The following is a 55,150-nucleotide window of genomic DNA, read 5'->3' as shown; positions in this document are numbered from 1 at the left end:
GAAGCTCGTCGCGCTGCGCTGCACCGGCTTCAACAACGTGGATTTGAACGCCGCGCGCGCGCTCGGCATCAAGGTGGTGCGGGTGGTCGACTACTCGCCGAATTCTGTCGCGGAGCACGCCGTCGCGTTACTGATGGCGATTAACCGAAAGATCCACCGCGCCTACAACCGCACGCGCGACTTCAACTTTTCGCTCGACGGCCTGATGGGCTTCGACCTGTGCGGAAAGACGGTCGCGGTGATCGGCACCGGGAAGATCGGACGCGTCTTCGCGAAGATCATGCTCGGCTTCGGCTGCGACGTGATCGGCTACGACAAGTTTCCGTCGCCGGAATTCGAGGCGATGGGCGCGCGCTATGCGGAGCCGGGCGAGATCGGTTCGAGCGCGGACATCATCTCGCTGCATTGTCCGCTCACGCCCGATACGTATCACATCATCGATGCCCATACGCTTTCGCGCGCCAAGCGCGGCGCGTTGCTTATCAACACGAGCCGTGGCGGGCTCATCGATACGGAAGCCGTCATCGATGCGCTCAGAAGCGGCCAGTTGGGCGGCCTCGCGATCGACGTGTACGAGCAGGAAGCGGGGCTCTTCTTCCGCGACCTCTCCGGCACGATCATCACCGACGACGTGCTGCAACGGCTCGTCACGTTCCCCAATGTGATCCTGACCGGGCACCAGGCGTTTCTCACGCGCGAGGCGGTGACCACCATCTGCGAGACGACGCTGCAAAGCGTGACGGAGTTCGAATCGGGCGCGCCGCTGACGAACGAGATCGACGCGGGGTAATAGCTTGACATCGGAGGCACGGACATGTCGAAGAAACGGGGTAAAGAGGAGTCTTCGAAGGGCGATACGCTGAGCTACAAGGACTACAGGAAGGCGTTGCTGCCCTTGCATGTGGAACTCGTGAAGCTGCAGGAGTGGGTGGTGCAGAAGCGCAAGAAGGTGTGCATCGTCTTCGAAGGACGCGATGGCGCGGGCAAGGGCGGCGTCATCAAGGCGATCACCGAGCGCGTGAGTCCGCGTGTGTTTCGCGTGATCGCGCTGCCGGCTCCGACCGAGCGCGAGAAAAGCCAGATGTATGTGCAGCGCTATCTGCCGCATCTGCCGGCGGCGGGCGAGGTCGTCATCTTCGATCGAAGCTGGTACAACCGCGCGGGCGTCGAACGGGTAATGGGCTTTTGCTCGGCGGAAGACGCGGAGGCGTTCCTGAATGCGATTCCGCTGGTCGAGCGCGCGATCGTGAATTCCGGCGTGCTCCTCATCAAGTACTGGCTGGAAGTGAGCGAGGAAGAGCAGACGTGCCGTCTGGAAGCGCGCATCAACGACGGGCGCAAGGTCTGGAAGCTCACCGACATGGACCTGCGGTCGTACAGCCGCTGGTATGACTATTCGCGCGCACGCGATGCGATGTTCAAGGCGTCGGACACGGAAATCGCACCGTGGTCCGTCGCGATTTCGAACGACAAGCGACGCGCGCGGCTCAACATCATCAGCGATCTGCTCGGCAAGATTCCCTATGAAGCGATTCCGCGCAAGCGGGTGAAGTTGCCCAAGCGGCAAGCTTCCGAGGGCTACACGGCGCCTGACTATCCGTTCAAGTTCATCACCGAAGAGTTTTGAGAACGGCTTTCGCCTTCACGTTATAAGCGGAACCGCTTCGATCAGAACGAAACCGAGCAGCGCGCCGATTGCCGCACCGATCAGCTTCGGGTGCCATCGATCGAGATGTACCGCGGCAAGAAGCGCGCCGATGAAGATCACGCCCAGCAGCGCAAATACGACGATCAGATAGCCCATTTCAAAGTCGCTGGTGATAAGCATGGTCGTCCCCCTTCAAACGCCGACGATTTGATTATAGATCACAATGTGATACATACGGCGACTGTCGCACGGCCATCCGTTTTGGGGTTGGTGAGTATGCCATGCGATGCGCCAGCAATTTATCCCTGGAAAAGCGCGCGTTTCCCCTGCGACTGCGGGAAAACGCTAATCACGTTTTGTCCGGCGCGCTGCGCGCAAGCGTGTCACGTTGTGATACGTTTACATTACACATGGTTGACGCTGGACGAGGCAAACATGGCAGTCGGTTCCAGTTTTACGAGGTGGCTGACGAGTGTCCGGCGTGCCACTGCACAGCTCGATGCAGGTCATTCTTTTCGCAACGAGCTACACACGTCCGGGCTGGATCCGGATCGCGTGGAATTGCTGCGTGAGAGGCTGGAGCAGCAAGCCTATTTCAGGCGGCTAATGGAAATGACTTGCGGGGAGGTCATGCGAACCCCAGTCACGAGCGTTACCGGCGAGCAGACCATCGGTGAAGCGCTGGGTCTGCTGGACAAACGCCGGGTCAAGCTGCTGCCGGTGATCGACTCTGAACACCGCCTGATAGGCGTGGTCACGCGCGCGGACCTTCAACCGCTTCCCACGGGCATCCGAAGCGACGTTACCGACCAAGCGGAGCGAGAAAGGAGGGCGTTACCGGTTCGCAGCGTCATGTCGACGGCAATGACAACCGTCGATGCAGCGACACGCGTCGCCGACGTCATCCATCGCTTTACGGCCAAAGGGCATCATCACATGCCTGTCGTGCTCGACGATAACGAACTCGTCGGGATGCTGACGCAGTCGGACATCGTGGCAGTGATGTGTCGCAAGAGGGAGTTCTGACGCGCGGGATTCAAGACCCCACTCTGCAATCGACTACATACAACAGCGCTTTCTTCGACGCCCCCACAAATCGTTTCGGGAACAGCGCTTTTTCTCGTGACATCCAATCCCATAGAAAGCCCGAATGGCAATCTCGCCGCGCGGGCCGAGCACGATGCACATCGCTCCCGGAGATATGTCATGAGACTCAGCAGAATCCCTTTGCTTGCGACGTTGGCGCTAGCCAGCACGCTATGCGTAGCGCAGAGTTCGCAACCCACCGATCCGCAAATCGCGGCGATCGTAGTGACCGCGAATCAGGTCGATATCGATGCCGGCGAGCTGGCGAAGTCGAAGAGCCAGTCGAAAGACGTCAAGGCGTTTGCGCAGCGGATGATCACCGACCATAGCGGGGTCAACAAGGCCGCCACCGACCTTGTCCAGAAGCTTGGCGTGAAGCCCGAAGACAACCCGACGAGCCAGAGCCTCAAGCAAGGCGGCGATGCGAATCTCGCCAATCTCAAGACGCTCAAGGGCAAGCCGTTCGATCGGGCGTACATCGATCATGAGGTCGCGTATCACGAGAGCGTTTTGAGCGCGCTCGACAAGACCCTGATACCGAGCGCGCAGAACGGTGAGTTGAAGGGGCTTCTCGTCAAGGTGCGACCGGCGTTTGTCGCGCACCTGGAGCATGCGAAGCATCTGCAGGCTGAACTGGGCAAGAGCGGTGGTTGATCGCGCAATGATCCTGGCCGTTGCGCTTGCTGTGTCTTGTGACGCGACGCTGGCCGAGCCCGCAACTCACGTCGTCGTGATCGAGCAGATGCGCTTCGATCCAGCGACGCTGACGGTGCGGCCGGGCGATCGCGTCGTGTGGATGAACAAGGACTTGTTCCCCCACACGGCGAGCGCCGTCTCGAAAGCGTTCGATTCGCACAGCATCGCGCCGAACGCCTCGTGGAGTTATGTCGTCGGCCGGGTGGGAAATTATCCGTACGCGTGCGACTTTCATCCCACGATGCACGGCACATTGACCGTCCAGAAGGTCCCGTGATGGAAAGAGCCGCATTACCTTCGACACCTGCCGCCATCGATGACCTGTCGATAGTCTCCCGCATTCGCGCGGGCGATCGCGCGGCGTTCGCATTGCTGATGCGCCGCCATAACCGGCGCCTGTATCGATTGGCGCGCGCCACGCTGCGTGACGACGCGGAAGCCGAGGACGCGTTGCAGGACGCGTATCTGTCGGCCTATCGATCGATAGGCCAGTTTCGTGGCGACGCGGCGCTCGTGACGTGGCTGTCGCGTCTCGTGCTCAATGAGTGCTTTGCCCGCTTGCGCCGGACAGCGCGGCGTCAAAGGGTCATTCCGCTGGTGGAGTGGAGCACCGATGTCGAGGTCGACGCAATGGCACTGGCCGCAGGCGATGACAATTCCCCCGACAAATCAGCGGCCGTCGCCGAAATGCGCGCGTTGCTGGAGCGCAAGCTGGACGAGATGCCGGAAGTGTTTCGCGTCGTGTTCGTGCTGCGTTCGGTCGAGGAGATGAGCGTCGAAGAAACTGCGCTGTGTCTCGGCGTTCCGGAGGCCACGGTCCGCAGCCGGCATTTTCGCGCGAGGAGCCTGTTGCGCGAATCGCTCGCGAGGGATATCGATCTCGCCGAGCCGGGCCTGTTCGAGTTCGGCGGCGTTCAGTGCGATCGTGTGGTGGCCAGCGTGCTGCATCGACTTGGCGAAGATAGTTGAACAGCACGCCCGACTTTGCCTCACACGTCAAAAAACTGCGCCACCAGCGCCGCCCCAAGAAACGTCCCCGCATTCGCGACGAACGAAACAAGCACGATTCTCCAGCCGAGTCGCCGGAATGCCGGAATATCCTTCGCGATGGAAAGTCCCGCGAAAGTAAGCATCGGAGTCGTCACGCCGAGGAAGTCGTTCTTCGAGCTGAACGCCGCAATCTGCGCGCCCCACGGACACCACGGCGACGTCATGAACATCGCCACCAGCGACACCCAGCACACCGCCGGAATCTTGCGTCCGCTCACCTTGAAAACCGCATCGCCGACGATTACCGCCAGCACCATTAGCAACATGCCGGGCAGGCCTTCGAGCGGTGTCGTTCCGTGCGTGATCCAGTCGCACACCAGCGCCATTACCGCCGTCACGCCCCACGCGAGCATCTTGCCGCGATAGCCCAGTTCGGGCGCTTCCGTCTGCACGTCGCCGAGCTTCGGGCGCGCGTCGTTGATCACGTCCGATGCACTCGATGCCTTCGTCGTCCGCCCGATCAGCGGTTCGAGCAGGCGATAGCCCCACACGGCCATCGGCAGCGAGATGAAGAGCGTGAAGTACGTGCCGATGGTCGTCGTAATCAGGTTGCTGGCCGCCGCGAAAGTGAGTACCGACTTCGCCATCTCAGGCGTCTGCTGCGCGGCAATCGCCCCCGATGCCGCCGCCATCATGCTGCCCGAGCCGACGCCCGAGCCCATCGCGAGCGCGAGCGGATGGAAGATGTTGAGGCTCGCGACGAAGCCCGCGAAGATCGCGATGAACACCGCGCCGAACACGGTTCCCGTCAGGTACTCGGCGAGCACGCCGCGGCCCTCGGCGGAGTCCATGCCGTACTTCTCGCCGATGATTGCAAGGCTCGGCTCGCGGCCGACCGAGAACGTCGCGCCGATCGCCTCGCGCTTGATGCCGAGCAACAACGCGAGCGGCAATCCGAGCAAAATCGTGCCGACGAAGTGTCCCAGTTCCTGAAACGCCAGCGCCCAGCCGGCGGCGGCGAGCTTGGGCAGCGCGCTGCCCACCAGGAGACCGAGCTTCGAGATGAAAAGGAGCAGGGCGGGCTGCAGGATCGCGGCCGCGAGGAACTGCGTGCGCACGTCGAGGCGCGCGGCGCTCTTCCAGCGATCGCTCGCGAGGCCGAGCGCGGCGCCGAGCAGGAGCGCCCAGATCATCGGCAGCAGCACGACCTTGCCCGGCCCGACCTTGAACGAAAACGACCCGATGAACTCGGCGATGAGCAGAATCACCGCCGCGTACAAGAACAGCTTTGCGCTTCTCATGCCATCGCTTCCCGTCGACTGGGTCGTTAGCGTGTGTTCCATTCCTGCTCCCCTTTCATGATTGTTTAGTGCTCCCGCCCGCCAGTGCGACGGGAGGCCGTACTGTTACAGATAGCCGAACGCGGTGACCGGGTCCTTCGCCGTCTCGACCCACACGCTCTTCGTCTGCGTGTATTCATAGAGCGCTTCCACTCCGCTCGAGCGCCCATAGCCGCTCAGTCCGTAGCCGCCGAACGGTGATGCGACGTTGATCGTCTTGTAGCCGTTGATCCAGAACGTCCCGGCATCCACTCCCGCCGCCACGCGATGCGCGCGGCCGACGTCGCTCGTCCACACCGCGCCGGCCAAGCCGAACTCGGTGTCGTTCGCGATTGCGAGCGCTTCCTCTTCCGTGTCGAACGGGATCGCGGCCACGACCGGCCCGAAGATCTCGGTGCGCGCGACGTCCATGTCGTTCGTCACATTCGCGAGCACGGTCGGCGAGACGAAGTAGCCGTCGTCGGATAGCGCCGTCGAACCCGCGGCGAGCGTCGCGCCGGACGCGACGCCCTTCGAAATCATGCTCATGACGTGCTCGTACTGCCGGCGATTATTGATCGGGCCGACTTCGGTCGAATCGTCGAGCGGGTTACCGACCTTGATCTTCTTCGCGCCCGTCGCGACCATCTCGACGAACCGGTCGTAAATCGACCGCTGCACCAGAAGGCGCGATCCCGCGACGCAGCTTTGTCCCGCGCCGGCGAAGATCGCGGCTTGCGCGGTGAGGGCGGCGCGCTTGATATCGGCGTCGTCGAAAATGATGTTCGCCGACTTGCCGCCGAGCTCCAGCACGCACGGCAACACGCGTTTCGCGGCCGCCTCGGCGATGCGGATGCCGGTCGCGGGCGAGCCGACGAACACGACCTTCTTCACGACCTTGTTCGCGATCGCCGCCTGTCCGACGGTGTGGCCGTAGCCCGCGAGCACGTTGATGAGACCCTTCGGCGCGCCGGCCTTCTCGGCGAGCATGCCTAGCACGAGCGACGTGAACGGCGTCAGTTCAGAGGGCTTGAGCAGCACGGCGTTGCCCATCGAGATAGCGGGTGCGACCTGCCAGCCGCAGGTGAAGACCGGCGCGTTCCAGGGCGTCAGTTGCAGCACGGTGCCGGCGGGTTCGCGGCGCGTGTAGTTCAGATGCGACGACGGCACCGGAATGACATCGCCGTAGAACTTGTCGGTCCAGCCGCCGTAATACTCGAACATCTCGGCGACCTTCGCCACTTCGCCGCGGCAGTCGCGGATCGGCTTGCCCGATCCGATCGATTCGAGCCGCGCCATCGGCTCGGCTTCGGCGCGCAACTCGCGTGCAATCGCGAACATCACGCGTCCGCGCGCGGCATGCGTGAGCGCCCACCATTCTTTCTGCGCGCGCTTCGCGGCATCGGCGGCCTGCGCGACGATCGCGGCGCCGCCGTCCTTGTATGCGAGGCTCGCCTTGCCCGTCGCCGGGTTGTAGAGCTGGATGTCGTCGCCGGTTCCTTCGACGAGTTCCCCGCCGACCCACGAGCCAACCGTCTTCGCTTGCGGGAAGAAATGCGCGAAGGCCGCGAGCAACTGTTCCGCTTCGTTGAATTCCACTTTCACTGCTCCTCTGGCTGTCGATTAATGTTCGGGGACGAACTGGACGATGCGGTTGAAATCCTCCGCATCGCCGATGGTCTTCGCGCTCTCGGCCCACAGCCGGCCCGCTTCGGCGCTCATCGGCGCTTCGGCGCCCTGGCCGCGCAGCAGGTCCATCGCGAGGCGCACGTCCTTGCGCATCAGTTTCATCGTGAAGCCCGAGTCGAATTTGTCGTTGAAAATCCAGGTCGGGTAGTTTGTGAGCGTCGCGCTGTTGCGTCCCGAGCCGCCGTTCAGCGCCTCGACGAGCTTCTGCGGATCGACGCCCGCGGCCTCGGCGGCCCGCACGGCTTCGCTTGCGGCGAGCAGGTGGATGCCGGTCAACAGGTTGTTGATGATCTTGGTGACGTGCCCGGCGCCCGCGGGGCCGACGTGCACGCGCTTCGCGCTGATCACCGAGAGAATCGGCTCGACGGCCGCGACGTCTTGTTCGGAGCCCCCGAGAACCATCGTCATCGTGGCGGTGGCGGCGCCTTTCGGACCGCCGCTGACCGGGCCATCGACGAAACCGATCTTCATTTCCGCGAGCGCCGCCGCGACTTTGCGCGTGCTGTTGGGATCGGCGGTCGTCGTATCCACGACGATGAGGCCGGGCTTCGCGTTCGCGGCGACGCCGTCCGCGCCCAGCACGACCTGTTCGACGATGTCCGAAGTCGGCAGGCTCAGGATCAGCACGTCGGCGTCGCGCGCGATGGCGGCCACCGATTCACGCGCCTCGACGCCTTCTTCCTGCAGCTTCGCGGCGACGCCCGGCGCGGCGTCGAAGCCGAGCACGGCGTAGCCCCCGCGTTTGAGCGACAGCGCCATGCCGCGCCCCATGTTCCCCAGCCCGATGACTCCAACCGTCTTCATAAAGTCCACTCCTTGCAAATTCGCCTGACCGATGCGGTGCGGGCGTTTGAGCTGTGATGTTGGACTTACGGGACCCTATAATCAATCAACGCCAATATTGAGAATGTTCTAATTTTTAGAACGGAGATGCCGAGTGGCCGAGATCCTGACCGAGAGCCGAATCGTCTATTTCTACGAGGCCGTGCGTTGCGGCACGATCCGCGCCGCCGCCGACGCACTGAACGTCGCGCCGTCGGCGGTGAGCCGGCAGATCGGCCTGCTCGAATCCGAACTCGATGCCGTGCTCGTCGAGCGCCACGCGCGCGGCGTCAAGCCGACCGAGGCGGGGGCGCACGTCATCGATTATTTTCGGGAGCAGCTCGCGCACCGGGACGATTTGCTCTCGCGGCTGCAGGAATTGCGCGGTCTGCGGACCGGACACATCAGCGTCGTGCTGGGCGAAGGTTTCGTGTCGGACCTGCTCGCCGGGCCGATGCAGCACTTCTGCAAGCAGTTTCCCGGCATCGCGGTGAATCTGGACCTGGCCGGAACCAACGAGGTGATGCGCAAGATTTCCGAGGACGAGGGCGAGATCGGGCTCGTGTACAACCCGCCGAACGAACCGCGGATCGTGTCGCGCGCGTTCAAGCGCCAGCCGTTGATGGCGGTCGTCGGGCCGTCGTTCGAGGGGCTCGGCAGGAAGAAGTCGATGACGGTGCGCGAACTGGCGTCGTATCCGCTGGCCGCGACGCATTCGAGTTACGGTACGCGGCAGATGCTGGAGGCTGTCGAATATGCGGAGAAGATTCGGCTGGAGCCGGTCGTTACGACGAATTCCATCGCGATTCTCAAGCAGTTCGTGAAGTCGGGGCTCGGGATTACGTGTCTGCCGGAATTCGCCGTGACGACAGAGATCGCCGCCGGGGAACTGTTTGCGATCGAAATCAGCCATCCGCTGCTGGGGAAGGCCGAGGCGCATCTGATCACGCGCGTGGGCCGTAAGCTCTCGGTGGCATCGAACAAGATGCTGCAGATGATGCAGGCGCAGATGCGGGCGTTTCGGTGAAGTGGCTTTAGTTGCGGGTCGGACGCGGCCCCGTCGATTCGCGTACCTGCAGCAACGCGCGCACCTCGTGTCCGCGCGGCGCCCGCTTGCCGTCCAGTGCGTCGAGCAGATGTTGCGCCGCGAGCCTGCCGATCTCGGCGGTATCGACACGCATCGTCGTTAGCGCGGGCCGCATTTCTTTCGCGATCGCGAGGTCATCGAAACCGGTCACCGACAATTCGCCCGGAATCGCGATTCCTAGATCCTCCGCCTCGCGCAGCACCCCGAGCGCGATGTGATCGTTGCCGCAGACGATCGCGGTCGGCCGCTCGCCCGGCGCTTCCCAGATTGCGCGCAGGCTGCGCCGCCCGAAACCGATCGTCGATTCGCCTTCGAGCATGTGTTCCGGCCGCACCGCGAGGCCATTGCGTTCGAGCGCCGCGCGGATGCCCGCGACGCGCGCCTGCACGCGGTCGTTCTCGCGCGTCGGCTGGATACAGACCGCGAACGAGCGGTGTCCGAGGCCGATCAGGTGCTCGGTGAGTTCGACATACGCCTTGTGATTGTCGAAGCCGATGCAGTCGTGCGGGCTGCCCTCGCGATACGCATACGTGACCGCATACGGCACGCGGTAGAGCCGCAAGGCGTCGAAAAGCTCAGCCGGATGCGCCTCGCCGACGATCGCCATCGCCTCGACGCCGCGCGCGAGCATCGCGCGGACCTGCACGAGCGCCTGCGCCGGATCGTAGTTCGAGCAGCCGAGCACGAGCGTGATGCCGCGCGCCGCGAACGCCGCCTGCATGCCGCTGACCTGCGAGGCGAAGACCTGGTCGTCGAGCGTCGGAATGATGATGCCCGCGATGTGGCTGCGCGTCGACGCGAGCGCGCGTCCCGCCGCGTTCGGAAACCAGTTGAGCGTCAGCGCCGCGTGTTCGACGCGCTCGCGCACGCTCTCGGACACCTTGCCGGGCTCGTTGTAGACGCGCGAGACAGTCGCCGTCGATACCCCCGCGAGCTTCGCCACGTCGGAGAGCACGGTGCGGCCCGTGTTGCGGCGGGCGCGTGGCACGGCGGGCGTCGAGGGGTCAATGGAACGAGGCATCGGAATCTGGAGAGGACGGGCACATCATCATACCGTCGCGGGTTTTCCGCCGAGCGCCGCGATGCGCGCGCGGAAATGCTCAGTGCCGGCGACGATCTTGTCGAGCACCGCATCAAGCGCCCAGAAGCGCTCGCGCACGTCGTAGTCGATCACGCGGCAGCGAATCGAATCGAACGTGCCGATGCGCTGATGGTAGATCTTGGCCAGCGCCGGATAGCCGAGCGATTCCGACACAGCCGCGAGCACGAGAAACGTCGACAGTTCTTCAGCAAGCGCCGGGTCCTGCGCGGAATCGTTGCGCAGCCACTTGTAGAGGTCCGGGTGGAAGTTCGTGAACACGCCGTTGAAACCCGCCGAGCCGGCCTTCATCGCGTCCCACGCGATCGCCGCGTTGGCGTTCAGGACCTTCAGCGGCGAACCCTGCGCCATCGCGACGCGCCGCTTGACGGTCTCGAGATCGCAGCTCACGTCCTTCAGCATGATGAAACGGCCGGTATCGATGCACATCTTCAGTTCGTCGTCGGAAAGCAGGCGACGGTAGGGCGCCGGGCATTCGTAAAGGCCGAGCGGAATGTCCGACGGAAGGCGCGTCAGCAAGCGCTTGAGGTTCGCCGAGAAAACCTCAGTTCCTTCGCGTTTCGGATCGAGCCGGTTCGTCACAAGCACGATGCCTTGCGCGCCCGTCGATGCCGCGACGCCGAGTTCTTCCGCTTGCGCGTCCGGATCGTCGCTGATGTGGCCGGAAACCACGACGGGAATGCGCCCCGCCACCTTCTCGACGACGAAGCGTCCGAGTTCACCGCGCTCGGCGAGGCTCAGGAACTGCATCTCGCTCGACTGCGCGACGGCGAAAAGCGCGTCCGAGCCGTGCGCGATGTACCACTCGATCAGGCGTTCGAGCCCGGCGTAGTCGATCGCGCCGGACGCGTCGAACGGGGTCAGCATCACGGGCACGATGCCTTCGATGGAAGTGGTGGTTTGCGTGGCGGTCGTCATGGTCATCTCTCGAATAAAGTTGGAATCAGGCCGAAGCCCGAACGGTATCGGTGTGGGTCGGCTTATCCTCGATGGGCTTGCGCACGAAGAACAGGTAGCTCAACGCGCCGACGAACGCGATGCCCGCCGCCGTCAGCAGCGCTGGAACGAACGACCACGTCTGCGCGATGTAGCCGGTCAGGATCGGCGCGAGCGCGCCGCCGAGGAAGCCACCGAAGTTCTGGATCGCGCCGAGCGAGCCGACGCGGTTCGGCGGCGCGGCAGCCGTCGCGAGCGCCCACGAGCTGGCGGACGCGGCATTGGCCAGGAAGATCACCACCGAAATGCACACGATCGCGATCGTATTGCTCTCGACGAGCGCCGCCGGAATCGTGAACGCGACCATGCCGAGCATCGCGATCACCACCGAGTTGCGGCGGCTTCCGACCGGGTTCGTGCTGCGGCTCGTTATCAGATCGGAGAACCAGCCGGCCGTGAGCGAGCCGAGGAAACCGCAGAAGAACGGAATCGATGCCGCGACGCCCGTATGCATCAGGCTCATGTGGCGTTCCATCGTCAGGTAGCCGGGGAGCCACGTGAGATAAACCCAGTTCAGGTAGACCGAGCCGAAGAAGCCGATCAGCATGCCCCACGTCGTGCCGTGCGAAAACAGCGAGCGCCATTCGGCGAAGGTGAGCGAGGGCGCGGGCTTGCGGTCGGCCTCGTCGCCTTCGAGGTAGTGGCGCTCTGCCTCGGTCATCGTGGCTTTCACGGGATCGCGGTACACGGCGAGCCACACGACCGCAACGACGAGGCCGGCGATGCCCGTCACGATGAAGGCCCAGCGCCAGTGGAAATTGACGACGAGGATCGAGAGGCACAGCGGCGCGAGCGCCGTGCCGAGTGGCGACGCCGAGTTGAAGATGCCGGTCGGCTTGCCGCGGGCGCGCAGCGGAAACCAGTTGCTGACGACGCGCGCCGCCGACGGAAACTGCGGCGCCTCACCGATGCCGAGCACGATCCGCGCGAGGATGAACCAGCCGAAAGTCGAGACGAAGCCGCCGGACGCCTGCGCGAGCGACCAGACGATCAGGCCGATGCCGAGCAGCTTGCGCGGCCCGACGCGATCGACGAGCCCGCCAACCGGCAACTGGAACAGCGCATAGCTCCAGGAGAACGCGGAGAGCAGCAGCCCCATTTGTCCGAGCGAGAGGCCGAGGTCCGCGCGGATCAGCGGATTGGCGACGGCGAGCGTCCCGCGGTCCAGATAATTGACGATGCCGCTCACCATCAGCAGCGTGAGCGCCACGATCTGGGCGCGGCGAATTCGCGGCGGGGCCTGCTCGTGGACGGGGGTTGCGCTCATGATCGTTGTCTCCGTTTCATGTCTTTGATGTTAGCGCTTACATTTTGAGGTCTGAAAGAATCGCTGAATTGCAATAGTCGATCATTGCTCGTGTGTTAGCGCTTACATTTTGCGTGGCGAGTCAGCGCGGTGCAAGCACGAAAAGGGGATTAACGGGTAAACACCGGTGAGCTTATTCGTCCGTCAAATAATCCGGATGACTCGTGCGAATCTGATCGACCTGGCTCAGCGTTCCCGAGAGATGCTTGCGCAGCGCCGCCTGCGCGGAATCGGGATCGCCCGCCTGGATCGCATCGACGATTTCGGTGTGGTCGCGCACGACGGCCATGGTCTTGCCCTCGACCGGAAGGTGCAGCCGACGCAGCCGGTCGATGTGCCCGCTCAGCCTCCGAACGAGATCCCAAAGCTGCGGCACGCCGGCCGCCTCGTACATTTGCCGATGAAACGCCTGATCCTGCAGCGAGAATTGCTCGTAGTTGCGCAGGTCGCGCAATTCCATCTGCGCCGCGATCGTCGCGCGCAACTGAAAAATCAGCGCGACGTCATGTTTCTCCGCCAGCGTGCGCACAACTTCTAGTTCGATCGAACGGCGCAGAAAGTGCGCCTGCAACGCCGACGTCACGTTGATCTGGCTTACGACCGTCGCGTGCTGCGGAAAGATATCGACGAGACCTTCCTCGCCGAGCTTCATTAGCGCGTCGCGTACGGGGGTTTGGCTCAGGCCGTATTGCGTCGCCAGATCGGCGCGCGACAGCACCGTACCGGGCGCAAGTTCCATCGACAGGATCATTGCGCGCAGTCTTTCGAAGACTTGCGGCGCGGCATGGCGGGAACGGTCGAGACGGGTCGGCGAAGCGTTGGTTTTCATGATCGGCACGAAAAAAATTCACTGAGATATTAGTACTATAGCGGCGCTCAGCCGCTTCGCGCATGGCAATCAGCGTTTTCGTGCAGCAAAAACCCGTGTGAGTAGTTTCCCCAGTGACACACTAATACATTAGTGCTTTACTATGCGTCATCACCTCAAATCACCGGATCGCCACCATGACTCGCGACATCACCGTCACTCAAGTCCGCATTACGCCGATCGCCTTCCGCGATGGCCCGCTGCTCAACGCCGCGGGCATCCATGAGCCGTGGGCGTTGCGCGCGATCGTCGAACTGGAGACGAGCGATGGCCGCGTCGGCATCTCCGAAACCTACGGCGACGAGCCGATGCTGCGCGTGCTCGAACAGGCGAAAACGCTCGTCCTCGGCCTGTCGCCGTTCGACCTGAACCGGATGGAAGAGCGCGTGCGTGGCGCGATCAAGCCGAGTCCCGGCGCCGTCGAGTTCGAACTGGCTCCCGGATCGCACTCGGCGAAGAACGCGGCGAAGGTCATCAGCACGCTCGAAGTCGCGATGCTCGACCTGCAGGGCCAGATCGTCGGCGCGCCGATCGTCGATTTGCTAGGCGGCAAAGTCCGCGACGCCGTGCCGTACAGCGCCTATCTCTTCTTCAAGTACGCGGAGCACGTCGACAAGCCCTACGCGCCCGATGCCTGGGGCGAAGGCCTGAACCCGCAGCAGATCGTCGCGCAGGCGCGTCGCATGATCGACCTGTACGGCTTCCAGAGCATCAAGCTCAAGGGCGGCGTGTTCGAGCCGGCGCACGAAATCGCCTGCATGCGCGCGCTGTACGAAGCCTTCCCCGGCATGCCGCTGCGCCTCGACCCGAACGCGAACTGGACGCTCGAAACAAGTATCGCGGCCGCGCCGGAACTCGACGAACTGCTCGAATACTACGAAGACCCGTGCCCGGGACTTGCCGGCATGGCCGAGCTGGCGAAGCACACGCGCCTGCCGCTCGCGACGAACATGGTCATCACGACGATGGATGATTTCCGCCGCGGCGCCGAGATGGGCTCGGTGAAGGTGCTGCTCTCCGATCACCATTACTGGGGCGGCCTGCGCGCGACACAGACGCTCGCGCGCATGTGCAAGCTGTGGGACCTGGGGATGTCGATGCATTCGAACTCGCACCTCGGCATCAGCCTGATGGCGATGACGCACGTCGCGGCGAGCATCCCGAATCTCACCTACGCCTGCGACACGCATTACCCGTGGCAGGAGGAAGAAGTGATCAAGGGCGGGCGCGTCGCCTTCGATAACGGCGCGGTACGCGTGCCGACGACGCCGGGTCTCGGCGTCGAACTCGATCGCGAGCGTCTCGCCGAACTGCATGCGCAATATCAATCGTGCGGCGTGCGCAATCGCGACGACCTGACGCAGATGCGCAAGTACGAGCCGGGCTTCACCGGCAAGAATCCGCGCTTCTGATTTCCGCAGACGTTCGATACGCGATAAGGCAGTGCCACTCTTTAGGAGACATCGAATGAGCAGTTTCACCCCGGCCTCGGCCCATCCCGAGCGCGCCGACGTGCTCGCGCGCGCCGTCAGCAAGGTCAAGTGGCACGTGCTGCCGCTTTTCGTGGCGATGTTTATCGTCAATTACATCGATCGCGTGAATATCGGTTTCGTGCGGCAGCATCTAAGCGCGGATCTGGGCATCGGCGCCGCGGCTTACGGGCTCGGCGCGGGGCTCTTCTTCGTCAGCTACGCGGTTTTCGAAGTGCCTTCGAACATGCTGCTGCAGCGTTTCGGCGCGAAGGCGTGGCTCACGCGCATCATGATCACGTGGGGGCTTGCCGCTGTCGGCATGGCGTTCGTGAAGGGCGAAATGTCGTTCTACGCGATGCGGCTCGTGCTCGGCGCGGCCGAGGCGGGTTTCTTCCCCGGCGTACTGTTCTATTTCACGAAGTGGCTGCCGCGCGACGAACGCGGCAAGGCGATGGCGATCTTCCTGAGCGGCTCCGCGCTTGCGTCGGTGCTCTCCGGTCCGATCTCCGGCGGACTGATGCTGATCTCCGGTCTCGGCCTGCACGGCTGGCAGTGGATGTTCGTGATCGAAGGCATGGCTTCCGTCGTGCTTGCCGCCTTCGTCTGGTTCTGGCTCGATTCGAAGCCGCGCGACGCGAAGTGGCTCACCCGTGAGGAGCAGGACGCGATCGTCAACGAAATCGAGGAGGAGCAGCGTCAGCGCGATGCGGTGCATGCGGTCAAGCCGTCGGTGTGGAGCCTGTTGCGCGATCCGCAGATCGTGATCTTCTGCCTGATCTACTTTTCGGTCTCGCTGACGATCTACGGCGCGACGTTCTGGCTGCCGAGCATCATCCGCAAGATGGGCCACTTCAACGATTTCCAGGTTGGGCTCTTCAATTCGATCCCGTGGATCATCTCGATCGCAGCGATGTACCTCTTCGCGATGCTCGCCGCACGCTTCAAGTTCCAGCAGGCGTGGGTGTCGTGCGTGCTGCTGATCGCGGCGCTCGGCATGTACGCTGCAGGACAGGGCAGCCCGCTGTTCTCGTTCGTCGCGATCTGTTTTGCGGCGATCGGCTTCAAGGCGGCGTCGGCGTTGTTCTGGCCGATTCCGCAGGGGTATCTGGACGCGCGGATCACGGCGGCAGTGCTGGCGCTGATCAATTCGATCGGCAATCTCGGCGGGTTTGTCGCGCCGGCGACGTTCGGGTTTCTCGAGCAGAAGACGGGGTCGATCGAAGGGGGGATGACGGGGTTGGCGGTGATGTCGGTTGTTGCGGCGGCGGTGGTTTTCTTTGCGCGGATGACGCCGCGGGAGAAGCCGGCGGCGCTGATGGGGCGCGCACATTGACCGCTGAGTAACGATTCGTTTCGTCCGGCATCTTCTTCGCCGGACGAAACGGCAGCACGACGCGCCTACTCCCCCCGCACCTCGCCGGTACATTCGTCCATAACCCCCAGCAACGCCCGCTTCGCAGCATTATCAAGATCGGTATAAGCCAGCCCAATCCCCGCCCGATGATCGCGCAGTTCCAGCGGCCGGGCCACCACCTTCGGCGGCAGCGCGATCGCCGCCGCAGCCGGAATCATCCCGATCCCCAAGCCCGCCGCGACCAAAGCCAACATCGTCGTGAACTCACCGAGTTCCTGCGCGATGTTGAGATCGGCGCCCTCGCGCTTCAACGCGACGAGCATCTCGTCGTGAAAGCCGGGCGCATAACGCCGCGCGAGCACGAACGCCGGACAGCCCTGAAGATCGACCGGCATGATCACCTCCTGCGCCGCTAGCGGATGATCGTCGGGCAGCGCCACGACGAACGGTTCTTCGAGCACCGTGCGAATTTGCAACCCCGTCCCCGCGACGGGCAGGCGTATCAGCCCGAAATCGAGCTTATTGTCGTGAAGGGCGGCGATCTGGTCCGGCGTCGGCATGTCCTTCAATTCGAGCGTCACGAGCGGATAGCGCGCGTGCATCGTGCGGATGAGCGTCGGCAGGAGCTTCGGGAGCACAGACGACACGAACGCGATCCGCAACGTCCCGATTTCCCCGCGCGCCGACAGACGCGCCGTCTGCTCCGCGCGCATCGCCTGATGCAACGTGGCGCGCGCCTCGGGCAGAAAAAGCCTGCCGGTCTCGCTCAGCGCGACCTTGTGACGATCTCGCTCAAGCAGCCGCACGTCGAGTTCCTCTTCCAGCGCCTTGATCTGCATGCTGAGCGCGGGCTGGACGATGCATAGCCGTTGCGCGGCCCGCCCAAAGTGCAGTTCTTCGGCGAGCGCTACGAAAGCGCGCAGATGCTTCAGCTCCATGATCGCTCTCCATCGGCGGGCGTAATCACGAATCATGATAACAGCGTCATGAAAGACTATTGGCGTGAGCGCCGCACTTCGGTTGAACTGTGAACATTGGAGACAGCACAGGACGCATCGAATGCGCCGGATAAAAATGGACGAGACACTGAAGCTATTCAGCCTCAACGGAAGGCGCGCTTTGATCACCGGCTCCGGACGCGGCATCGGGCTCGCGCTGGCGCGCGGGCTGGCGGGCGCCGGGGCGGCGGTCGTCATCAATGATCGCAATGAGCAGAAGGCTCTCGCCGTTGCGGCTCAATTGCGCGAGGAAGGCTTCATCGCGGATATCGCGGTTTTTGATGTAACGAAACGCGACGAGGTCGCCGCCGCGATCGATGATGCCGAAACACGCATCGGCCCGATCGACATTCTTGTGAACAATGCCGGCATCCAGCGCCGCGCGCCGCTCGAAACCTTCGACGGCAACGACTGGAATGACCTGCTGCAAGTCAATCTCGATGGGCCGTTTCATGTCTCGCAAGCCGTCGCGCGACACATGCTGCCGCGCGGTCGCGGAAAGATCATCAATATCTGCTCAGTCCAGGGCGAACTCGCGCGGCCGGGCATCGCGCCCTATGCAGCGACGAAAGGCGCGATTCGCATGCTCACCAAAAGCATGTGCGCTGAATGGGCCGGTCGCGGCATTCAGACCAACGCGCTCGCGCCGGGCTACTTCGCAACCGATCTGAACCAGGCACTCGTCGACGATCCCGCTTTCTCCGACTGGCTGTGCAAGCGCACGCCCGCCGGTCGCTGGGGACGCGTCGAGGAACTGACGGGCGCTGCGGTCTTTCTGGCATCGCCGGCGTCGGATTTCGTAAACGGTCAAACGCTTTTCGTCGATGGCGGTTTGACAAGCGTCGTCTAAAAATCAACGGAGACATAAAAATGCGTTCACCCCGCTGCACACAAGCGCTGGCTGGCCTGACGATCGCCGTCATGGCCTGCACGTCGTACGCCGCCGACTGGATCGTTTCAGGCAACGACGGCAAATACCAGCGCGTCGAAGGCCGCGACACGTATCCGGCCAGCCCCAAGCCCGACACGCTCACGCTCCTCGACGCGAGCCGTTTTCCGCCGCAGGTCAAGGTACAGGTCGAAGTCGAAAACGGTATCCAAGGCCCGCCACAGGCCGTCGCGATCACGCCGGACGCAAGCATCGCGCTGGTCGCCGCGCCGACGCGCTACGACTACGACGCCAGGAAGCTGCTGATGGACGGGTTCATACAGGTGGTCGATATGCAAGCGTCGCCGCCGGCCGTCACGCGGCTCGATATCGGCAGCCATCCGCAGGGCATCGCCATCGATCGCGCCGGACGCATCGCGCTCGTCACCTGCGTCGATGGCAGTGTCGTCGTGCTCGGCATCGACGGAAATCGGGTGACGATTGTCGATACGCTCAAGATCGCGCAGAAGCGTCTCGCCGGCGTGAGCTTCACGCACGACGGCGCGCATGCGCTCGTTGCATTGCGCGACGAGCAGGGCGTCGCGGTGCTGAACGTCGCCGACGGCCGCGTCACCGACAGCGGCACGCGTCTTTCGAGCGGCGTGGCGCCGTACACGATCGACGTTTCAAGCGACGGCAAGTGGGCCGTCGTGAGCGATGTCGGACTCGCCGGGCTGCCGGCCTACGCGGGCAAACTCGCGGGCGATGCCGATACCGTGACGCTCATCGATGTATCGCGCGTGCCGTTTCGCACGGTGCAGCACATCACGGTGCCGTCGCTGCCGGAAGGCGTCGCGATCTCGCCCGATGGCAAGTGGATCGGCGTGCAGTCGATGGACGGCTCGAACCTGACGCCCGACAACCCCGGACGCCACGCGCGCGGCAAGGTGCTGCTCTTCGCAATCCGTGACGGACAGGCGGTGAAGGTGTCCGAGGTTGCAGGTGGCGAGGCATCGCAGGGCATCGTGTTCAGCGCGGATGGCAAGCATCTGATCGTGCAGTACAACGTCGAAAAGCAGCTTGCGTTTTTTGCGGTGAACGGTGGACATTTGAGCGATACGGGGCAGCGGATCGCCCTCACAGGCGGTCCTTCATCGCTGCGCACTACGCCGCGTTGAACATCAGGAGCACATCATGTCGACAACACCTTCAGCACGCAAAAACGTAGTCGTCTTTCGCAAGCTTCCCGACGACCTGCTCGAACGCATCCGGACGTGGCACGACGTCACCGTCGCCGATCCGCGCAGCGCCGACGACTTGCCGCGCTTTCGCGAAGCGCTGCAAAACGCCGACGGCCTGATCGGTTCCAGCTTCAAACTCGGCGCCGAAGAACTCTCCCGCGCGCCGCATCTGCGCGTGATTTCGAGCATCTCGGTCGGCGTCGACAACTACGACCTCGCGTATCTCAAGCAGCGCGGCATCGCGCTCTGCCACACGCCCGGTGTCCTGACCGAAACCACCGCCGATACCGTCTTCGCGCTGATCATGGCCGCGTCGCGGCGTCTCGTCGAGCTGTCGAATCATGTGCGCGATGGCCGCTGGACGCGCAACATCGGCGAGGACCTGTTCGGCTGGGACGTGCACGGCAAGACGCTCGGCGTGCTCGGCTTCGGGCGGATCGGGCAGGCGGTGGCCCGGCGCGCGGCGCTCGGGTTCGACATGCCGGTGGTCTTCCACGATCCGTTCGACGTGCAGGTGCCGGAAAGGCTCGCGGGATACGCGGTGCGCGGATCGTTCGACGAAGTGCTCGAACGCGCCGACATCGTCGCGCTGACGCTGCCGCTTTCCGACGAAACACGCGGCCTGATGGATGCCAAGGCGTTCGCATCGATGAAGCCGGGCGCGGTCTTCGTCAACGGTTCGCGCGGCGCGATCGTGCGTGAGGACGCGCTCCTCGCCGCGCTCGACAGCGGTCACTTGCGCGCGGCGGGCCTCGACGTGTTCGCTATCGAGCCGCTCCCGCAGGATTCGCCGCTGCGCACGCATCCGCGGGTCACGCCGTTTCCGCACATCGGATCGGCGACGCACGAGACGCGCCGCGCGATGGCCGAACTCGCGACCGACAACCTCCTGCGCGTGCTCGATGGGGAAGCAGCCGTCTCCGCGTTCGATCTCTCGAAGGTATAGCTCACCATGCCCCATTCGATCCCGGCCCTGTGCGGCTCGCTCGCCGGCCAGCCGTTCACGTTCAACGTCAAGGTGCACAACGCGGCGTACCGCGCGCTCGGCGTGGACTACACGTTCGTCAGCTTCGGCATAGAGGATGCGGCCGGCGCGATCAACGCGATGCGCACGCTCGGCATTCGCGGACTGAACGTCACGATGCCGCACAAGCAGGCCGTCATGCCGCACCTCGACGCACTCGATGTCACCGCGCGCGAGATCGGCGCGGTCAATACGATCGACAACCGCGACGGATGGCTCACCGGCTACAACACGGATTGCGAGGGCGCCGTGCGCGCGCTCGAAGAAGTCACGACGCTGGAAGGACGCCGCATCGCGCTGCTCGGCGCGGGCGGAGCGGCAAGGGCGATCGCCTGGGGCGTGCGACGCGCGGGCGCGCACGTGACTGTGTTCAATCGCACGGCGTCGCGCGGAGAGGAACTGGCGCGCGACTTTGGCGTCACTTTCGGCGGCGAGTTGAGCGACTTCGACCCGCACGCATTCGATGGCGTGATCAACGCGACCGCCGCCGGTTTCCGCGCGCCCGACGTCAACCCGCTGAACGCTGAACAACTGGCGCCGCATCTCTTCGTGATGGACGCCGCGTTCATCCCCGTGCGCACGAAGCTGATACGCGATGCAGCGGCTGTCGGTTGCCGCGTGATCGATGGGACGCGGATGCTGCTGCATCAGTTTTGCGGACAGGTCGAGTTGTACACGGGCAAGAAAGCGCCCATCGACGCAATGAGCACGGCCTTGCTCGACGAGATCGCCCGCGTCGGCTAGTTCAAACAGTAGCAGGAAGGCCCGTCAGCTCGCGACAAGACGAGCACGACGCGCCCCAAGCGCCGTGACACACGGCATCCATTTTTGGAGGAGACGAGATGAAACACCATCAAACCATTGCGGTCGCCCCTAACGGCTCCCATCCGGAGCCCGTGACGGCCAAGCAGGAGGTCACGACCTCGGACCTGTACCGCGCCGCCTGGGCCGCATCGCTTGGCAGCGCACTCGAATACTACGACTTCGCGCTGTACAACCTCGCGTCGGCGCTGATCTTCGGGCCGCTGTTCTTCCCGTCGAGCGATCCGAGCATGGGCCTCATTGCGAGCTTCGGCGCGTATTTTCTCGGCTTCGCGATCCGGCCGGTGGGCGGCATCATCTTCGGCACGCTCGGCGACCGCTACGGACGCAAGTTCGTGCTGATGGCGACGATCCTTTTGATGGGCGTCGCGAGCACGCTGATCGGCCTCCTGCCGACGTATGCGAGCGCCGGCATCTGGGCACCCATCCTGCTCGTCGGCTGCCGTCTGCTGCAAGGACTCGGCGCGGGCGCGGAACAGGCCGGAGCCGCCGTGCTGATGGCCGAATACGCGCCAGCGAAGCGACGCGGCTACTTCGCCGCGCTGCCCTTCATGGGCGTTTTGCTCGGCACCGTGATGGCGGCCGCGATCTACTTCGCGCTCGTGCGGGTCGAGGACATCTCGCAAAGCTGGCTCTGGCGCGTGCCGTTCTTGCTGAGCGTCGTGATCATCGGCGTGGCGATCTGGATTCGGCTGAAGCTCAAGGAATCGCCGTCGTTCACGAAGCTCGAAGCGCGCCATCAAGTCAACGACAGCCCGCTCAAGCACCTCATCAGCCACTCGAAGCCGACGCTCCTGAAAGTCATCGGCATGCGTATGGCCGAGAACGGCGGTTCGTCGATCTATCAGTCGCTCGCGATCAGCTACATGGTGACGGCCACCGGCCTCAAGGGACCGATCGGGCCGGTCGCGCTGCTGCTCGCCGGCGCGTCGGGCGCGGTCATCATTCCGCTCACCGGCTGGCTGAGCGACCGCTACGGTCGCATCCCCGTCTATCGTGCGTTCGCGATTTACCAGTTGTTGCTGGCCTTTCCGACCTGGTGGATACTGAGCCAGGGCAACGCGACCGCCAGCATTGCAATGCTCTGCGTCGCGCTCGCGGGTGTCTGGGGCATGTTCGCGACGCAAGGCGCGCTCTTGCCCGAGCTCTTCGGCGCGCAGCACCGCTACGCCGGCGTCGCGGTGGGGCGTGAAGTATCGGCGGTCATCGCGGGCGGGGTAGCGCCGCTGATCGGCGCGTCGATCATCGCCTGGGCGACCACGCACTGGGGCGGCGCCGAAGGCCGGATTCTCGCGTGGATTCCGCTTGCCGCATATGTCGCGATTTTGAGCCTGATCGGCGTCGTGACGACCTACTACACGCCGGAAACACGCGGCCGCGATCTGGACGACCTCCGCGATGCCGCCGACGTGCCGCTCGCGCCGATTGAACGTTGACGTGTGACCATGAGGACAACGCCATGCCGCACATGACCTCCGAAAACCTGCAGCAACTCTTTCCTTCCGCCGGCGAGATCCCCGAGGACGCGCGCCTCGCCGCGCCGATCCATCAACGCGTCTCGCTCGTCGATGGCGAACTGCGGCCCTGGGACGGCGCCTGCAAGACCGTGCTCTCGCCAGTCTGCGTGCGCGAACCGTCGGGCGACGTCGAGCAGGTCGCGATCGGCAGCTATCCGGTGATGGGCGAAACGGAAAGCGACGCCGCCCTCGACGCCGCCGTGCGCGCCTACGATCACGGCCGCGGTGCCTGGCCGACGATGACGGTTGGGCAGCGCATCGCGTGCATGCAGGACTTCATCCGGCGCATGGTCGCCGAGCGCTCGCAGATCGTGAACCTGATCATGTGGGAGATCGGCAAGAGCCTCGCCGATTCGCAGAAGGAGTTCGACCGCACCGTCAGCTACATGCAGGACACGATCGAAGCGCTCAAGGAGCAGGACAACAGCAATTCGCGCTTCACGATCGCGGAGGGCACGATCGGGCAGATCCGGCGCACGCCGCTCGGCGTCGTGCTGTGCATGGGGCCGTACAACTATCCGCTCAACGAGACCTTCGCCACGCTGATTCCGGCGCTGCTGATGGGCAACACGGTGGTGTTCAAGCCGCCGCAATACGGCACGCTGCTCTTCTATCCGCTGCTTGAAGCGTTTCGCGAGGCGTTTCCGAAAGGCGTCATCAATACGATCTACGCGCCGGGCGCGGTGGTCGTACCGCACATGCTCGCGTCGGGCAAGATCGACGTGCTCGCGCTGATCGGATCGAGCAAGGTCGCGGACCATCTGAAGAAGCAGCATCCGAAGTCGCACCGACTGCGCGCGATCCTCGGTCTCGACGCGAAGAACGCCGCGATCATCCTGCCCGATGCCGACATCGGTCTAGCGGTGAAGGAGTGCCTGCTCGGCGCGCTGTCGTTCAACGGGCAGCGCTGCACGGCGCTCAAGATGCTGATGGTGCATCGCTCGATCGTCGATGTGTTCATCGAGCGCTTTACGGTTGAGTTGGCGAAGCTGAAGGTCGGGATGCCGTGGGAGAAGGGCGTATCGATCACGCCGCTGCCGGGCATGCATCGCACCGCCTACATGACCGAAGCCATCGATGATGCCAAGGCGAAGGGCGCGAGCGTCGTCAACGAGGGCGGCGGCGTGTTCTGCAAGACGCTCTTCTATCCGGCGGTCGTGTATCCGGTGCAGGAAGGCATGAAGCTGTATCGCGAGGAGCAGTTCGGGCCGATCATCCCGATCACGCCGTTCGACGATGTCGAGACCGCCTTGCAGTACGTGATCACCTCGGAGCACGGGCAGCAGGTCAGCATTTTCGGCACCGATCCCGCGCAGATCGGCGCGCTCGTCGATCCGCTCGTGAACCAGGTGTGCCGTGTGAACCTGAACTGCCAATGCCAGCGCGGTCCCGACGTGTTTCCGTTCGCCGGACGCAAGGACTCGGCGGAAGGCACGCTCTCGGTCACGGATGCGCTGCGGGCGTTCTCGATCCGCTCGATGGTCGCCGCCAAGCAAACCGACGAAAGCAAGACGCTGCTCGATGCGATCGTCACCGATCACCAGTCGAAGTTCGTCAACACGGGGTTCATCTTTTAGGCGGCCAGCGCATCGAGGCGGGCGAGCACGTCGGGGGCGAGGGTCAGTTCCGCCGCGCGCAGGTTCTCCTCCAGATGCGCGACGGACGACGTTCCCGGAATCAGCAGAAGGTTCGGCGATCGATACAGCAGCCACGCGAGCGCGACCTGCATCGGCGTGGCGTCGAGTTCTTTTGCGATGTCGGAGAGCGCGCCCGACTGGATCGGCGTGAAGCCGCCGAGCGGAAAGAATGGCACGTACGCGATGCCTTCGCGCGCGAGATGATCGACGAGTTCACCGTCCTCGCGCTGCACGAGATTGTAGTGATTCTGCACGCACACGATCTCGTCGATGCTGCGCGCCTCGTCGATCTGCGCGCGCGTCGCGTTGCTCAGTCCGATGTGCTTCACGAGCCCTTTGCGTTTCAGGTCTGCGAGCGCGGTGATCTGCGCTTCGACCGGTGCCTCGCTCGGACTGTGGACGTTGCCCATCATGCGCATATTGACGACGTCGATTGCATCGAGGCCGAGGTTGCGCAGGTTGTCGTGGACGCTCCGCTCGATGTCCGCCGGTTCCATCGCGGGCAGCCAGCCGCCGGTCGCGTCGCGCACGGCGCCAACCTTCGTCACGATGAGCAGATCGTCCGGATACGGATGCAGCGCCTCGCGAATGATCTGATTGGTGACATGAGGGCCGTAGAAATCGCTCGTATCGATGTGATTCACGCCGGCTTCAACTGCGCGGCGAAGCACGGCGATCGCGGCGGCGCGGTCTTTCGGCGGGCCGAACACGCCCGGACCTGCGAGTTGCATCGCGCCGTAGCCCATGCGGGAAACCTGGCGGCCGGCAAACAAGAAGGGTTGATGTAAGGACATGAGTTGCTCCGATGGTTGAGAGTTGAAGCCGAGTATGAAGCACCTTGCGCTGTTCGATAATCCGTCCTAGATTGCACGGGTCGTTCAAAAAAATGCACAGTGCTCATGGACTTCAACGATCTGGCGGCATTCGCTTCCGTCGTGCGCGCCGGCGGCTTTCGCGATGCGGCGCGCGCGAGCGGCGTGTCCGCGTCGAGCCTGAGCACGGCCGTGCGCCGCCTGGAAGCGCGGCTCGGGCTGCGGCTGCTCAACCGCACGACGCGCAGCGTGGCGCCAACCGAAGCGGGCCAGCGGCTCATCGACAAGCTCGCGCCGCTCATGGGCGAGATGGAAGCCGCGCTCGACGTCCTGAACGGCTTCCGCGAAAAGCCCACCGGCACGCTCAAGCTCAACGTGCCGTCGAGCGCCGCGCGCATCGTGCTGCCCGACATTCTCGCGCCATTCCTGAAGGCCTATCCGGACATCCGCGTGGAAGTCGTGGTGGAGGACGGCTTCGTGGACGTGCTGTCGATCGGCTGCGATGCCGGCATCCGCTACGACGAGCGCCTCGAACAGGACATGATCGCCGTTCCGATCGGCCCGCGCGTGCAGCGCTTCGCCACTGCCGCCTCGCCCGACTATCTCGATGCGCACGGGCGGCCGACGCATCCGCGTGAACTGCTCGATCACGCCTGCCTGCGCGGCCAGTTCGCGGGCGGCGCTACTCCGACGTGGAATTTCGAGCGCGACGGTGAAGTGGTCCGGCTCGATCCTACCGGCCCGCTGCGGGTTCGGCCGGGCGCGGCCGTGGACCTCGCGGTCAGTGCGGCTGTGGCGGGCGTCGGCATCATTCATCTGTTCGAAGGCATGCTTGCGCCGCATCTGCAGAGCGGCGCGCTGGAGCCGATCCTCATGCCGTGGTGGCAGACCTTCCCGGGGCCGTTCCTCTACTATCCCGGCCGGCGGCACGTTCCGGCGCCGCTGCGCGTGTTCATCGACTTCGTCAATGCGGCTGAGCGGTCGCCGTGAATGCAAAGGAAGAACAGGAAGCGCAGAATACGCATCACATATAGCGGTTTTCTTACGCACAGGCGGGGGGTGCAGAAGCCGATGTCAGGCTGTGATGTAGTTTCGCTGCGCGTGAACGCGATGTGAAAGTAGATCCGCAGGAGGGGCACATGGGCATCACCAATCCGCAGTCGGGTACGAACGTCGAGGAAATTGCCGACGGCTTGTATCGCATCAATACGCCGTTCATCATTCCCGGCGACGCGGGCGGCTTCTCGTTCAACCAGTATCTGATTGTCGACGACGAGCCGCTCCTGTTTCATACCGGCCCGCGCAAGATGTTTTCTCTCGTGCGCGAGGCGTTGTCGAGCGTCATCGCGCCGGAGCGGCTGCGGCATATTGCGTTTTCGCACGTCGAGGCGGACGAGTGCGGATCGCTCAACGAGTGGCTGGCGGTGGCACCGGACGCGTCGCCGTTATGCGGGACCGTTGCGGCAATGGTCTCCATCAACGATCTGGCGGATCGGGCGCCGGTCGCACTGGCAGACGGGGAGAGCATCAGCCTCGGACGTCACACCGTGCGATGGATCGACACGCCGCACTTGCCGCATGCGTGGGAATGCGGCTTCCTGATGGAGGAGCGAACGCGCACGCTCCTTTGCGGCGACCTGTTTACGCAGCCCGGCGCGAACCTTCCGCCGCTCACGACATCGGACATTCTCGGGCCGAGCGAAGCGTTTCGACGCAGCATGGATTATTTCTCGCACACGCGTAACGCCGATGCCATGTTCGAGCGACTCGCCGAACTCGACCCGACGACGCTCGCCTGCATGCATGGCAGTGCGTGGAGTGGGGACGGCGCGGGGCTGTTGCGATCGTTGGCACGGAGTGTGCGCGAATAGATCGCTGGCAGTCATCGTCCCCGCGCTTTCGCGCCCTCATCCCGCAGCGCAATCGGCTCGACAACCGTGAGCAGCAGCACGAGACACAACAAAGACGTCCCGACCATATACAGGAACACGCTGGTCCAGCTATAGCGATCCAGCAGGATTCCCACCGCCAGCGGTGCGCACGCGCCGCCGATCTGGCCCAGGCAATTGACGATGCCGAACGCCGTCGGATACGTCGATTTGGTCGCGAGCCCCATCGGATACGCGGAGTATCCCGCGAAGCCGATACCCAGCATGAGCCCCGACATCACCAGCGTCACGCCGAGATACGCGACGCTGTCCGGCGCATCGATCAGCAGCACCATCATGACGACGGTGCCGAGCGCACCCACCATCATCATCGGCTTGCGGCGTCCGCCGAGCAGGCGGTCCGAGATGATGCCGCCGAGCATGTTTCCGGCCACTGCGCCGATGAACGGCGCCGACGCGAGGAAGCCCATTTTTACGGAGGTGAAGCCCTTGACCGTGACGAGGTAAGTGGGAATCCACGACATGAAGATGTTGCTGATGCCAATCATGCAGCCATAGCCGAGCGCGACTCCGAAGATATTCCACGAGCGGAAGACCTGTCCGATCGTATCGAGTTGCGGTACGCGCTTCGTGCGATTGAACGTGTCGAGATAGGGCATGCGCGCCACGTCGTCGGCCCGCGCGGATTTTCTGTCGATGCCGTTCGCCGCCGTCTCGTCGAGGATATAGCGCCGCTCAGCGGGCGAGCAGAAACGATTTTCGCTCGGCGAATTCGTCACCATCACCATCCAGACGATCGCGAGCAGGATGCCGGGTATCGCGAAGACGTAGAAGATCTCCCGCCATCCCCACAGCTCGATCACGAGGATGCACACCGACGGCACGATCAGCGGACCGAGCTTTGATGCAGCGATCCACAAGCCGGTCGCCGTGCCTTTCTCGCGAGCGGGAAACCAGCGGTTGATCACGTTGGTGCAGCCGATCCCGAGCGGCCCTTCCGACAAGCCCAAGCCGACGCGGTAAGCCTGCAAAAGAAAGACGGACGACGTCGTGCCCATCAGGCCGGTGAAGATCGACGTGAAGATCATGAAGATGGCGAACAGGAAGCCGGTTGTCTTCTCGCTGAGCCGCTTGTAGATCAGGCCGACCGGAATCTGCACGAAGCCGTACGCGAACGAGAACAGGCTGACGATCAGGCCGGCTTGCGTGTTGGTGATGCCGTATTCCTTCTTCAAGTAAGGCAGGGCGATGCCGAAGTTGGCGCGGTCGGCGCAGGCAATCGCCCAGATGCAGAAAATCAGTCCCATCACCACCCAGCGATAACTGGTGCGTTTCTCCGTGACGGGTTGCGCTTCGGCGGACGTGACAATACCGTCGGCATTATTCATTTGAATTCCTCCCGATGTTCCGGCTTCGGCAATGCGGCGCCGTCGTGGCGCAGCCTGGATGAATCGCGCTGGATTGGATCAGCGCGTCGCGGCAGGTTGACCAGGAATCGACAGGAATAGGGAAGTGATGCAGTGGAATTTCACGCTGTTGTCTCCGCTTTAATTGGAAAGGATTTATTGTTTTTTTATTGGGAAAGGGTTTTGCCGATGATCGGTTTTTTATTCGCCGATCGCGTAAATCCTCATTCCGACGCCTTGATTGTGGCGATCCGGATATTTCGCGTCCAATCTTTTGTTGCTATTACCTGATTCCCGGATTGAATCGATTGAGGCCGGCAGATCTGTCCATCGATCCGTATATCAACTGATAGCGTTTTGGGATTGGACGTACGCGGCGAAAACGCCGATCATCCGCCGACATTGAGACAGCATGCATGCGTTAGACCGGTGCGCGCAGCTCATCCACGGAATCGTCAATCAACAGGGAGCGTCCGAATTGAAACCCAGCATCTTGCAACTGAATCCGATCCTCGTCCCGGCCATCAACGACAAACTGGGCGAGCTCTACACCATGCATCGCCTGTTCGAAAAGGACGATAAGGATGCGTATATCCGTGAACACGGTGCATCGATCAAAGGCGTGATAACCGGCGGACATACCGGCATTTCAAACGACATGATTGAACGGTTGCCTGCGTTGCAAGTGATCGCGGTCAATGGCGTGGGAACGGATGCTGTGGATCTTACCTTCGCACGCGAACGCGGCATTCCGGTTACCGCGACGTTCGGCGCATTGACCGAAGACGTGGCGGACCTCGCCATCGGGTTGATCCTCGCCGCGTGCCGTCAAATCTGCCCGGGCAACGAGTTCGTGAAGACGGGCAATTGGCAGAAGAATCCGCATCCGGGCGCCTTGCCGCTGTCGCGCCGTTTTAGCGGAAAGCGCGTCGGTATCGTCGGCATGGGTAAGGTCGGGCGCGCGATTGCGCAGCGCGCTTCAGCATTTGGTTGTCCCGTTTCCTATACGGACTTGCGCCGCATGGAGGACTTGTCGCATGAATTCGTCGGCGACTTGCTTTCGCTCGCGCGCGGTTGCGACATCCTCGTGCTGGCCGCCGCTGCCGATAAAGCGGAAGGCATCGTGAATGCCGCCGTGCTGGATGCGTTGGGGAAGGACGGCTATCTCGTGAACATCGCGCGCGGGAAGCTGGTGGTGGAAAGCGATCTGGTGGAAGCGTTGTCCAGCGGCGCGATTGCAGGCGCTGGGCTCGACGTGTTCGTCGACGAACCCAACGTCCCTGAAGCGCTCTTCAACATGGACCGCGTCGTTCTGCAGGCGCATCGCGCGAGCGCTACCGAGGAGTCGCGTACCGCGATGGGCGAAATGGTGCTGGCGAGTCTTGCGCAGGCCTTGGCGGGGCAGAGGCCCGAGGGCAGTCTCACGACGTGATGGGGCGAGAATGGGAGGAGTCAACCTTATAATGACCGTCGACTCCATCCCTTCCCGGCCGCCCAAGAATGCTTGATCTCGGACAAGTGCGTTGCTTTGTCGCTGCCGCGACCGAATCGAATTTCAGGCGTGCTGCGGCGCTGCTTAACATGACGCAGCCGCCGTTGAGCCGGCAAATCCATTTGCTCGAAGACAGCCTGGGCGTGAAGCTGTTCGAACGCATCGGCCGTACAGTGAGACTGACAACGGAAGGGCGCGTCTTCCTCGCGGATGCAACGCGCCTGCTCAGCCTTGCCGAGCAGGCTGAAAGCACGGTCCGGCGCGCGAGCAAGGGGAAGACGGGGCGCGTTCGGATCGGCTTCACGGGAGCGGCCGGTTACGAGCTGATTCCGGAACTGCTGGTCGCGGCCACCGACGTATTGCCCGACATCGACGTCGTGCTGCTTGAGCTGATCTCGGTGGCGCAGATCGAAGCGTTCTCCGCGAACGCGATCGACCTGGGGTTTCTCCGCCCGTTGCCTTCGAGACAGAACCTCGAATTTCTACCGGTCGATGAAGAACCGCTGATCGTCGCGCTTCCCAAGGGACATGCGCTCTGCCGCTACGAGCAGATCGAGCTCAAGCAACTGGACAATCAGCCCTTCATCATGCATTCGCCCACTCACGGCAAGTACTTCTACGACCGGATCATGGGCATGCTCGCGACCGAGAGCGTGACGCTCAATGTCGCTCAATACATCGACCAGACGCCGACGATTTTGTCGCTTATTCGCGCGGGGCTCGGCATCGGGATTCTGCCGGCATCGGCGCAACGGTTCCATTACGACAACGTCGAATTCAGACTGATCGCCGGCAATTCGATTCAGGCCGAAATGAGCATGGCCTGGCGCTCCGATCACGACAATCCCGCCGTCACGGCCTTCAGGCTCATGGCGACCGAGTACTTCGCGAAGAAAGCACGCGCTTAAGCGTCACCGCATGTGCGCGAGCACGATCAACGTCAACGTGACGACGATCGCGCCGCCGATTCGAGTCGCAATCTGCGCAAACGGCATTAGTTGCATGCGATTGGCCGCCGTCAATATGGCGACGTCGCCCGTGCCACCCTGGCCGCTGTGGCAGGCGTTGACGATGGCCGTATCGATCGGATACATCTTCAGCATGCGGCCCGTCAGAAAGCCGGTGCCCATCAGCGTTGCCACCGTCGCGACGATCGTCACGATGTTCGCGATCGTGAACGCGGCCATCAGCTTGTCCCACGGCGTCATCGCTACCCCGATCGCGAACAGCAGCGGATACGTGACCGCCGTCGAGAAGAACTTGTAGACGACGAACGCGCCTTCCTGCAACGGCGGCGATACCGCACGCGCAAGCTTGACGAGCACCGCGAGAAACAGCATCGCGACCGGCGCGGGCAGCCCGAACAAGTTGCGGCACATCAGCCCGAGCAGGTACAGCGTGATGGCGGTGATGCCCGCTGCCGCGATGTGCGTCACATCGACGTGGCCGCGAATCTCTTCCTGCACCGGGTCCATTTCGTCTTCCTCGCCGACTTGCAGACGGCCTTCGCCTGTCAGGTGAGGAAAGCGCTTGCCGACCCTGTCGAGCAAGCCCGCGAAGATGATCGCGGTGAGGCTGCCGAGCATCACCGGCGGCAAGACCTCGGCGAACAGCTCGCCCTGCTGCAAATGCAGGATTTCCGAGTACCCGACCGACAACGGGATCGCGCCTTCGCCGATACCGCCCGCCATGATCGGCACGACGATATAGAAGAACGTGTGATACATCCCGAGCCCGAGCGCCCCGCCGACCAGCGTACCGACGATCGCCGCCGCCACCGAGCCGAGCGCGAGCGGCACGAATATCTTGATGAAGCCCTGAATCAGCACGCGCCGGTCCATGCTCAGAATGCTGCCGACGATGATCGACGCGATGAACAGGTACAGGAAATTGGTCGACTTCGTGAAGTCGGTGGTGAGCGTGAGAATCGGCTTTGGCAGCAGGTGATAGTAGGTCAGCGCCGACGGAATGAAGGTCGCGAAGATGGCGGCGGCGCCGATATTGCGCACGATCGGAAGACGCTTGCCGATCTCCGCGCACGTGAAGCCGAAGAAGGCGAGCACGGCGATCGCCATCGAGATTTCCCCGGGCACCTTGCCGGTGACGGCGAAGCCCGTAATCAGCGCGAGCAGGATCACGTAGACCGGCAACGGAATGATGCCGATGCGATATTCCATCAATTTCCACCAGCCTTCGGGCCAGAAGCGGGGCTTGACGGTTTGCTGCAGTGGCGCAGGTGAGGGCGGTGAGCGGTGGGATGTGGGTTGCACGACGTGTCTCCTCGCGGTTGTACGGCGATGGTGCATTGCAGCGGGTGCGTGTTTGGTTTTGCTGACTCGGCGCTTACACCTTCAATCGTACATCTGCATGCATCGCGCGCGGGTCGATCCGGTTGACCTGACGATTGCTACGAATAATTTCGTCCGCTCGGCGCGGCTCCGCGCGTTCCCCATCGCGTATTTCAGGAATGTAACCCCGTAACGCGCGGAAAAATTGTTGTAGCCGAATTGGCAGCTTCGCTTTCTAGGATGCACTCACACGTCGTCGCATCCCTGGAGAACCGAATGCTGAGTCCGCATGAAATTTCGACGCTGCTATTGGTGCAGCGCGCGCCCTATCAGGTGGAAGCGCTGGGCGAGGACACCGATCGCCTTCGACATGAACAACTCGTCGAAGTCGAATTGCTTGCGACGGGTGGCGCGCTTCCGCGTCTCACGTCGCGAGGCCGGGAGTTGCTGCGCAGACTCGATGCGTTTTGCAAGCAGCAGGCGTCACCATCGGATGAAAGCCCATGAAGCGCTACGCACCACGCGACGCTGCCCATTCCTCCAGAATCCGCACGGCCTCTGCATCGCGCTTTTGCTCCGACGGCTGCGATCGCGTGTCGAGTGTGCCACCCGCTTCGAGACGCAATTCATCGATGTCGATCGGATGGCGTGCAGCTCGCGATACGTTCGCAAACGCCTCGGCCGACTGCGCCAGCGAGGCGCCGTAGTAAAGCTTGCCGATCCCGCAAATCTTCATCGCCGCGACGCACAGCGCGCAAGGCTCGCACGATGTGTAGAGCTCGCAGCCGCTGAGATCGACCGTCTTGAGGCGTCGGCATGCATCGCGGATCGCTTCTGTTTCGCCATGCGAGGTCGGGTCGAAGTTCGCGACCGAGTGATTGAATCCTTCGCCGACCAGGACGCCATCGCGCACGATGACTGCACCGAACGGCTCGGTGCCGGAGTTTTTCAAAGCCTGCGCAGCGAGTGCAAGCGCGCGATCCATGAATTTTTCGTCGTACATAGGCGTTCTCCCTGGATTGGTGATGTGAAGCGGCGGAAGTAGTTTATCTCCGGGCACAATCCGCTTTCCAACGTGCGACGTCATGCTGACGGCCCGCCGCGAAGCTACGGTGTCTTCGCGTCGAAAGCAATGACAGGTTCATGCGATTCGATTTATCACGTATCGTGCGCGTGCGGCGTTTCTGTGTACCTTGTGCGATGGCGCTCGCATGTCGCCGGATAGCTGGAAAGCGATGCGAAGGGTCTGCTAGCGGACTTGCCGCATGGGATTCGCGGCGAAAAGTGGAAAGCAGCTCCAATAACGATGGCTCGCGGAGCAGCGAATTGGGTGCCCTTGAGGCGCTACAGGTTATCGATGGCGCAAGTCCGCATCAGGCGGACCGGCCAGGATACGAGCCACGGCATGCGCACATTCAACTGCCCAACGCGTTCGGATCCCGCCACGCCCGTTCGAACGGCAGCCGCCACGCACGCGGCGCGACGAGTTGATGGATGGCATTGGGCCCCCACGAGCCCGGCGAGTAGAACCGAACGGGAGTGGGGGATTCGAGCAAGGCCGTTGATACTTCCCATAGTCGCTCGATCCCTTCCGCCGTCGTGAACAGCGTGCGGTCTCCGCGCATCGCATCGAGGATCAGGCGCTCATAGGCTTCCAGCACGTCTCCGATCAGACCCGTATCGCGCATCGCGAACTGCAGGCTCAGCTTGTCGAGCCGCATGCCGGGGCCCGGGCGTTTGCCGTAGAACGAAAGCGACATCTTCGAGGCGTCCGCCAGATCGAACGTCAGGTGATCCGGACCTTGGGAACCCACGCCCGATCCCGCAGGAAACATGCTTTTCGGTGGCTCGCGGAACGCGATGGAAATGATGCGTTGTCCTTCGGCAAGCCGCTTGCCGGTGCGCAGATAAAACGGCACACCGGCCCAGCGCCAGTTGTCGATCGAGCATTTCAACGCAATGAACGTCTCGGTTTCCGACTCGGGACTCACCCCTTCCTCGGCCCGATACCCCAGGTACTGCCCCCGAACGACATCGCTTGGCTGTATCGGCACCATGCTGCGAAACACCTTGTTCTTCTCCTCGCTGATGGGCGACGGTTCCAGCGACGTCGGCGGCTCCATCGCCATGAACGCGAGAATCTGGAACAGGTGAGTGACGACCATGTCGCGGAAGGCGCCCGTCTGTTCGTAAAACCCCGCGCGCTTGCCGAGGCCGAGTGTTTCCGGCACGTCGATCTGAACGTGGTCGATGAAGTTGCGATTCCAGATCGGTTCGAACAGACCATTCGCGAATCGAAAAGCGAGGATGTTCTGCGCGGGCTCCTTCCCGAGGAAGTGATCGATCCGGAAGATCTGCTCTTCTTCGAAGACCTCATGCAGCCGCGCATTCAGCGACACGGAGCTCGCCAGATCGGTGCCGAAAGGCTTTTCCATGACGATCCGCGAGCGTTCGACAAGGCCTGCTTCTTTCAGCATGCCGACTGCGGACAGCGCGGCGTTGGGCGGAACGCTCAGGTAATGCAGCCGTCGGCATTCGCCGTCGAAGCTCGCTTCCGCCTTGTGTACCGCGACCTTGAGCACCTCGGCGCCTGCCGTCAAAGGCACGTAGTCGAGGTTGGCGGCGAAAGTGTCCCATTCCGACTGAGTCACCTTGCGAGTGGCGAACTCGTCGAGCGCGGATTGTGCGATTCGGCGGAAGTCGTCGAGGTTAATGTCGTCGAGTGCGACCGCAATGATCTTGCAGCCCGGAATGAAACCTGCATTCGACAAGTGGAACAGGCCCGGCAAGAGCTTGCGCCGCGCGAGATCGCCCGTGGCACCGAACAGGACGACGACTTGCGGGAATTTGGGACCTACCCCTGCGGCGATTTTGGCCATCGTGCAAATCCTTTTTGGTTGTCGACGCTTGGGCGGGAGACGCGAAAACCCATCCGATTCTTCGACAGTATCACTTAACTCTCACCGATAAAAAAGCGGGTGCAGTTGCCCTGGAGCTGCCGTTGGACTTTTCGTCTGCAGATTTCGTCAAACTACCTCTCTCGATACGCGAAGCTCGCCGAACCATCGTAATTCTTCGCTAATTTTTGCTCCCTAGACTTCGTGTCCACGGTTGCGCGACCCGATGCGGCCTATCGAATACAGTGAACAAAAATGAACAGGATCAATCGCATTCGACGTGTGTGCTCATTGACGGTTGCCAGCATCTTTTGCACATCAGTTCTGTTGATAGCGAGCATCGGGACGTCCGCTGCTGCGGAAGGGTTCAACGACAACAACGACGGATACAACCAGTGTGTGATCCAGTCGATGCGCGGAACTCGCAGCGTCACGGCCGTGCAAATCATGCAGAACGCCTGTCAGAAGCTCTGGTTCGAAGCCGCGATGATGCGTGATGTCGACAAGCGCTATTACGTTTGCCTGCTGCAATCGCTCCCGGGCGTGGAGAACGATTACGGCGCGCAAGTCGTAGCCGCGGCTTGCGGACGGCAGGCCGGCCGATAGCATGGACCCGTCAAAGAACGTAAAGCCAGCCGAGCAGCGTGACGACTGAAAAGAGCGTGGTCATCGAGATTACCGCACCCACTACGGTCTTTTCGACGTCGTATTCAACCGCGAGTACGTACGCGCTCTTCGCGGTGGGCACGGCCGAGCACACGACGGCAGCGATGGTCGCCGTCCGGTCGAGGTCGACCGCCAGGCAAAGCGCGTAGACCACGAGCGGCATGACGGCCAGCTTGAGCGCTGTCAGCAACGCATAAAGTCCCACACGTTCGCGCAGTTCGTCGATTGTCAGATCGAGCCCGATTGCGAACAGCGCGCATGGCGTCAACGCTTCGCCGAGTATCGTGAGACACGACGCGACCGGTCCGGGCAGCTTCGAGCCGGGGATAGACCAGAGCAGCCCGAAGATCGTGGCAAGGATGACAGGATTGGTCACGATCTGCCGGATCAGCGCCGTCGTCTGTATGCTGCGCGATGTGTCGTATCGGCCGATCTCGAGCAACAAGACCAGTATCGGAAACATGATGGCGCCGACGAACACGGTCGCGATCGCCGCCGCGAGCACACCCGGCTGGCCATACAGCGTCTTCAAGATGGGGAGCGCGACGAATCCAGTGTTCGTCATCGATACGGCGGCGGCCAGCATTGCGCTCTTTCCGACGCCGGCGCCGCGCGCGACTCGCACGAACATCATCACTGCCGCAAAGCAAATCAGGGAGCCACCACCGAACGCACCAAGAAAGCGCCAGTCGAGGAGCGCGTGAAGCGACTCATCGGCGATCGTCAGGAAGACCAGCGCGGGCATCGCAACGTAGTAGGCGAAGCGCATCAACGGCGCGGCCAGCGTGCGGGGAATGTAGCCGGTGGCGCCTGCAAGCCACCCGGTGAGGATGATGGCAAAGATCGGAAGTATGGTGCCGGCCAGATGCATAGTGACCTCCCTTCGCGATGGGACATCGGCGCTTTAGCGCGTGTTCCTCGCTGGGCGTCATTATCGGAGAAAAACTGGCGCGACGCCTGGGACTTCCTGCACGTCCCGCGCGCTACAGCTGTGCCGTGCCGACAGGCCCTTTCCGCTCGCCCAGATAAATCTTGTGGACGTTCTTCGGGTAAACCCACTCGTGAGCGTTGAGCTGGATCAAGTCCATCAGCTTGGGCGGGCCGCTGCAGTAGATTTGCGCGTTGGCGCTACTAGGGCTTACTGCATGTGAGACGGCTTGAGCTATCTCGTGGGCGCCCAGTCCAACGTGGTGATGGACCTTGCCGAAGGGCGCGAGTGCATGCAACTCTTCACGCAGCAGCGTGCGTGCGGTCGATTGTGCAAAGTGATGCAGTTCGAACGATTTCTTTGCGTCCACCAGGCGCTTCGCAATCCCTGCGATCGTCGCTACGCCCAGCCCGCCGGCAAACAGGATGTATCGGGCATGCTCGTCGATTGCGAGCGGCAGACTCATCGGCGGACGGACGAGCAGTTCGCTGCCAGGATGGAAAATCGCGTCGTCTGGTCTTGCTTCGAAGCCGGATGCCGATCGGGTTCGAACGCCTACCACGTAAGTTTCTTGTCGCGACGACTCGCGATGCAGCGGCTGGCTCCTGCTCCGGTTTGCATGTGCGTCCAGCACGACGTCCAGAATAGCGCCATCATCGAAAGGCGGGAGCGACACGCCCTGTTTCGCGCGCAATTCGACTGCGCGGTATCCCTTGGCCAAATGCCAGGTGCGCGACACCGTAACCTCAAGCAAGCCGTCGTGCATGTCTCCTCCAATTTTTTACTGTAGACGGGAGTCGCTAGCGAGGCGGTGATGGGCTGATGCGCCAAACCGGCTCACGACTATGAGGATCAGGGTAAGAGAGGCGCGCGGATACGACAACCCGCGTGGGCGGTATGTTGGACATATGAGCATGCCGATGCAGACGCTTCAGCGAAGCGTCATCTGCACGCGTGACGGTACCGTTCGATCAAGCCGTCGCGTAAATCGAACTGCCCAGCGTCAACGTGGTGGCGCTGTTCGCCGACGCGAAGCGGATCTCGTAGAGGTCGCGACCGAAATTGCCGGGCACCTTGACGGACATGCCGCCGCGGTCGTCCGATAGCGGCACGAAGAGCTGATAGCGAAGGTCCTCGTTTCCGTACAGGACGTATCCCGGCAATTCGGACAAGGTGGTGAGGAGGGCGGGCTCGTTGCCCAGGATGACGATCGGCACGGCCGTCGGCGAATCGTTCGTCAGGGTCCATTGCGTGCCGACTCGCTGCTGCCACGCGATGTCGAGCGGCGCAAGCGGGGCGAGTTGCTGGCCGAGTGCCAGCGTGAGGTAGGCATAGCCCGCGCCCGGCACGACGCGCTTCATCAGATAGCGGTAGCTGAACGCGTTGCCGCTGCCATCGGTTCCGGACACGACCGCAAAACGATACGACGCGGGATCGGTGTTGCTCCACCACCAGCCGTCGCTGCGGTATTGGTATGCGCCGATCTGCGTCCACGCATGCGTCGATGCAGTCCACTGATTCAGCTGCAGACTACCGTCCGGATTCGCTATCACTTGCAGTGGAGAGTCGGAGTTGCCGTAGATGCCGCCAGCGTTCACGATGCTCGGTCCCGACGCAGCCGGTGGAACCGTGCTGCTTATCTTGGCCGGCAGCGTGGCGATCGTGCCGTCCTCCTTGAGCGCCGACAGCACGAGGGTTTCCGCAAGCGCGCGGGCGTCGTAGCCCGAATTGCCCGTCACCATCAACGCGAATTGCGCCTGCGGCACAACGAAGAACTCACTCGTGTAGAACGCGGTGCCGCCGTCCTTTTCCCATCCGAGGACCCCGGCAGCCGCGAGCGCGGGCTGCTGGACCGAATCCCAGCCGAGACCCCAGCGCCATTCGGGCGACGGGTTGATCAGGAGGCCCGTCGACTGGTCCGTGCCCATCTGGGCGATGCCCGCCGCGGACACCACGCGTTGCCCCTGGAACACACCGCCGCCGAGAATCATCTGCGCCAGATTCATCATGTCGCTTGGCGTCGAGCTCAGCCCGCCGGTCGCGTACGCGTTGACGAATTCCTGATACTGGACACCCTTCGCGTACGGATAAGAAAACGAGCCGCTGGCAGGCACGCTCGTCAGATAGCTGGAGTTCGTCATCTTGCACGGCGCGAGGATGGCCGTTTCGACGAAACTCGCGAAGCTCTGCCCGGTCATCGCCAGGACAAGCTGCTCGACCATCGTGAAGCCGTCGTTGCAATACACGGCCAGCTCGCCCGGCAGGTGCTTCAGATGCGTATTCGCCAGTTCGGCCTGCGTATCGGCCGCATAGCCGGGAACCGGCGCGAAGGTGAAGAGGTTGCGGCCATTCGTGCCGGGCAGTCCCGATGAATGCGACAGCAGATGCTGCGTGGTGATCTGCGTGTACTCGGGGGACAGCATCGTGAACGTCGGCAGGTATCGGACGATCGGCGTATCGAGCGTGATCAGTCCGCGATCCTGAAGAATCGCGGCCGCGAGCGCCGCAAAGAGTTTGCTGACTGATCCGATATTGAAACGTGTCTGGATCGTCGCGGCAGTCTGGCTCGGTACCGACGATACGCCGAACGCCTGCTGCCAGACCACACTGCTGCCCTTGAGCATGGCGACGGAAATCCCCGCCACCGGTTGGGCGGAATTGCTGACGGTCTGCTGGATCATCTGTTGACCCATCGCGATCGTCTGCGGGTAAGGCGAGGCGTTGTCGTCGTGGCCGCCGCAGCCGGGCAGCAGCGTCGCGAGCATGCCGGCGCCCGTGTAGCCGAGAAATTGCCGGCGACCCGCGCGGAAGGGATCTTCGTTGTTGCGGTTTGACTTGAGCACGGCAGTTCTCCTCCTCGTTGTTCCGGAGACTGGGTTGCGCGGTTTTCGCGTTGTCGCGCCGACTGTCAGCGATCCGGATGACGCTGTCAGTGTGGTAGTTACCCTTCGACGGAGAAGTCGTTTTCGTCACCGCTCCCATCCGAGCGATGCAATCACGATCTTCGCGATCGCATCGACAGTCGGCGTCCAAACTGCGCATCTGTCGAAATAGGCGTGGTCGTGCAGCGAACAGCGGTTTCGAACGATTCGAGCCCGTCGCCATTCACCGATTGCACGTAGACCACGGTGCCGGGCGTCAGCGTGTCGTTCAGCAACTGGTTGATCTGGGGGCGCGCGGAGGTGGCGTACGCGGGCACTGCTGGTGAATCATCGCCACCGCAGGCGGAGAGAAGACGCGACAGGGTCAGGACGATGGCATACGCACAGCACGAGGACGCGGATCGCGTCTGAACCATCAGCCGGGAAAGCATCATTGCTTTTATTCCTTCTTGGTCGTGGCGCAATGCTGTGAAGTTTGCCGCTTGCTGATCCCGCGCATGATGCTTTTCTTAAATCGCTACAGATAAATATACGATAGGAATCGCAGGGAAACATACTCCCTTCGATGAAAAAAAGTAATTCCCGGAATTACGCGCCAGATTGGAATATCGGTTGTTGGTTATCCGCGCTTCCTTTTTATTTTATGGAAATCGAAGACGCGGTCGTCGTTTGACGCTTGGTCCCTACCGGAAAAAAGAAAGGGCGTCGCATGGCAAGCCCGTGCGACGCCCGAAGCGCTTCGCCGATTGCATCGCGGCAGGGAGCGTGGAGACGAGATTAAGTATAGCCATCGGCCGCGAGGCCAAAAGGTCGGAAAGCGGGGGAATTCGGCTTCAAATCGAAGCATTCGTGGAAATTGCGCGAGCGCATAGTGAGGCAAATGCTCGAACGCAAAGACGCCCGCCACATACTTCCGGGGTCGTCGAAGCAGACATGTGCTGGGGCGTAGCGCTGCAGGGTTCACGTGCCCATCATCCCGTATCAACGAGATTCTTGTTGGAGGAGCACCATGTACATCGGAATTTTGGTCCCGCAGAGCCGACAAATACAGGAGGGCGTCCCGCATCATGCGGACATGTCGCAGGGAGGCGTCCGGCCTGAATTCCGTCCGGTGACCTTCTTGCAAGTGATTCAGCGGTTCCTCGGCAAGATCCTGTAACGAGCCTTGAAGGTCCGACAGGGAAACTGCTGATTCCGCTCTCTCGCAGACCATGCAATAAATCGTAAGTGCGCACTGAGAAGGAACATCGATATAGCCATCGCAGCCCGCTGAGACAAATTGCAGTGGGATTATAGGAATGGAGAAAGCGGACAAATGAGAATACGAGCGACGGGGTTGGTGGTCAGCAAGGGCGCAATCCTGCTGGTCAGGGAACACAGCGGAATGTGGTTATTGCCCGGTGGATCAATCGAACGGACCGAGTTGGCAATTGTCGCGGCTATCCGCGCGTTGCATGAAATAACCGGCATTGAAGCGCAGGCGGCTGCGTCGCTGTTCGAGCACGTCTCCGCGCATCATATCCATCACGTTTTTCGCATCGCGGTTCCGGATGACGCGCGGCTACGAGCAGATGCCAGATTTAGCGCTGTCCAATGGGTGGCCCCTCAGGAACTGTATCGCCGGCAGATCACACCCGGCACCGAAGCGATTCTGGCCCGGGCATTGGCGGGATCGTCGTCGCTTCGACGGCAAGAAGCAGTTGCGACCATTTGAGTCTTGGTCGTTGGGGCCGGAATCGACGTTCGTGGGCGAGAGGCCTATTCGTAGGCTTCTCTTTGCCACGGCCCCCAATCGGAACCGTCAACTCTGAGCCTGGTGTACGTTGCGCTTTGCCCTGTCGGGGCTTGCGATGTGTCGTCAGAAGGCTTTGTATCGGTGGTGTGGAGCGCGAAGGCCTGTTGGTCAGGTGTATCGATGGTCACACGTCCGATTGGCCCCGTTGCACTGCCCTTCGCCGACTCGAGTAGCGCGAGGTACGGCGTCAATCGCCCCCAAAAGGTGGTCAGTTCTTCCTGCAAGTAACGCGTCATATAGTTTTCTCCGAGTTGGACGCAGCTTACCCTACATTGCCGGAGCCCTCCGATACGACGCGTTCAGGTCGCAAGCGATGCATTCGCCGTCAGGGGCGATTCTTCAGGTGTCGGAGTCCCCCGGTGCGTTTTCTCTTTCTTGCTTCGACGTCTGCGCCCGGCGCTGCGGCAGAGCTTTTTCTTTTCGCGCGTTTAGCCGATAGCTTTTCCAGGATTTCACTCAAGGCACCCTCGAGAATCTGTTTCGACAGCTTCGGATCGCACACCGCGCGCGACAACGTAAGCGCGCCAACGCTGGCGCTCAGGATGAGCACGGCCTCGGCTCGCTTTTTGGCGCTCTCCTGTGCGGGCGACGCCTTGGAAATCAGGTTGATGATTTTTTCGACGCGGTCTGAATAGACCTTCCGAGTCTGTTGAGTGCTCCGGCTCATATCGTTGACCAGAGCTGAAATCGGACATGCGGTCGCAACGTTATCGCGATGCGACTCGGAGATGTATGAGCGCATGGCTCGACGAGGTGCGGTGGGGATGGCGGACTCCCACGGTTCGATGTCGCGCAGTGCGAATTCGAATGCCTCCCGCACCAGTTCGTCCCGGGAATCGAAGTGCTTATAGAAGCCGCCCACCGTGAGTCCGGCCTCCTTCATGAGGTCGGCGATGCTGACGCCTTCGATGCCGTGTTCGCGAAAGCGCTTCGCCGCGACCTCGACGATGCGCTGGTGTGTCGCGATTTTGTCTGCCTGAGAATATCCCATCGTTCGTCAACCGCTTGATTCGGGAGTATGAGTGTAATCCATATATCGGATATTTTTCATGCAGATATCGTAAATCATATGTTCTTGACTCACATGTGGATTATGACTAAAATCCAGATATCCAATCACCTCGTTTCGAAGTGGCCGCAGCGATCCCTTCAGTTCGCGGCTATTTGTCGAACGAAAAAGTGCATATGCACATCGCGCAAAACATGACACTCGACATCCATCGGGAGTCAGCGTCACGGGACGGTGTGATCAACTCATCGACAGGAGCGTCATCATGGAACAACGCAAAATTCTGGTTACCGCAGCAGCCGGCAAGACAGGGGTGCACACCGTTAAGAATCTTCTGGCCAGTGGCCATTCAGTGCGCGCGCTTGTTCGCAGGGAAGATGAGCGCAGTGAGATTCTTCGAAAATCGGGTGCCGAAATCGTGGTAGGAGACCTGCTCTCCCACGATGACGCGATACGTGCCACACAGGGTGTCTCGGCAGCCTATCTCTGTTTTCCCGTGCGTCCCGGGTTCATTCAGGCGACCGCCTATTTCGCGGATGCAGCACGTCGCGCCGGGCTGGAAGCCGTCGTGAACATGTCGCAAATCTCCGCCCGGGAAGATGCAAAAAGTCACGCCGCGCGCGACCATTGGATTGCCGAGCGCGTTCTGGACTGGTCGGGCGTTCCGACTGTACACATCCGTCCGACATTCTTTTCCGAGTGGCTGGTCTTTCCGTGGGTGCGCGATACGATCGTCCAGGGCGGCAGGATTGCACTACCGTTCGGAAACGGGCGCCACGCCCCCATTGCGGCCGACGACCAGGCGCGTTTCATCGCTGCTGTCCTTGCGCAACCGGCTAGCCATATCGGCAAGACGTATCAGCTCTGTGGCCCCATCGAACTAAGTCAGCAAGAGATTGCCGACAAAATCAGCGAAGTCCTCGACCGAAATATTGTCTACAAGCCGTCGACACTCGAAGGCTATCGCGAGCACCTGAGCCAATACGACCTTCCGGAATTTACGATCCAGCACTTCATCGAGGTCGCGGTGGACTACCAGAACGGAGTATTCGAAGGAACGGACGACATCATCGGCCAAGTCACCGGCAAAGCGCCGCAGAGCATCGAAGAATTCGTTCAGGCGAATCGACGAGCTTTTGAGAAGCGTGACGTGTAAGGAAGTTTCGTCGGGCGAGCGGGTCGTCTCGAAGCTTGTGTTGCCGGCGGCCCGCTACGATTAACCCAATTGCTCCATGCGCGCAATCGCTGCGACGAGGACCACGCACGGAAAGTCTTTCAATTGCATCAGCAAGTGCCAATCGTCGAACGCGACGATTCTCCCTTCCACCGTCTCGCCGTCGTCGACCTCGATCTTGACAGTTGATCGGTTGCGTTGCGCCATGTGCAAGTCCACGCCATGAAGATATTCCATCGTGATGCCCTTTATGATTCTTGCATCCGCCGAAGACGCGAATGGTCGTCGGCCCGAGTCGATGCATGGTCGTATGCGGGGTCGCTGTCTAGCGCGTCTCACGGCGTGACGACGAACGGCGCATGCATGCCCATTGCGTAATGGCCAGGCTGGTTGCAGATGAGCACATAGTGCCCGGGCGTCAACTTGAGCGTGAGATGCTTGCTCTGACCGGGCGCCATGTCCTCGACTTCTCCCATCTTTCTAAACTGTTTCTCCGGCACCGCGCCGTTCTTCACTGGCAGCTTGTCCGCGGGCATGTCCGTCTTGAGCACCACGAATTCATGTATCTGCTTGTTGACGGATGCGTTGGTCGCCTCGAACGTAACCGATCCTGCTTTGATGCTGTCTGTGTCCAGCTTGATCGTATCGTTGTCGAGTGTCGCCTTGACCTTCTCACCGGCGTGTACCGCATTGGCGAGCAGACTTGAGGCGGCAATGAATGCGCAAATCGCAATGCGCCGACTTCTGACCGACATGTTCTTCTCCCGTTGAAACGCACGCAAGGCCGAGCCGAAGCACTACGCATCGGACCGGTATCGTTTGCCATGCGAGTAGAACGCGCGGCGAGGCGGGCGTATTCCCGTATGTGCAAAATATTTCGCGCGTGGGTCCGTTGTCGTGCGGAGCGCGGTCATACAGCGGTGGAGAGAATCGATGGCTGCGATGAGGCCGCACTCTTGTGATGACGGCCATTCTGGCTATGCGTCGAAGACGCTAAGCGATGTGATTTGCGCGAGCATCAGAGAGAACACGGCGCGCGAAGTGCTCGCCGTGTCGATGCGGGCGCGAAGAAGTATCAATCCAGGCGCGCCGATTGTTGGCGGCGCCGCCCCAATGCGCGGTAGCCTGTCTGGCCTCAGACCTGCGCCCGGCCACCGTCTACGAACATCTCGATGCCCGTGATGTAGCTGGCATCGTCCGATGCGAGGAACGATACGGCTTTGGCGATCTCGTCGGCTTCGCCCACGCGTCCCAGCGGTGTCGTTTCGCTGACTTCCTGACGATACGCTTCTATCTGCTCATCGGTAAGCTTCAACTCGGACTTGTAGGCCGGCGTGACCACCACTCCGGGCGATACCACGTTGACGCGAATGTCGCGGCCCTTGAGATCGTTCGACCACGTCCGCGCGAACGAGCGCAACGCCGCCTTCGTCGCTGCATAGACACCGAACGCCGGCACGCCTTGAATCGACGTGATCGAACCGGTGATCACGATCGCGCTGCCGCGGGGCATCAGGGGCAGCGCGCCTTGCACGGTGAACAAGGTGCCTTTGACGTTGATGTCGAAATACTTGTCGAACTGTGCTTCGGTGATCTGTCCAAGCGGCGAGAATTCGCCGCCGCCCGCGTTGGCGAACAGGATGTCGAGACGTCCGTTATCTTTGGACAAAACCTGGAACATGCGCTGGAGATCGTCGGATGACGCAATGTCCGCGCGAATGGCTTTCGCGCCGTGACCGATGGTTTCGACGGCCGTGTCGAGTTCCGCCTGGCGTCGCCCGGTGATATAGACGATCGCGCCTTCCCGGGCGAAGCGCGTCGCGGCGGCGAGGCCGATGCCGGAACTGCCGCCGGTGACGAGAACCACTTTGCCGGCGTGCCGCTTCGTATCAATGTAGGGGGATGCTGATGCGTTCATTTCGGTGCTCCTGTGTGCAGTAGGTGAGAACGTGAACACAGCATAGTCCGCACATGGGATGGGATAAAGCCGTATCGTATGCATTCTTTATGCACCAATGTGCACAATCCGGCGAGGGCTTGGATCATGGATCACCTGCAGGCTATCCGAATCTTTGCGCGCGTCGTGGAGACGGGCAGCTTTACCCAGGCGGCACAATCGCTTGCCATGCCCAACACGACGGTCAGCAAGTGGATGCGCTCGCTCGAGGCGCATCTCGGTGTGAAGCTTCTGGAACGCAATACGCGCCGTGTGACCGTCACCACCGATGGCGCCGCTTATTACGAACGCACGCGTTTTCTGCTGAGCGAGCTCGACGATGTCGAGGCGACCCTCGGCCGCGCACACGGAAGTCCACGCGGCCCGTTACGGATTGATACTGGCGGATCGATCGCGAGTGGCATGCTGATACCGGCGCTGCCGTCGTTTCGCGAGCAGTACCCGGGCATCCAATTGCAATTGAGCGTGACGGATCGAACGGCCGACCTGATCGCCGAGAACATCGATTGTGCGATCAGGAGCACGGCGAACGATCCCGCACTCGTCACCCAAAGCATCGGCATGTTGCGCTGGACGACGTGCGCCAGTCCGGCGTATCTCGCCAGCCATGGCACGCCGACGCATCCCAATCAGATCGCGGATAACGGGCACTCGGTCGTCGGCTATTTCTCGGCGAGCAGTGGCGCGATCCAGCCGCTCAGGTTCGCCAACGGCGTTGAGCAGATTACGCTCGATCAAATACGCAACGACGTGTTGGTCAGCGAGAGCAATGCGCATCTGGCGACAGCGCTCGCGGGGCTCGGCATCATCCATACTCTGGATTTCATGGTGCGCCCCGCGATCGAACGCGGCGAGCTCGTTCCAATTCTTGTCGAATGGACGCGCGAGCCGCAGGAGGTTTTTGTGGCCTATCCGCCGAGCCGCCGGTTTAGCACGAAGGTACGGGTGTTCGTCGACTGGGTAAAGGTGCTTTTTGGGTCGGCAGAGGGACTTGCTGGCAGGGATGCGCTGTCCCGGTAGATTTCGATCACGCAACAACGCGCGTATTGACTGCTTTACGCTTGATAACCATCGGCGAGCGCGTCATCGTAAGAGCGACCGTCGCGCCGATGAGCAGAAGAAGGCCGGCGAACCAAAACGCCCGGTCGTAGCTCCCGGTGGCGGCGATCACCTATCCAGTGGCGATCGGCGCGATCATGCCGAACACGTTCCCTCCAACAACCAAGTTGAGCGACGTGGTCGATGCGATGCCAGTCAGCGTGACGGAGAAGACGACCAGAAGCACCGTAAGGTTCGACGGGAAGGGCACGGCGAGGATGGCCGAACCGGCCAGCATTGGGAGCGCAACCGCGTTGCGGCGGCGACCCGTGCCCACGCCGCGCTTCTTCAGATAGTGGTCGCTGAGACGCCCGACGAGAATACGCCGACTGGCCGCGTCATCGAGACAGGCGGCCCCGTCTGCATCGTGCTCAAGACCAACGAGGAGTAGCACATGGCTCAGTACAAGATCCAGCGCTGCGCCCGCACACGCTCAAGCTGGCGTTTGTCTCGATGCCGCCCGGGTACGTTGCGTCGATTTGGGCACCCATCGGGCGTGATGGCCGTCGGCGCAGAGGCCGAGTTGCGCGATGGAAGCTGGGTCGTAACGAAGGCGATCATGAGCCGGAGTGCCCGCCGGTTGATGGAAGGCTCGGTGTTCGTCGCCTCATCGCTCGATTTCGAGCGCTCCGCTTGAGATTGGCCCGCGCGTGTGTCGCGAGCGCGATCCTCCGGGTTCATCGGCGTCCGCTATCCGGAGATCGCCACGATCTTCGTCAGCGGAGCAGTCAATACGACCAGTATCCGCCGTAAACGACTGGGCCCGGAACGTATGCGACAGGGGGTGGGGCATAGACAGGAGCCGTGGAATAGACGGCAGGTTGCGAAATCCTGTTGCCCTTTGAAGCCATGCATTGCGCGTAAGCGGCGTTGTATTGCGCCTGCAGACTGGAGGAGGTGGCTTGTGCGCTGTTCGCCCCCACAGCGCTGCCAAACAGCAGGCCCGCCCCCGCACCGATCGCTGCGCCGACACCCGCGTCGCCTGCTGCTGCGCCAAGCAGCGCTCCAGCGGCTGCTCCGCCCACGGTTCCGATCGCGCTGCTGCCGAGGCCCTCCGGTATTTCGCTGTGAGCCGGTGCGGCGTAATTGTCCGAGCGGAAGGCGTAGTCCCGGCATGCGTAGTCTTCGTGCTGGAAGACGCTCATCGGCTTGCCACTCGGCGGCAACGCGACGACGGACGGGCCGGTCGGCGGAATAACCGCGCAACCGGTGAGCGCAACAGCGATCAAGCCTGCGGGCAAGGCCATGCGTGTGGTTCTCGAGAGTTTCATGATGTTCGCGTTCCCTGTTTGGACGGACCCATCTTGAGCTGGCAGAGTTAACGCTGAATTAGTCCGGATGAGCCAGCCCACTCCCGCTACAGGTCTGCTCATTCTTCGCTCATTTTGTGGGCGCACGATGCGTCAGGTGGAATTCGAGTTTTGAACCCTATCTCGCACGCAGGAGGTCATCGTGGAAGACAACGGACAAGTAGCCTATCGGCCTTACGTCGACGTATTGCTCAATCAATTGGAGACGCGAGCCGATCAGGTGGTGGTACGCTATCAAGAGTGCGACGTAACGGGAGACGCTCTACGTCGAGCGATTTTTCGTTATGCACGTGCGCTCAAGGCAGTGGGCATCGGTCGAGGCTCGCTGGTCGCACAGTTCGCCTCGAACTGCCCTGACGCACTCGCCATTCGCTACGCAGCGAACCTTCTGGGCGCAGGGACGATGTTTCTGCCCGCGCTCGCCGACGCTGATCGCCGCACCGTACTGCTCGAGCGGAACCGGCCCGCGCTTCTGGTGGTCTTCGCGGAGACCGCTCAGCTTGTCCCCGTTTCTGTGAAGACGCGCGTCGTCGGCGTAGGCGCTGGTCCTGCGTCTGCGCGACTCGACAAGCTCGCAGAGGCGCAGTCCGAGCTCCCGATGAAGAGCCGCACCAACGCTTACGACCTTGCGGTGATCGTCTCTTCAGGCGGCACGACGGGGGTGCCAAAAGGCAGCTATCGTTCGTTCGCAGCGTATTCCGCCATGGTCGGTGTAGCAGTTGACGAGGACAGGCGACAACTCATCAACGGTCCGCTCGCGTATCTGTCGCAAGTGCTGGTCGACAAGACGTTGGTCGGCGGCGGCACGATCGTGCTGGAGCATCGCTACGACGCGGCGCGGACGCTCGCGACGATCGAAGCGGAACGCATCACGGATGTGTTTCTCGTCGAGCCGCAGCTATTCGAAGTCATGGATCATCCGGATGTCCTCCGACGCGACCTCTCCTCACTCCGGTCGATTGCGCACATAGGCGGATCAGCGCCCGCTACCCTGCGGCGACGCGCGATCGCGCGTCTGGGGCCCGTTCTCACCCACATGTATGGAGCGAGCGAGGCAGGTCTCGTCAGCGTGCTGCCGAAGGCTGCCTGCGACGCATCCCCTGACGTGCTCGGCAGTGCTGGCCGCGTTCTGCCAGGTGTCGACGTGCGCTTTCGCCTCGCCGACGGAACGCTCGCGCGCGCGGGCCAGCATGGAAAAATCGAGGTGAGATCCAGCGCTGTTGCGCACGGCTACTCCCACCAGGAAATCGAGTCGGCTCAGAAGTTTCGGGACGGCTGGTGTCTGACTGGCGATATCGGCCTCCTCGACGAAGCCGGCAACCTGCATGTTCTCGGGCGTGCAACCGATGTCGCCGAGGTCGACGGACGCGCGATCGGTCCTACTCTGTTCGAAGAGGTTCTGTGCCAGCTTCCCGACGTTCGCTATGCGGCGGCTTTCGCTGAGAACTCTGACGCGGCTGAGCACGGATGGATCATCGCGGTCGAGCCGTGGAACGGAAAAATGGTGGACGTCGCGCGATGCGTGCGTGCGCTTGAAGCAGCGGTTGGCGTGCTCATTGCCGATGCGTTACGAATCTGCATCGTCGATCGCGTGCCACTCACCGAGCAAGGAAAAGTAGACCGCGCCGCAATTGCGAGTATCGAGTCAGGCGACGCCGGCTCTGATTTCGAAGCGCAACGTGGACGTGCGATGTGTGCTGATTCGAGCCTTGGCGCGTCTTCCGCGAGAGGACTCGAACATCAAGCGTGACAGCACTATCGCGTTTGCCAGCGCCTCGAAAAGCGCTCGTCGAATCATCGCAGGGCTCAACGCATGATGAATCGACTGTCCACCGAGATCGACTGACCTGTAAAATAATCAAGAACGCGACATGCAGGATCCTCGGCGATATACACCGCGCGACCGACCGCGCGTGCGAGCATAGGGACGGACGCTCGATGCGTGGGCGATCCCAGATGCTCGAATCCGGGGTTTCAGAGTGCTACGATGCCGAAAAGCAATCGCTGAGGAACGGATGCAAAACCCCGCTCTGTTTCACGTCCTGATGGACTATCTGGAAGCGACCGACGCAGCTCCTATGGACATCGAGCGGTTCATCGACCGGTGGCATCGCCTGAGATCGCGTGAGGCGTTTCCATGTCCAGCCTGCTTCCTGACTGGCGAGGAACATCCACTTGCTGCATTGCCGGCGCGAGGAAAATCCGAGCGCGTCGAATGTGCCGCATGTCGGACGCGGTTTGATATACCCATCGACGAGTAGCCTGAAGGGCAGTGCGTTACGCTAGATTCCTTGATGAAACGGGAGACGGTCATGCACAAAGAGCTTGAAGTTGGCGAATACCTGCTGGCCATAAGGGCAGAGCAGAAAGACGATCCTGCTGATACGGCAAGGGTTATTGGTTTTAATGCCCGCGTGATCGTGACTCGCATTGATCGAAAGCCGATTCACGGCGCTGTGCTGGCCGAGGACTCTGGCGAAATGACCGGTGGCCATGGGCCGTTCGAGACGGTGGGTGACGCCATTGCTCACGGCGAAGCGTGGGGAAGACACTTCGTCGCTCGCGTGTTGGGTGGTCAGTGAAAATCGATGCCGTGAGTCGTCGTCGCCGCCCCGGACGACGATGCAGCATCGGATAACATGCGCGGCCGCGTTCCCTCGTGCGTCGCTGCAGCGGATGTGTCACGGCAATCCGGGTGCGCCGGACACGCCTGTGCACCATGCATCAGCTCGGGAACTCCTCGTAGCGAAGCTACGGGTCATGAGGCTGACGATATCAAAGGAGCAAAAGTGAGAAGGAAGGCGGAAAACAAGCTGAAGGTGGTCGCGGTACGAGTCGACCCGGAGATCGAACAAAGGCTGCGTCTACTGGCTGAGGTAACGGGACGCAAGCAGTCTTTTTTTCTGCAGCAGTTGATCGAGAGCGGCATGGGCGCTATGGAGGAAGTTTGGTTGCCGCCAGCGGTTCTGGCGCAGGTCAGGGAAGGCGTGCTGCCGTCGCCGCTTTCGACGAGCGGCGCTACCTCGGACCTCTTTGCCGATTTGATCGACCAGAACACCTGACGCATTTGTTCGCTTACTGCGACCCTCGCGTGCGATCACATGACGCGTCTGTTCTACCGCAGGGAGACAGGCATGCGGCTTTCAACTTTTATCTTCGGACGATACTCATAAAGCTGGCATGTGACTGACCCGCCACCAGGAGCGTCTGAATCAGGAACGCCGGGCTGCTTGCACACGCATGCGAAGCGCTCATGCTTGTCTCTAACAGACATTGAATCCCTTTCGCTTTGATGCGCGAAACATCGGCGCTCGCGCCTATCAAGGTCAGACGCGCTACCGCCTCGTTCTGATGGTCGAGTACCGGAGCACTTATTGCAGCAAGACCTCGAACGACGATGGATTCAGTTTCATCGTGTCCGCGCTTGCGGATTTTTCGAGGCGCTCGAGCATTTTCGCGGGCGGCTGCTCCATATTTTTGCTGACGGCCAGTTCAATCAGATGATCTCTTATACGCGCAGGCGTGAAAGCCGATAGCGTGCGTCCGGTCGCCGAATTCGCCAACTGAAATACGGAGCCGACCTTTACATGCCGCCGAAAGTGAAACCGCGATGGGTGTCGATGCAAAAGAGACTATTGCCAATAAGCGCAATAATTCAGCCTGAAATCTCAATAGACATGTGAATCACGACGCGGGGCTTCGGCAAGACGGAGGCGGCACGCACGGCATCATTTGCCTGCGACGAACGAGCGAGGAGATGCATATGCGCGAGCATGCTGAACATCCGGCGCCGCACCGTGTGGTGGGAAGCGATGCTCGATTCAACCATCGACGTCGGGTTCATGATCGGACCGTTTTCGGCACCGAACGTCGAGACGCGCGTCTTCGGCCGCGAGCCGATGCTGGCGCTGCTGCCCGCCGCTCATCCGCTCGCTGCGAGAAAGACACTGCGGCTTGCCGAACTTGCTGAAGAGCGCTTCGTGCTCCGCGCGCCGCATTCGTAGGAAGCGTTTCGCCATCACTGCTTCTCCATCTGCCATCGCGCGGGATTTTCTCCGACGATCGCGCAGGAAGCGTCCACCAGCGACGGGATCATCGGCGAACACGGGCGTCAGCATCTATCCCGAATGCATCCGGAACATTCAGCGCAGCGGACTGTGCATCCGGCCGCTTGCGGAGAAGGACACGGCGATCGATAGTATGCGGTCCATCAGCGACGCCCCTCAGAGTCAGGTGGGGGAGAACGTGATGTGTGGTAGGAACGCGGATCAGCGGAGGTGGGCCTGGAGTTTCCAAGGGAGCAGCGCGTCGTAGTCGTCGACCGTCCTCGCAAGAGGCAGCCGCTGGAACAGCCCGGTGAGGTAGCGAAACGGATCGATTCCATTGGCCTTGCAGGTTTCGACCAATGCATAGAGATTGGCGCTTGCGTTCGCGCCGTCGACGGTGTCTGAGAACAACCATGAGCGGCGCCCTACGCAGAAGGGGCGAATCGAGTTCTCGCATGGGTTATTACTAATCGGCCACGCGCCGTTCTCGACGTAGCGCGTCAACTTCGGCCACTGTTCGCGGAGATACGTGAACGCTTTGCCGAGCGGGCTCTGAGGCACAACCGCGGGCGACTGCTCGAACATCAGATTCTGGATGACGTCGAGCACGTGTGCACTGTACCGCCGTCGCAACCGCTGTCGTCGCTCAGTAGCCCATGTCGAACTGCGGGACTCGGCGGCAAACAGCTTGCCGATCAGCCTGATGAAGCGCGTCGCGAGCAGATCGGGCGAGCGCGCAGCTTTGGGCACGTTTTCCTCCGCCTTGACGAAGTAGCGGCGGCAATGGACCCAGCATCCAAGATGCACGAGTTGGTATCGCTCGGCGATACCGTTATAGGGCTCGTAGCCATCGGTCATTAGGACCGCGCCTTTGCGAATGCCCGCAAACAGCTTGTCGGCCAACTGCGCGCCGCGTCCCGGCGTATACGTGAAGCAGCGGATCGGATTTCCCGAATCCGTTATCTGCGACCACAGGTAGCTCTTCGTTTGCGGCTTTCGCCCTGTCTCTTTCAGTACTTGGAACGTCGTCTCGTCGCAGTAGATCAGTTCGGCCTCGAGCACCGCATCGCGCATCAGGTTGATCACAGGCTGGGTCGCGAGGCCAACGCGAACCATGCTGGCGGCGATCGTGTTTGACGAGATGTCGCCGCCGAAGCGACGCAGTAAGCCGGCCTGACGATAGAGCGGCATGCCGAACTGATACTTGCCGGTGGCGATCCATGCGAGCGCCGCTTCGCTCAACAGTCCGCGCGGGATGATGCGCGGCGGCGCCGGCGTGACCTTGATGCCGAGATCGCAGCACGGGCACGCATATTTAACACGCTGGTGTTGGATCACCCGAAGCTGCTCGGGGATTACATCGAGTTGCTCGCTGATCTCCGCGCCGATCTCGACGAGCGCGTGCCCGTCGTTCGTGCAGAAGCGTTCTGCTTCGGGCAGTTCGTGTCGCACGACCTCGCGCGGCAGGTTGGGCTCGAGCGGCTTGCGGTGACCACGCTTCTTGCGCTTGTGCGAGCCAACCGCCGTCTCTGGCGTGTCTTCCTGGGCGGGCGCGCTGTGCGCCCCGAGCGCCTCGGCTTCGTTGAACAGGCCAGGCTGATCAGAATCGCGTGCCTCGCTCTTCGCGCCGAACAGTTCGCGACGGTAGGCTCGAAGTCGCTCTTCGGCGAGATCGCGCTCTGCTGTTACGAGCCGCAAGGCTCCGCGCAATGCCTCCTGCTCTTCTCGCAACACACGAGCAGCATCGCGCTCGGCGAGCAACGCCTCCAGTTCCTCGGCGGTGATCGTGACGTTGATCGGCATGGCAGGTTAGACCAGCACACCGCCTCACTGTTCAGCTCACACGGACATATTCCTGCTTCGGATGGCGTCGAATCGCGGTGATGTCATCGCCGTCGAGCAGCGCGTGCAGCACGGTAGTCGTCATCGTTACGATCTCAGCCTTGTTGTCGGGCCAGATGAAGCGGCTCGTCTCCAATCGTTTCGTCAGAAGCCAGAAGCCACTGCCATCCCAGCCAAGAATCTTCATCCGATCGCGACGCCGGTTTCCGAAGATGTATAGCGACGTGTCCATCGGATTCAGGCGCATCGACTGCTCGACGAGAATCGACAGGCTGTTCATGCCGTAGCGGAAATCGACGGGATCGCGGTGCAGATAGACCCTCAGACCGTCGTCGAACCGGAACACGGCATCCTCCCCAGAATCTGAACCATCGTCGTCAATTCGTCGATGGTCGCGATTGCTCCGCCAAGTTCAAGCTCGACGCCATTCGACAGACGCACATGCAGGGCGAGCGTCATCGATGGCTGTGTGGACGGCTGTGCCGGCGGCGCTGAAACGACCGACACGAACGCAGATGGCATTACCGTGACGGGCACGGGTTTGCACGAACCGGGGAAATCGATGGCCTCCTCGTCAATCAACTCGTCGGACCGCGGCAGATCGCGTTCGTCGTTAGCGTTATCCTGCGGCGCCAGCGAGACGCCTTTCTCGCGCTCCATCAGGTACTTCGTGATCCACTTGCGCAGCAGATTGGCGTTGATGCCGTGCTCCTGAGCCAGACGGGCGACTGACACTCCCGGACGAAGTGCTGTCTCGATCAAGGCGCGTTTGCCTTTTTCGTCATAGCGGCGACGGCCGTCGCTACTACGACGCACTACTGCCAACTCTGAGTCTTTGCCAGTCATAGGTGTCCACCTCGAAATAGGTGGACACCTATGCTCCTCCTTACTGTTGCTCCCTGCCAGACGCCGAAGATGGACTTTCGATTACCCACAATTTTTGGCGAGTTCAAAGCCGAGTTGAATATCGATGAGTCTTCGCAAACCTCGCCAGATCACGATGTTTCCAGGAGGCGGATCATTGGCTCGAGCCATATAGCCGCCTAGCTGTGCGAGTTTGATGATGTATCTGGTTAGAGGCTTGGCGTTCAAACTCTTCGCGGTATCTTTAACCAACTGG

The 55,150-nt window shown here is 62.0% G+C and carries 57 protein-coding genes and 3 pseudogenes (1 of these 60 cut by a window edge); 31 read left to right on the top strand and 29 right to left on the bottom strand.

What is annotated here, in order from left to right:
* Both AWB67_RS23360 and ppk2 read left to right on the top strand, forming a co-directional pair.
* On the top strand, nt 1–790 hold the 3' portion of the coding sequence (locus AWB67_RS23360; RefSeq protein ID WP_087658597.1) for a 2-hydroxyacid dehydrogenase. 206 nt of this gene lie to the left of the window's left edge; the window shows 790 of its 996 coding nt (coding positions 207–996); its start codon lies beyond the left edge, outside the window; it ends in the stop codon at nt 788–790.
* Nucleotides 791–814: 24 nt separating this feature from the next.
* A complete protein-coding gene (ppk2, locus tag AWB67_RS23355; protein WP_087658596.1) occupies nt 815–1,627 on the top strand; it encodes a polyphosphate kinase 2 in 813 nt (270 codons plus the stop codon).
* Between the two features lie 15 nt (nt 1,628–1,642).
* On the opposite strand, the gene AWB67_RS23350 is transcribed toward ppk2, so the two are convergent.
* Nucleotides 1,643–1,828, bottom strand: coding sequence for a hypothetical protein (locus AWB67_RS23350; RefSeq protein WP_087658595.1), 186 nt, complete (start codon nt 1,826–1,828; stop codon nt 1,643–1,645).
* A gap of 96 nt (nt 1,829–1,924) precedes the next feature.
* On the opposite strand from AWB67_RS23350, the pseudogene AWB67_RS43385 reads away from it, so the two are divergent.
* From AWB67_RS43385 to AWB67_RS23330, 5 genes and pseudogenes are all read left to right on the top strand, one after another.
* Nucleotides 1,925–2,407: pseudogene (locus AWB67_RS43385) on the top strand (CBS domain-containing protein); the annotation flags it as partial.
* Between the two features lie 93 nt (nt 2,408–2,500).
* On the top strand, nt 2,501–2,674 hold the full coding sequence (locus AWB67_RS43380; protein ID WP_374729846.1) for a CBS domain-containing protein: 174 nt from the start codon (nt 2,501–2,503) through the stop codon (nt 2,672–2,674).
* A gap of 180 nt (nt 2,675–2,854) precedes the next feature.
* The gene (locus tag AWB67_RS23340; protein ID WP_087658594.1) at nt 2,855–3,388 is read left to right on the top strand and encodes a DUF4142 domain-containing protein; all 534 of its coding nucleotides are present in this window, start codon (nt 2,855–2,857) and stop codon (nt 3,386–3,388) included.
* Between the two features lie 7 nt (nt 3,389–3,395).
* Nucleotides 3,396–3,707 carry a cupredoxin domain-containing protein gene (locus tag AWB67_RS23335; RefSeq protein WP_087658593.1) on the top strand — a complete coding sequence of 104 codons (312 nt, stop codon included), beginning with the start codon at nt 3,396–3,398 and terminating at the stop codon, nt 3,705–3,707.
* Nucleotides 3,707–4,399 carry an RNA polymerase sigma factor gene (locus AWB67_RS23330; RefSeq protein WP_200822286.1) on the top strand — a complete coding sequence of 231 codons (693 nt, stop codon included), beginning with the start codon at nt 3,707–3,709 and terminating at the stop codon, nt 4,397–4,399. The genes AWB67_RS23335 and AWB67_RS23330 overlap by 1 nt, the downstream gene beginning before the upstream one ends.
* Before the next feature lie 20 nt (nt 4,400–4,419).
* On the opposite strand, the gene AWB67_RS23325 is transcribed toward AWB67_RS23330, so the two are convergent.
* The 3 genes from AWB67_RS23325 to AWB67_RS23315 form a co-directional block, all read right to left on the bottom strand.
* A complete protein-coding gene (locus AWB67_RS23325; RefSeq protein WP_087658591.1) occupies nt 4,420–5,763 on the bottom strand; it encodes a DUF3100 domain-containing protein in 1,344 nt (447 codons plus the stop codon).
* A 63-nt stretch (nt 5,764–5,826) separates the two neighbouring features.
* The gene (locus tag AWB67_RS23320; protein WP_087658590.1) at nt 5,827–7,338 is read right to left on the bottom strand and encodes an aldehyde dehydrogenase family protein; all 1,512 of its coding nucleotides are present in this window, start codon (nt 7,336–7,338) and stop codon (nt 5,827–5,829) included.
* 24 nt (nt 7,339–7,362) lie between these two features.
* Nucleotides 7,363–8,232, bottom strand: a complete 870-nt coding sequence (locus AWB67_RS23315; protein WP_087658589.1) for an NAD(P)-dependent oxidoreductase — start codon at nt 8,230–8,232, stop codon at nt 7,363–7,365.
* A 133-nt stretch (nt 8,233–8,365) separates the two neighbouring features.
* Here AWB67_RS23315 and AWB67_RS23310 point away from each other — a divergent pair, with 133 nt between their 5' ends.
* The gene (locus AWB67_RS23310; protein WP_087658588.1) at nt 8,366–9,277 is read left to right on the top strand and encodes a LysR family transcriptional regulator; all 912 of its coding nucleotides are present in this window, start codon (nt 8,366–8,368) and stop codon (nt 9,275–9,277) included.
* A 7-nt stretch (nt 9,278–9,284) separates the two neighbouring features.
* Here the strand turns inward: AWB67_RS23310 and AWB67_RS23305 are convergent, their stop codons facing one another.
* From AWB67_RS23305 to AWB67_RS23290, 4 genes are all read right to left on the bottom strand, one after another.
* Nucleotides 9,285–10,358: a LacI family DNA-binding transcriptional regulator gene (locus AWB67_RS23305; RefSeq protein ID WP_200822285.1), complete on the bottom strand. Its 1,074-nt coding sequence runs from the start codon at nt 10,356–10,358 to the stop codon at nt 9,285–9,287.
* A 27-nt stretch (nt 10,359–10,385) separates the two neighbouring features.
* Nucleotides 10,386–11,354 (bottom strand): Dap2 family DHDPS-related protein, encoded by a 969-nt coding sequence (locus AWB67_RS23300; RefSeq protein ID WP_087658587.1) that lies wholly within the window; start codon nt 11,352–11,354, stop codon nt 10,386–10,388.
* A gap of 25 nt (nt 11,355–11,379) precedes the next feature.
* Complete coding sequence (locus AWB67_RS23295; protein ID WP_087658586.1) at nt 11,380–12,699, bottom strand: MFS transporter; 1,320 nt, start codon at nt 12,697–12,699, stop codon at nt 11,380–11,382.
* Between the two features lie 172 nt (nt 12,700–12,871).
* A complete protein-coding gene (locus AWB67_RS23290; protein ID WP_087658605.1) occupies nt 12,872–13,567 on the bottom strand; it encodes a GntR family transcriptional regulator in 696 nt (231 codons plus the stop codon).
* Between the two features lie 176 nt (nt 13,568–13,743).
* Between AWB67_RS23290 and AWB67_RS23285 the strand changes: the two genes are divergently transcribed.
* Nucleotides 13,744–15,018 carry a glucarate dehydratase family protein gene (locus AWB67_RS23285; RefSeq protein WP_087658585.1) on the top strand — a complete coding sequence of 425 codons (1,275 nt, stop codon included), beginning with the start codon at nt 13,744–13,746 and terminating at the stop codon, nt 15,016–15,018.
* Nucleotides 15,019–15,073: 55 nt separating this feature from the next.
* Nucleotides 15,074–16,411 carry an MFS transporter gene (locus AWB67_RS23280; protein WP_087658584.1) on the top strand — a complete coding sequence of 446 codons (1,338 nt, stop codon included), beginning with the start codon at nt 15,074–15,076 and terminating at the stop codon, nt 16,409–16,411.
* A 65-nt stretch (nt 16,412–16,476) separates the two neighbouring features.
* Here AWB67_RS23280 and AWB67_RS23275 read toward each other — a convergent pair whose 3' ends face one another.
* A complete protein-coding gene (locus tag AWB67_RS23275; RefSeq protein WP_087658583.1) occupies nt 16,477–17,370 on the bottom strand; it encodes a LysR family transcriptional regulator in 894 nt (297 codons plus the stop codon).
* Between the two features lie 136 nt (nt 17,371–17,506).
* Between AWB67_RS23275 and AWB67_RS23270 the strand changes: the two genes are divergently transcribed.
* From AWB67_RS23270 to AWB67_RS23245, 6 genes are all read left to right on the top strand, one after another.
* Entirely contained in the window at nt 17,507–18,280 is a 774-nt protein-coding gene (locus AWB67_RS23270; protein WP_087658582.1) for a glucose 1-dehydrogenase, read from the top strand.
* Nucleotides 18,281–18,300: 20 nt separating this feature from the next.
* On the top strand, nt 18,301–19,476 hold the full coding sequence (locus AWB67_RS23265) for a YncE family protein (protein ID WP_087658581.1): 1,176 nt from the start codon (nt 18,301–18,303) through the stop codon (nt 19,474–19,476).
* A 16-nt stretch (nt 19,477–19,492) separates the two neighbouring features.
* The gene (locus tag AWB67_RS23260) at nt 19,493–20,485 is read left to right on the top strand and encodes a 2-hydroxyacid dehydrogenase (RefSeq protein WP_087658580.1); all 993 of its coding nucleotides are present in this window, start codon (nt 19,493–19,495) and stop codon (nt 20,483–20,485) included.
* Nucleotides 20,486–20,491: 6 nt separating this feature from the next.
* Nucleotides 20,492–21,307: a shikimate dehydrogenase gene (gene aroE, locus AWB67_RS23255; RefSeq protein ID WP_087658579.1), complete on the top strand. Its 816-nt coding sequence runs from the start codon at nt 20,492–20,494 to the stop codon at nt 21,305–21,307.
* Between the two features lie 98 nt (nt 21,308–21,405).
* On the top strand, nt 21,406–22,821 hold the full coding sequence (locus AWB67_RS23250) for an MFS transporter (protein WP_235025269.1): 1,416 nt from the start codon (nt 21,406–21,408) through the stop codon (nt 22,819–22,821).
* 32 nt (nt 22,822–22,853) lie between these two features.
* The gene (locus tag AWB67_RS23245) at nt 22,854–24,479 is read left to right on the top strand and encodes an NADP-dependent glyceraldehyde-3-phosphate dehydrogenase (RefSeq protein WP_087658603.1); all 1,626 of its coding nucleotides are present in this window, start codon (nt 22,854–22,856) and stop codon (nt 24,477–24,479) included.
* On the opposite strand, the gene AWB67_RS23240 is transcribed toward AWB67_RS23245, so the two are convergent.
* A complete protein-coding gene (locus AWB67_RS23240) occupies nt 24,476–25,333 on the bottom strand; it encodes an aldo/keto reductase family oxidoreductase (protein ID WP_087658578.1) in 858 nt (285 codons plus the stop codon). The genes AWB67_RS23245 and AWB67_RS23240 overlap by 4 nt on opposite strands.
* A gap of 105 nt (nt 25,334–25,438) precedes the next feature.
* Between AWB67_RS23240 and AWB67_RS23235 the strand changes: the two genes are divergently transcribed.
* A complete protein-coding gene (locus AWB67_RS23235; protein ID WP_087658577.1) occupies nt 25,439–26,341 on the top strand; it encodes a LysR family transcriptional regulator in 903 nt (300 codons plus the stop codon).
* Between the two features lie 149 nt (nt 26,342–26,490).
* Nucleotides 26,491–27,222 (top strand): oxygen-binding di-iron domain-containing protein, encoded by a 732-nt coding sequence (locus AWB67_RS23230; protein WP_087658576.1) that lies wholly within the window; start codon nt 26,491–26,493, stop codon nt 27,220–27,222.
* An 11-nt stretch (nt 27,223–27,233) separates the two neighbouring features.
* Here AWB67_RS23230 and AWB67_RS23225 read toward each other — a convergent pair whose 3' ends face one another.
* Nucleotides 27,234–28,628, bottom strand: a complete 1,395-nt coding sequence (locus AWB67_RS23225; protein WP_087658575.1) for an MFS transporter — start codon at nt 28,626–28,628, stop codon at nt 27,234–27,236.
* 132 nt (nt 28,629–28,760) lie between these two features.
* Between AWB67_RS23225 and AWB67_RS41935 the strand changes: the two genes are divergently transcribed.
* The 3 genes from AWB67_RS41935 (at nt 28,761) to AWB67_RS23215 (ending at nt 31,046) form a co-directional block, all read left to right on the top strand.
* A complete protein-coding gene (locus tag AWB67_RS41935; protein WP_235025268.1) occupies nt 28,761–28,937 on the top strand; it encodes a hypothetical protein in 177 nt (58 codons plus the stop codon).
* Nucleotides 28,938–29,124: 187 nt separating this feature from the next.
* Nucleotides 29,125–30,078 carry a 2-hydroxyacid dehydrogenase gene (locus AWB67_RS23220; protein WP_087658602.1) on the top strand — a complete coding sequence of 318 codons (954 nt, stop codon included), beginning with the start codon at nt 29,125–29,127 and terminating at the stop codon, nt 30,076–30,078.
* Nucleotides 30,079–30,146: 68 nt separating this feature from the next.
* A complete protein-coding gene (locus tag AWB67_RS23215) occupies nt 30,147–31,046 on the top strand; it encodes a LysR family transcriptional regulator (protein WP_087658574.1) in 900 nt (299 codons plus the stop codon).
* Between the two features lie 3 nt (nt 31,047–31,049).
* On the opposite strand, the gene AWB67_RS23210 is transcribed toward AWB67_RS23215, so the two are convergent.
* Nucleotides 31,050–32,408 carry a 2-hydroxycarboxylate transporter family protein gene (locus AWB67_RS23210; RefSeq protein ID WP_374729845.1) on the bottom strand — a complete coding sequence of 453 codons (1,359 nt, stop codon included), beginning with the start codon at nt 32,406–32,408 and terminating at the stop codon, nt 31,050–31,052.
* Between the two features lie 294 nt (nt 32,409–32,702).
* Between AWB67_RS23210 and AWB67_RS23205 the strand changes: the two genes are divergently transcribed.
* Complete coding sequence (locus tag AWB67_RS23205; RefSeq protein WP_087658572.1) at nt 32,703–32,933, top strand: hypothetical protein; 231 nt, start codon at nt 32,703–32,705, stop codon at nt 32,931–32,933.
* Nucleotides 32,934–32,937: 4 nt separating this feature from the next.
* Here AWB67_RS23205 and AWB67_RS23200 read toward each other — a convergent pair whose 3' ends face one another.
* Both AWB67_RS23200 and zwf read right to left on the bottom strand, forming a co-directional pair.
* On the bottom strand, nt 32,938–33,429 hold the full coding sequence (locus AWB67_RS23200; protein WP_087658571.1) for a nucleoside deaminase: 492 nt from the start codon (nt 33,427–33,429) through the stop codon (nt 32,938–32,940).
* A 412-nt stretch (nt 33,430–33,841) separates the two neighbouring features.
* Nucleotides 33,842–35,305, bottom strand: coding sequence for a glucose-6-phosphate dehydrogenase (zwf, locus tag AWB67_RS23195; protein ID WP_087658570.1), 1,464 nt, complete (start codon nt 35,303–35,305; stop codon nt 33,842–33,844).
* A gap of 345 nt (nt 35,306–35,650) precedes the next feature.
* Between zwf and AWB67_RS23190 the strand changes: the two genes are divergently transcribed.
* Nucleotides 35,651–35,929: a VF_A0006 family four-cysteine protein gene (locus AWB67_RS23190; protein ID WP_125477646.1), complete on the top strand. Its 279-nt coding sequence runs from the start codon at nt 35,651–35,653 to the stop codon at nt 35,927–35,929.
* Nucleotides 35,930–35,939: 10 nt separating this feature from the next.
* Here AWB67_RS23190 and AWB67_RS23185 read toward each other — a convergent pair whose 3' ends face one another.
* The 4 genes from AWB67_RS23185 to AWB67_RS23170 all read right to left on the bottom strand — a co-directional run bounded on the left by AWB67_RS23185 (nt 35,940) and on the right by AWB67_RS23170 (nt 40,233).
* Nucleotides 35,940–36,860: an AEC family transporter gene (locus AWB67_RS23185; protein WP_087658568.1), complete on the bottom strand. Its 921-nt coding sequence runs from the start codon at nt 36,858–36,860 to the stop codon at nt 35,940–35,942.
* A 112-nt stretch (nt 36,861–36,972) separates the two neighbouring features.
* Entirely contained in the window at nt 36,973–37,683 is a 711-nt protein-coding gene (locus AWB67_RS23180; protein ID WP_087658567.1) for a ferredoxin reductase domain-containing protein, read from the bottom strand.
* A 205-nt stretch (nt 37,684–37,888) separates the two neighbouring features.
* A complete protein-coding gene (locus AWB67_RS23175; RefSeq protein ID WP_374729844.1) occupies nt 37,889–39,760 on the bottom strand; it encodes a serine hydrolase domain-containing protein in 1,872 nt (623 codons plus the stop codon).
* Between the two features lie 152 nt (nt 39,761–39,912).
* Nucleotides 39,913–40,233, bottom strand: a complete 321-nt coding sequence (locus AWB67_RS23170) for a hypothetical protein (RefSeq protein ID WP_087658566.1) — start codon at nt 40,231–40,233, stop codon at nt 39,913–39,915.
* 881 nt (nt 40,234–41,114) lie between these two features.
* Between AWB67_RS23170 and AWB67_RS23165 the strand changes: the two genes are divergently transcribed.
* On the top strand, nt 41,115–41,513 hold the full coding sequence (locus AWB67_RS23165; RefSeq protein ID WP_087658565.1) for an NUDIX domain-containing protein: 399 nt from the start codon (nt 41,115–41,117) through the stop codon (nt 41,511–41,513).
* Nucleotides 41,514–41,919: 406 nt separating this feature from the next.
* Here AWB67_RS23165 and AWB67_RS23155 read toward each other — a convergent pair whose 3' ends face one another.
* Complete coding sequence (locus tag AWB67_RS23155) at nt 41,920–42,585, bottom strand: TetR/AcrR family transcriptional regulator (protein WP_087658563.1); 666 nt, start codon at nt 42,583–42,585, stop codon at nt 41,920–41,922.
* 283 nt (nt 42,586–42,868) lie between these two features.
* Between AWB67_RS23155 and AWB67_RS23150 the strand changes: the two genes are divergently transcribed.
* The gene (locus AWB67_RS23150; protein WP_087658562.1) at nt 42,869–43,759 is read left to right on the top strand and encodes an NmrA family NAD(P)-binding protein; all 891 of its coding nucleotides are present in this window, start codon (nt 42,869–42,871) and stop codon (nt 43,757–43,759) included.
* Nucleotides 43,760–43,819: 60 nt separating this feature from the next.
* On the opposite strand, the gene AWB67_RS39650 is transcribed toward AWB67_RS23150, so the two are convergent.
* From AWB67_RS39650 to AWB67_RS23140, 3 genes are all read right to left on the bottom strand, one after another.
* Nucleotides 43,820–44,014: an LSm family protein gene (locus tag AWB67_RS39650; RefSeq protein WP_125477645.1), complete on the bottom strand. Its 195-nt coding sequence runs from the start codon at nt 44,012–44,014 to the stop codon at nt 43,820–43,822.
* Between the two features lie 98 nt (nt 44,015–44,112).
* Nucleotides 44,113–44,559: a plastocyanin/azurin family copper-binding protein gene (locus tag AWB67_RS23145; RefSeq protein WP_235025267.1), complete on the bottom strand. Its 447-nt coding sequence runs from the start codon at nt 44,557–44,559 to the stop codon at nt 44,113–44,115.
* 353 nt (nt 44,560–44,912) lie between these two features.
* Nucleotides 44,913–45,695, bottom strand: coding sequence for a glucose 1-dehydrogenase (locus tag AWB67_RS23140; protein ID WP_087658560.1), 783 nt, complete (start codon nt 45,693–45,695; stop codon nt 44,913–44,915).
* Nucleotides 45,696–45,821: 126 nt separating this feature from the next.
* Here AWB67_RS23140 and AWB67_RS23135 point away from each other — a divergent pair, with 126 nt between their 5' ends.
* Nucleotides 45,822–46,754, top strand: coding sequence for a LysR family transcriptional regulator (locus AWB67_RS23135; protein WP_087658559.1), 933 nt, complete (start codon nt 45,822–45,824; stop codon nt 46,752–46,754).
* Between the two features lie 7 nt (nt 46,755–46,761).
* On the opposite strand, the gene AWB67_RS40865 is transcribed toward AWB67_RS23135, so the two are convergent.
* Together AWB67_RS40865 and AWB67_RS23130 are read right to left on the bottom strand one after the other, a co-directional pair.
* Nucleotides 46,762–46,905, bottom strand: a complete 144-nt coding sequence (locus AWB67_RS40865) for a hypothetical protein (protein ID WP_159964910.1) — start codon at nt 46,903–46,905, stop codon at nt 46,762–46,764.
* On the bottom strand, nt 46,906–47,226 hold the full coding sequence (locus tag AWB67_RS23130; RefSeq protein WP_087658558.1) for a hypothetical protein: 321 nt from the start codon (nt 47,224–47,226) through the stop codon (nt 46,906–46,908).
* Between the two features lie 81 nt (nt 47,227–47,307).
* On the opposite strand from AWB67_RS23130, the pseudogene AWB67_RS23125 reads away from it, so the two are divergent.
* Nucleotides 47,308–47,469 (top strand): annotated as a pseudogene (locus AWB67_RS23125) (PrpF domain-containing protein); the annotation flags it as partial.
* 91 nt (nt 47,470–47,560) lie between these two features.
* Here the strand turns inward: AWB67_RS23125 and AWB67_RS23120 are convergent.
* The gene (locus AWB67_RS23120) at nt 47,561–48,103 is read right to left on the bottom strand and encodes a glycine zipper family protein (RefSeq protein WP_087658556.1); all 543 of its coding nucleotides are present in this window, start codon (nt 48,101–48,103) and stop codon (nt 47,561–47,563) included.
* 181 nt (nt 48,104–48,284) lie between these two features.
* Here AWB67_RS23120 and AWB67_RS23115 point away from each other — a divergent pair, with 181 nt between their 5' ends.
* The 4 genes from AWB67_RS23115 (at nt 48,285) to AWB67_RS23100 (ending at nt 52,146) form a co-directional block, all read left to right on the top strand.
* Entirely contained in the window at nt 48,285–49,892 is a 1,608-nt protein-coding gene (locus AWB67_RS23115) for an AMP-binding protein (protein WP_087658555.1), read from the top strand.
* A 562-nt stretch (nt 49,893–50,454) separates the two neighbouring features.
* A complete protein-coding gene (locus AWB67_RS23110) occupies nt 50,455–50,724 on the top strand; it encodes a hypothetical protein (RefSeq protein WP_087658600.1) in 270 nt (89 codons plus the stop codon).
* A gap of 207 nt (nt 50,725–50,931) precedes the next feature.
* Nucleotides 50,932–51,204 carry a YlcI/YnfO family protein gene (locus AWB67_RS23105; protein ID WP_087658554.1) on the top strand — a complete coding sequence of 91 codons (273 nt, stop codon included), beginning with the start codon at nt 50,932–50,934 and terminating at the stop codon, nt 51,202–51,204.
* Nucleotides 51,205–51,915: 711 nt separating this feature from the next.
* On the top strand, nt 51,916–52,146 hold the full coding sequence (locus tag AWB67_RS23100; RefSeq protein ID WP_087658553.1) for a LysR substrate-binding domain-containing protein: 231 nt from the start codon (nt 51,916–51,918) through the stop codon (nt 52,144–52,146).
* A gap of 264 nt (nt 52,147–52,410) precedes the next feature.
* On the opposite strand, the gene tnpC is transcribed toward AWB67_RS23100, so the two are convergent.
* The 4 genes and pseudogenes from tnpC to AWB67_RS41930 all read right to left on the bottom strand — a co-directional run.
* The gene (gene tnpC, locus AWB67_RS23095) at nt 52,411–53,991 is read right to left on the bottom strand and encodes an IS66 family transposase (RefSeq protein WP_087658552.1); all 1,581 of its coding nucleotides are present in this window, start codon (nt 53,989–53,991) and stop codon (nt 52,411–52,413) included.
* Nucleotides 53,992–54,022: 31 nt separating this feature from the next.
* Complete coding sequence (gene tnpB, locus AWB67_RS23090) at nt 54,023–54,376, bottom strand: IS66 family insertion sequence element accessory protein TnpB (RefSeq protein ID WP_087658551.1); 354 nt, start codon at nt 54,374–54,376, stop codon at nt 54,023–54,025.
* Nucleotides 54,352–54,876, bottom strand: a complete 525-nt coding sequence (locus AWB67_RS23085) for a transposase (protein ID WP_087658550.1) — start codon at nt 54,874–54,876, stop codon at nt 54,352–54,354. Before AWB67_RS23085 ends, tnpB begins: the two co-directional genes overlap by 25 nt.
* Nucleotides 54,877–54,957: 81 nt before the next feature.
* Nucleotides 54,958–55,150, bottom strand: a pseudogene (locus AWB67_RS41930) (IS4 family transposase); the annotation flags it as partial.

The sequence above is a fragment of the Caballeronia terrestris genome (assembly GCF_001544515.1).
Taxonomy (GTDB): Bacteria; Pseudomonadota; Gammaproteobacteria; order Burkholderiales; family Burkholderiaceae; genus Caballeronia; species Caballeronia terrestris.
Note: the sequence above shows the minus strand (reverse complement) of the source record. Positions and strands in the feature narration are given on the sequence as shown.

Excerpts from the sequence above, each read along its gene's own strand:
- AWB67_RS23305 (WP_200822285.1), bottom strand. The coding sequence starts at position 10,358 with ATGCCTCGTTCCATTGACCCCTCGACGCCCGCCGTGCCACGCGCCCGC.
- AWB67_RS23150 (WP_087658562.1), top strand. The coding sequence starts at position 42,869 with ATGGAACAACGCAAAATTCTGGTTACCGCAGCAGCCGGCAAGACAGGG.
- AWB67_RS23325 (WP_087658591.1), bottom strand. The coding sequence starts at position 5,763 with ATGGAACACACGCTAACGACCCAGTCGACGGGAAGCGATGGCATGAGA.
- AWB67_RS23240 (WP_087658578.1), bottom strand. The coding sequence starts at position 25,333 with ATGTCCTTACATCAACCCTTCTTGTTTGCCGGCCGCCAGGTTTCCCGC.
- AWB67_RS23270 (WP_087658582.1), top strand. The coding sequence starts at position 17,507 with ATGGACGAGACACTGAAGCTATTCAGCCTCAACGGAAGGCGCGCTTTG.
- AWB67_RS23275 (WP_087658583.1), bottom strand. The coding sequence starts at position 17,370 with ATGGAGCTGAAGCATCTGCGCGCTTTCGTAGCGCTCGCCGAAGAACTG.
- AWB67_RS23250 (WP_235025269.1), top strand. The coding sequence starts at position 21,406 with ATGAAACACCATCAAACCATTGCGGTCGCCCCTAACGGCTCCCATCCG.
- AWB67_RS23225 (WP_087658575.1), bottom strand. The coding sequence starts at position 28,628 with ATGAATAATGCCGACGGTATTGTCACGTCCGCCGAAGCGCAACCCGTC.
- zwf (WP_087658570.1), bottom strand. The coding sequence starts at position 35,305 with ATGGCCAAAATCGCCGCAGGGGTAGGTCCCAAATTCCCGCAAGTCGTC.
- AWB67_RS23340 (WP_087658594.1), top strand. The coding sequence starts at position 2,855 with ATGAGACTCAGCAGAATCCCTTTGCTTGCGACGTTGGCGCTAGCCAGC.
- AWB67_RS43380 (WP_374729846.1), top strand. The coding sequence starts at position 2,501 with ATGTCGACGGCAATGACAACCGTCGATGCAGCGACACGCGTCGCCGAC.
- AWB67_RS23205 (WP_087658572.1), top strand. The coding sequence starts at position 32,703 with ATGCTGAGTCCGCATGAAATTTCGACGCTGCTATTGGTGCAGCGCGCG.
- AWB67_RS39650 (WP_125477645.1), bottom strand. The coding sequence starts at position 44,014 with ATGGAATATCTTCATGGCGTGGACTTGCACATGGCGCAACGCAACCGA.
- AWB67_RS23185 (WP_087658568.1), bottom strand. The coding sequence starts at position 36,860 with ATGCATCTGGCCGGCACCATACTTCCGATCTTTGCCATCATCCTCACC.
- ppk2 (WP_087658596.1), top strand. The coding sequence starts at position 815 with ATGTCGAAGAAACGGGGTAAAGAGGAGTCTTCGAAGGGCGATACGCTG.
- AWB67_RS23290 (WP_087658605.1), bottom strand. The coding sequence starts at position 13,567 with ATGAAAACCAACGCTTCGCCGACCCGTCTCGACCGTTCCCGCCATGCC.
- AWB67_RS23085 (WP_087658550.1), bottom strand. The coding sequence starts at position 54,876 with ATGACTGGCAAAGACTCAGAGTTGGCAGTAGTGCGTCGTAGTAGCGAC.
- AWB67_RS23215 (WP_087658574.1), top strand. The coding sequence starts at position 30,147 with ATGCTTGATCTCGGACAAGTGCGTTGCTTTGTCGCTGCCGCGACCGAA.
- AWB67_RS23170 (WP_087658566.1), bottom strand. The coding sequence starts at position 40,233 with ATGATGCTTTCCCGGCTGATGGTTCAGACGCGATCCGCGTCCTCGTGC.
- AWB67_RS23300 (WP_087658587.1), bottom strand. The coding sequence starts at position 11,354 with ATGACGACCGCCACGCAAACCACCACTTCCATCGAAGGCATCGTGCCC.
- AWB67_RS23245 (WP_087658603.1), top strand. The coding sequence starts at position 22,854 with ATGACCTCCGAAAACCTGCAGCAACTCTTTCCTTCCGCCGGCGAGATC.
- AWB67_RS23350 (WP_087658595.1), bottom strand. The coding sequence starts at position 1,828 with ATGCTTATCACCAGCGACTTTGAAATGGGCTATCTGATCGTCGTATTT.
- AWB67_RS23235 (WP_087658577.1), top strand. The coding sequence starts at position 25,439 with ATGGACTTCAACGATCTGGCGGCATTCGCTTCCGTCGTGCGCGCCGGC.
- AWB67_RS23120 (WP_087658556.1), bottom strand. The coding sequence starts at position 48,103 with ATGAAACTCTCGAGAACCACACGCATGGCCTTGCCCGCAGGCTTGATC.
- AWB67_RS23295 (WP_087658586.1), bottom strand. The coding sequence starts at position 12,699 with ATGAGCGCAACCCCCGTCCACGAGCAGGCCCCGCCGCGAATTCGCCGC.
- AWB67_RS23335 (WP_087658593.1), top strand. The coding sequence starts at position 3,396 with ATGATCCTGGCCGTTGCGCTTGCTGTGTCTTGTGACGCGACGCTGGCC.
- AWB67_RS23140 (WP_087658560.1), bottom strand. The coding sequence starts at position 45,695 with ATGAACGCATCAGCATCCCCCTACATTGATACGAAGCGGCACGCCGGC.
- AWB67_RS23180 (WP_087658567.1), bottom strand. The coding sequence starts at position 37,683 with ATGCACGACGGCTTGCTTGAGGTTACGGTGTCGCGCACCTGGCATTTG.
- AWB67_RS23230 (WP_087658576.1), top strand. The coding sequence starts at position 26,491 with ATGGGCATCACCAATCCGCAGTCGGGTACGAACGTCGAGGAAATTGCC.
- AWB67_RS23260 (WP_087658580.1), top strand. The coding sequence starts at position 19,493 with ATGTCGACAACACCTTCAGCACGCAAAAACGTAGTCGTCTTTCGCAAG.
- AWB67_RS23330 (WP_200822286.1), top strand. The coding sequence starts at position 3,707 with ATGGAAAGAGCCGCATTACCTTCGACACCTGCCGCCATCGATGACCTG.
- AWB67_RS23165 (WP_087658565.1), top strand. The coding sequence starts at position 41,115 with ATGAGAATACGAGCGACGGGGTTGGTGGTCAGCAAGGGCGCAATCCTG.
- AWB67_RS23155 (WP_087658563.1), bottom strand. The coding sequence starts at position 42,585 with ATGGGATATTCTCAGGCAGACAAAATCGCGACACACCAGCGCATCGTC.
- AWB67_RS23135 (WP_087658559.1), top strand. The coding sequence starts at position 45,822 with ATGGATCACCTGCAGGCTATCCGAATCTTTGCGCGCGTCGTGGAGACG.
- AWB67_RS23285 (WP_087658585.1), top strand. The coding sequence starts at position 13,744 with ATGACTCGCGACATCACCGTCACTCAAGTCCGCATTACGCCGATCGCC.
- aroE (WP_087658579.1), top strand. The coding sequence starts at position 20,492 with ATGCCCCATTCGATCCCGGCCCTGTGCGGCTCGCTCGCCGGCCAGCCG.
- AWB67_RS23100 (WP_087658553.1), top strand. The coding sequence starts at position 51,916 with ATGCTGAACATCCGGCGCCGCACCGTGTGGTGGGAAGCGATGCTCGAT.
- AWB67_RS23315 (WP_087658589.1), bottom strand. The coding sequence starts at position 8,232 with ATGAAGACGGTTGGAGTCATCGGGCTGGGGAACATGGGGCGCGGCATG.
- AWB67_RS23265 (WP_087658581.1), top strand. The coding sequence starts at position 18,301 with ATGCGTTCACCCCGCTGCACACAAGCGCTGGCTGGCCTGACGATCGCC.
- AWB67_RS23200 (WP_087658571.1), bottom strand. The coding sequence starts at position 33,429 with ATGTACGACGAAAAATTCATGGATCGCGCGCTTGCACTCGCTGCGCAG.
- AWB67_RS23280 (WP_087658584.1), top strand. The coding sequence starts at position 15,074 with ATGAGCAGTTTCACCCCGGCCTCGGCCCATCCCGAGCGCGCCGACGTG.
- tnpC (WP_087658552.1), bottom strand. The coding sequence starts at position 53,991 with ATGCCGATCAACGTCACGATCACCGCCGAGGAACTGGAGGCGTTGCTC.
- AWB67_RS23110 (WP_087658600.1), top strand. The coding sequence starts at position 50,455 with ATGCACAAAGAGCTTGAAGTTGGCGAATACCTGCTGGCCATAAGGGCA.